This is a genomic window from Shewanella sp. ULN5 (assembly GCF_030731885.1).
In the GTDB taxonomy this organism is placed as follows: Bacteria; Pseudomonadota; Gammaproteobacteria; order Enterobacterales; family Shewanellaceae; genus Shewanella; species Shewanella holmiensis.
Genome location: NZ_JAPJEE010000001.1, coordinates 377,776 through 435,446, shown reverse-complemented (window position 1 = coordinate 435,446; position 57,671 = coordinate 377,776). Strand labels below are relative to the sequence as shown.

At 40.5% G+C, this 57,671-nt stretch carries 53 protein-coding genes and 1 other annotated feature (2 of these 54 only partly in view); of the genes, 37 read left to right on the top strand and 16 right to left on the bottom strand.

What is annotated here, in order from left to right; genetic code table 11:
* On the bottom strand, positions 1-2,440 hold the 5' portion of the coding sequence (gene gltB, locus ORI98_RS01925; protein ID WP_306134021.1) for a glutamate synthase large subunit. 2,009 nt of this gene lie to the left of the window's left edge; the window shows 2,440 of its 4,449 coding nt (coding positions 1-2,440); its start codon is at positions 2,438-2,440; its stop codon lies off the left edge, out of view.
* A gap of 521 nt (positions 2,441-2,961) precedes the next feature.
* On the opposite strand from gltB, the gene ORI98_RS01920 reads away from it, so the two are divergent.
* From ORI98_RS01920 to oxyR, 3 genes are all read left to right on the top strand, one after another.
* Entirely contained in the window at positions 2,962-3,909 is a 948-nt protein-coding gene (locus ORI98_RS01920) for a TIGR01212 family radical SAM protein (protein WP_306134020.1), read from the top strand.
* Positions 3,910-4,167: 258 nt separating this feature from the next.
* Positions 4,168-4,533 carry an Hpt domain-containing protein gene (locus tag ORI98_RS01915; RefSeq protein WP_261297536.1) on the top strand — a complete coding sequence of 122 codons (366 nt, stop codon included), beginning with the start codon at positions 4,168-4,170 and terminating at the stop codon, positions 4,531-4,533.
* Between the two features lie 171 nt (positions 4,534-4,704).
* Positions 4,705-5,625, top strand: a complete 921-nt coding sequence (oxyR, locus tag ORI98_RS01910) for a hydrogen peroxide-inducible genes transcriptional activator OxyR (RefSeq protein WP_261297537.1) — start codon at positions 4,705-4,707, stop codon at positions 5,623-5,625.
* Positions 5,626-5,635: 10 nt separating this feature from the next.
* Here oxyR and ORI98_RS01905 read toward each other — a convergent pair whose 3' ends face one another.
* A complete protein-coding gene (locus ORI98_RS01905) occupies positions 5,636-6,661 on the bottom strand; it encodes an adenylate/guanylate cyclase domain-containing protein (RefSeq protein ID WP_261297538.1) in 1,026 nt (341 codons plus the stop codon).
* A 227-nt stretch (positions 6,662-6,888) separates the two neighbouring features.
* Positions 6,889-7,572: a DNA mismatch repair endonuclease MutH gene (mutH, locus tag ORI98_RS01900; protein ID WP_261297539.1), complete on the bottom strand. Its 684-nt coding sequence runs from the start codon at positions 7,570-7,572 to the stop codon at positions 6,889-6,891.
* A 799-nt stretch (positions 7,573-8,371) separates the two neighbouring features.
* Here mutH and rppH point away from each other — a divergent pair.
* Genes rppH through ORI98_RS01885 form a run of 3 tightly spaced genes read left to right on the top strand, consistent with a single transcriptional unit; the run spans position 8,372 to position 11,987 of the window.
* Entirely contained in the window at positions 8,372-8,896 is a 525-nt protein-coding gene (gene rppH, locus ORI98_RS01895; RefSeq protein WP_261297540.1) for an RNA pyrophosphohydrolase, read from the top strand.
* 27 nt (positions 8,897-8,923) lie between these two features.
* Positions 8,924-11,158, top strand: a complete 2,235-nt coding sequence (ptsP, locus tag ORI98_RS01890) for a phosphoenolpyruvate--protein phosphotransferase (protein WP_261297541.1) — start codon at positions 8,924-8,926, stop codon at positions 11,156-11,158.
* Between the two features lie 28 nt (positions 11,159-11,186).
* Entirely contained in the window at positions 11,187-11,987 is an 801-nt protein-coding gene (locus ORI98_RS01885; RefSeq protein ID WP_261297542.1) for a sulfite exporter TauE/SafE family protein, read from the top strand.
* 35 nt (positions 11,988-12,022) lie between these two features.
* Here ORI98_RS01885 and ORI98_RS01880 read toward each other — a convergent pair whose 3' ends face one another.
* Positions 12,023-12,874, bottom strand: coding sequence for a thymidylate synthase (locus ORI98_RS01880; RefSeq protein ID WP_261297543.1), 852 nt, complete (start codon positions 12,872-12,874; stop codon positions 12,023-12,025).
* Between the two features lie 685 nt (positions 12,875-13,559).
* Here ORI98_RS01880 and nhaA point away from each other — a divergent pair.
* The 5 genes from nhaA to ORI98_RS01855 all read left to right on the top strand — a co-directional run bounded on the left by nhaA (position 13,560) and on the right by ORI98_RS01855 (position 16,910).
* A complete protein-coding gene (gene nhaA / locus ORI98_RS01875) occupies positions 13,560-14,732 on the top strand; it encodes a Na+/H+ antiporter NhaA (RefSeq protein ID WP_261297544.1) in 1,173 nt (390 codons plus the stop codon).
* Entirely contained in the window at positions 14,732-15,118 is a 387-nt protein-coding gene (locus tag ORI98_RS01870; protein WP_261297545.1) for a hypothetical protein, read from the top strand. Before nhaA ends, ORI98_RS01870 begins: the two co-directional genes overlap by 1 nt.
* A gap of 149 nt (positions 15,119-15,267) precedes the next feature.
* Positions 15,268-16,200, top strand: coding sequence for a transcriptional activator NhaR (gene nhaR, locus ORI98_RS01865; RefSeq protein WP_306134019.1), 933 nt, complete (start codon positions 15,268-15,270; stop codon positions 16,198-16,200).
* A 37-nt stretch (positions 16,201-16,237) separates the two neighbouring features.
* The gene (locus ORI98_RS01860; protein ID WP_261297547.1) at positions 16,238-16,486 is read left to right on the top strand and encodes a succinate dehydrogenase assembly factor 2; all 249 of its coding nucleotides are present in this window, start codon (positions 16,238-16,240) and stop codon (positions 16,484-16,486) included.
* A complete protein-coding gene (locus tag ORI98_RS01855; protein ID WP_371931100.1) occupies positions 16,467-16,910 on the top strand; it encodes a protein YgfX in 444 nt (147 codons plus the stop codon). Before ORI98_RS01860 ends, ORI98_RS01855 begins: the two co-directional genes overlap by 20 nt.
* A 25-nt stretch (positions 16,911-16,935) precedes the next feature.
* Here ORI98_RS01855 and nadB read toward each other — a convergent pair whose 3' ends face one another.
* Positions 16,936-18,543, bottom strand: a complete 1,608-nt coding sequence (gene nadB / locus ORI98_RS01850) for an L-aspartate oxidase (RefSeq protein ID WP_261297548.1) — start codon at positions 18,541-18,543, stop codon at positions 16,936-16,938.
* A 232-nt stretch (positions 18,544-18,775) separates the two neighbouring features.
* Between nadB and rpoE the strand changes: the two genes are divergently transcribed.
* From rpoE to ORI98_RS01790, 12 genes are all read left to right on the top strand, one after another.
* Positions 18,776-19,354 (top strand): RNA polymerase sigma factor RpoE, encoded by a 579-nt coding sequence (gene rpoE / locus ORI98_RS01845; RefSeq protein WP_188841302.1) that lies wholly within the window; start codon positions 18,776-18,778, stop codon positions 19,352-19,354.
* A 28-nt stretch (positions 19,355-19,382) separates the two neighbouring features.
* Complete coding sequence (locus ORI98_RS01840) at positions 19,383-19,988, top strand: sigma-E factor negative regulatory protein (RefSeq protein ID WP_306134018.1); 606 nt, start codon at positions 19,383-19,385, stop codon at positions 19,986-19,988.
* Between the two features lie 63 nt (positions 19,989-20,051).
* Positions 20,052-20,981: a MucB/RseB C-terminal domain-containing protein gene (locus tag ORI98_RS01835; protein ID WP_261297550.1), complete on the top strand. Its 930-nt coding sequence runs from the start codon at positions 20,052-20,054 to the stop codon at positions 20,979-20,981.
* 36 nt (positions 20,982-21,017) lie between these two features.
* Positions 21,018-21,533 (top strand): SoxR reducing system RseC family protein, encoded by a 516-nt coding sequence (locus ORI98_RS01830; RefSeq protein WP_261297551.1) that lies wholly within the window; start codon positions 21,018-21,020, stop codon positions 21,531-21,533.
* A gap of 148 nt (positions 21,534-21,681) precedes the next feature.
* The gene (gene lepA / locus ORI98_RS01825) at positions 21,682-23,472 is read left to right on the top strand and encodes a translation elongation factor 4 (RefSeq protein ID WP_306134017.1); all 1,791 of its coding nucleotides are present in this window, start codon (positions 21,682-21,684) and stop codon (positions 23,470-23,472) included.
* A gap of 176 nt (positions 23,473-23,648) precedes the next feature.
* Positions 23,649-24,563, top strand: a complete 915-nt coding sequence (gene lepB, locus ORI98_RS01820) for a signal peptidase I (RefSeq protein ID WP_306134016.1) — start codon at positions 23,649-23,651, stop codon at positions 24,561-24,563.
* On the top strand, positions 24,563-25,243 hold the full coding sequence (rnc, locus tag ORI98_RS01815) for a ribonuclease III (protein ID WP_261297554.1): 681 nt from the start codon (positions 24,563-24,565) through the stop codon (positions 25,241-25,243). Before lepB ends, rnc begins: the two co-directional genes overlap by 1 nt.
* Positions 25,240-26,253, top strand: a complete 1,014-nt coding sequence (era, locus tag ORI98_RS01810) for a GTPase Era (RefSeq protein ID WP_306134015.1) — start codon at positions 25,240-25,242, stop codon at positions 26,251-26,253. Before rnc ends, era begins: the two co-directional genes overlap by 4 nt.
* A 45-nt stretch (positions 26,254-26,298) precedes the next feature.
* Entirely contained in the window at positions 26,299-27,003 is a 705-nt protein-coding gene (gene recO / locus ORI98_RS01805) for a DNA repair protein RecO (RefSeq protein ID WP_261297620.1), read from the top strand.
* 71 nt (positions 27,004-27,074) lie between these two features.
* Positions 27,075-27,812 carry a pyridoxine 5'-phosphate synthase gene (gene pdxJ, locus ORI98_RS01800; RefSeq protein WP_306134014.1) on the top strand — a complete coding sequence of 246 codons (738 nt, stop codon included), beginning with the start codon at positions 27,075-27,077 and terminating at the stop codon, positions 27,810-27,812.
* Positions 27,812-28,192 (top strand): holo-ACP synthase, encoded by a 381-nt coding sequence (gene acpS, locus ORI98_RS01795; protein ID WP_261297557.1) that lies wholly within the window; start codon positions 27,812-27,814, stop codon positions 28,190-28,192. Before pdxJ ends, acpS begins: the two co-directional genes overlap by 1 nt.
* Before the next feature lie 120 nt (positions 28,193-28,312).
* Positions 28,313-28,837, top strand: a complete 525-nt coding sequence (locus ORI98_RS01790; protein ID WP_306134013.1) for a DUF962 domain-containing protein — start codon at positions 28,313-28,315, stop codon at positions 28,835-28,837.
* 60 nt (positions 28,838-28,897) lie between these two features.
* Here the strand turns inward: ORI98_RS01790 and ORI98_RS01785 are convergent, their stop codons facing one another.
* Both ORI98_RS01785 and ORI98_RS01780 read right to left on the bottom strand, forming a co-directional pair.
* On the bottom strand, positions 28,898-30,190 hold the full coding sequence (locus ORI98_RS01785; protein WP_261297559.1) for an HlyC/CorC family transporter: 1,293 nt from the start codon (positions 30,188-30,190) through the stop codon (positions 28,898-28,900).
* A gap of 226 nt (positions 30,191-30,416) precedes the next feature.
* On the bottom strand, positions 30,417-31,205 hold the full coding sequence (locus tag ORI98_RS01780) for an inner membrane protein YpjD (RefSeq protein WP_306134012.1): 789 nt from the start codon (positions 31,203-31,205) through the stop codon (positions 30,417-30,419).
* A gap of 355 nt (positions 31,206-31,560) precedes the next feature.
* On the opposite strand from ORI98_RS01780, the gene ffh reads away from it, so the two are divergent.
* The 8 genes from ffh (at position 31,561) to ORI98_RS01740 (ending at position 38,292) form a co-directional block, all read left to right on the top strand.
* Positions 31,561-32,934 (top strand): signal recognition particle protein, encoded by a 1,374-nt coding sequence (gene ffh, locus ORI98_RS01775; protein ID WP_261297561.1) that lies wholly within the window; start codon positions 31,561-31,563, stop codon positions 32,932-32,934.
* 192 nt (positions 32,935-33,126) lie between these two features.
* A complete protein-coding gene (rpsP, locus tag ORI98_RS01770; protein WP_160053063.1) occupies positions 33,127-33,378 on the top strand; it encodes a 30S ribosomal protein S16 in 252 nt (83 codons plus the stop codon).
* A 20-nt stretch (positions 33,379-33,398) separates the two neighbouring features.
* Positions 33,399-33,929 (top strand): ribosome maturation factor RimM, encoded by a 531-nt coding sequence (gene rimM / locus ORI98_RS01765; RefSeq protein WP_261297562.1) that lies wholly within the window; start codon positions 33,399-33,401, stop codon positions 33,927-33,929.
* Positions 33,930-33,944: 15 nt separating this feature from the next.
* The gene (trmD, locus tag ORI98_RS01760; protein WP_261297563.1) at positions 33,945-34,691 is read left to right on the top strand and encodes a tRNA (guanosine(37)-N1)-methyltransferase TrmD; all 747 of its coding nucleotides are present in this window, start codon (positions 33,945-33,947) and stop codon (positions 34,689-34,691) included.
* Between the two features lie 34 nt (positions 34,692-34,725).
* Positions 34,726-35,079, top strand: coding sequence for a 50S ribosomal protein L19 (gene rplS / locus ORI98_RS01755; protein ID WP_188740919.1), 354 nt, complete (start codon positions 34,726-34,728; stop codon positions 35,077-35,079).
* A 503-nt stretch (positions 35,080-35,582) separates the two neighbouring features.
* On the top strand, positions 35,583-36,674 hold the full coding sequence (locus tag ORI98_RS01750; protein ID WP_261297564.1) for a 3-deoxy-7-phosphoheptulonate synthase: 1,092 nt from the start codon (positions 35,583-35,585) through the stop codon (positions 36,672-36,674).
* A gap of 11 nt (positions 36,675-36,685) precedes the next feature.
* Entirely contained in the window at positions 36,686-37,825 is a 1,140-nt protein-coding gene (gene tyrA, locus ORI98_RS01745) for a bifunctional chorismate mutase/prephenate dehydrogenase (RefSeq protein ID WP_261297621.1), read from the top strand.
* A 128-nt stretch (positions 37,826-37,953) separates the two neighbouring features.
* On the top strand, positions 37,954-38,292 hold the full coding sequence (locus tag ORI98_RS01740) for a hypothetical protein (RefSeq protein WP_306134011.1): 339 nt from the start codon (positions 37,954-37,956) through the stop codon (positions 38,290-38,292).
* 54 nt (positions 38,293-38,346) lie between these two features.
* On the opposite strand, the gene ORI98_RS01735 is transcribed toward ORI98_RS01740, so the two are convergent.
* On the bottom strand, positions 38,347-40,287 hold the full coding sequence (locus tag ORI98_RS01735; protein WP_306134010.1) for a chorismate mutase: 1,941 nt from the start codon (positions 40,285-40,287) through the stop codon (positions 38,347-38,349).
* 48 nt (positions 40,288-40,335) lie between these two features.
* Positions 40,336-40,455, bottom strand: a sequence feature (Phe leader region).
* A 114-nt stretch (positions 40,456-40,569) separates the two neighbouring features.
* Positions 40,570-40,920, bottom strand: coding sequence for a ribosome hibernation-promoting factor, HPF/YfiA family (gene hpf / locus ORI98_RS01730; RefSeq protein WP_306134009.1), 351 nt, complete (start codon positions 40,918-40,920; stop codon positions 40,570-40,572).
* Positions 40,921-41,294: 374 nt separating this feature from the next.
* Between hpf and ORI98_RS01725 the strand changes: the two genes are divergently transcribed.
* The gene (locus ORI98_RS01725; protein WP_306134008.1) at positions 41,295-41,960 is read left to right on the top strand and encodes a cytochrome b/b6 domain-containing protein; all 666 of its coding nucleotides are present in this window, start codon (positions 41,295-41,297) and stop codon (positions 41,958-41,960) included.
* A gap of 91 nt (positions 41,961-42,051) precedes the next feature.
* Here the strand turns inward: ORI98_RS01725 and ORI98_RS01720 are convergent, their stop codons facing one another.
* Positions 42,052-42,501, bottom strand: a complete 450-nt coding sequence (locus ORI98_RS01720) for a cytochrome c (RefSeq protein WP_306134007.1) — start codon at positions 42,499-42,501, stop codon at positions 42,052-42,054.
* Between the two features lie 364 nt (positions 42,502-42,865).
* On the opposite strand from ORI98_RS01720, the gene trpR reads away from it, so the two are divergent.
* On the top strand, positions 42,866-43,141 hold the full coding sequence (gene trpR / locus ORI98_RS01715) for a trp operon repressor (RefSeq protein WP_306134006.1): 276 nt from the start codon (positions 42,866-42,868) through the stop codon (positions 43,139-43,141).
* Between the two features lie 760 nt (positions 43,142-43,901).
* Here the strand turns inward: trpR and slyD are convergent.
* Positions 43,902-44,462, bottom strand: a complete 561-nt coding sequence (gene slyD, locus ORI98_RS01705) for a peptidylprolyl isomerase (RefSeq protein WP_261297570.1) — start codon at positions 44,460-44,462, stop codon at positions 43,902-43,904.
* A gap of 697 nt (positions 44,463-45,159) precedes the next feature.
* Here slyD and thrA point away from each other — a divergent pair.
* The 4 genes from thrA (at position 45,160) to ORI98_RS01685 (ending at position 50,655) form a co-directional block, all read left to right on the top strand.
* Complete coding sequence (gene thrA / locus ORI98_RS01700; RefSeq protein ID WP_306134004.1) at positions 45,160-47,628, top strand: bifunctional aspartate kinase/homoserine dehydrogenase I; 2,469 nt, start codon at positions 45,160-45,162, stop codon at positions 47,626-47,628.
* Positions 47,628-48,578, top strand: a complete 951-nt coding sequence (thrB, locus tag ORI98_RS01695; protein ID WP_306134003.1) for a homoserine kinase — start codon at positions 47,628-47,630, stop codon at positions 48,576-48,578. The genes thrA and thrB overlap by 1 nt, the downstream gene beginning before the upstream one ends.
* A gap of 35 nt (positions 48,579-48,613) precedes the next feature.
* A complete protein-coding gene (gene thrC, locus ORI98_RS01690; RefSeq protein WP_261297573.1) occupies positions 48,614-49,897 on the top strand; it encodes a threonine synthase in 1,284 nt (427 codons plus the stop codon).
* A gap of 206 nt (positions 49,898-50,103) precedes the next feature.
* On the top strand, positions 50,104-50,655 hold the full coding sequence (locus ORI98_RS01685) for a hemerythrin domain-containing protein (RefSeq protein ID WP_261297574.1): 552 nt from the start codon (positions 50,104-50,106) through the stop codon (positions 50,653-50,655).
* 126 nt (positions 50,656-50,781) lie between these two features.
* On the opposite strand, the gene ORI98_RS01680 is transcribed toward ORI98_RS01685, so the two are convergent.
* From ORI98_RS01680 to ORI98_RS01660, 5 genes are all read right to left on the bottom strand, one after another.
* The gene (locus ORI98_RS01680; protein ID WP_261297575.1) at positions 50,782-50,967 is read right to left on the bottom strand and encodes a DUF3545 family protein; all 186 of its coding nucleotides are present in this window, start codon (positions 50,965-50,967) and stop codon (positions 50,782-50,784) included.
* Positions 50,968-51,164: 197 nt separating this feature from the next.
* The gene (pgi, locus tag ORI98_RS01675; protein ID WP_306134002.1) at positions 51,165-52,799 is read right to left on the bottom strand and encodes a glucose-6-phosphate isomerase; all 1,635 of its coding nucleotides are present in this window, start codon (positions 52,797-52,799) and stop codon (positions 51,165-51,167) included.
* A gap of 17 nt (positions 52,800-52,816) precedes the next feature.
* Positions 52,817-53,770 carry a transaldolase gene (gene tal, locus ORI98_RS01670; protein WP_261297577.1) on the bottom strand — a complete coding sequence of 318 codons (954 nt, stop codon included), beginning with the start codon at positions 53,768-53,770 and terminating at the stop codon, positions 52,817-52,819.
* 293 nt (positions 53,771-54,063) lie between these two features.
* Positions 54,064-55,176, bottom strand: a complete 1,113-nt coding sequence (locus ORI98_RS01665; protein ID WP_306134001.1) for an OmpA family protein — start codon at positions 55,174-55,176, stop codon at positions 54,064-54,066.
* Positions 55,177-55,548: 372 nt separating this feature from the next.
* On the bottom strand, positions 55,549-57,671 hold the 3' portion of the coding sequence (locus ORI98_RS01660) for a phosphoketolase family protein (protein ID WP_261297579.1). Its footprint extends 244 nt past the window's final position; 2,123 of the gene's 2,367 nt are visible here — the last part of the coding sequence; the start codon falls outside the window, past its right edge; it ends in the stop codon at positions 55,549-55,551.

Genomic DNA, 57,671 nt, shown 5'->3' with positions numbered 1-57,671 from the left:
ATGCTGGATAATCTTTATTTTTTAATGATGCTTGAAGCGTGTTAACCACATCTGGGTTAAAGCTATGGTATTCGCCACCTTCAACATATTTGAGTAATCCACCTTGAGGCAGTGGCACATGTGCACGATAAGCTGCGGTGTGCAGTATTTTTTGATCGTCAGCAATATGGCTGAAACTAGCACCTTCAATTCGGCTGATCACGCCCTTAAAGCATAATTCAATCACATCACTGGCTAAGCCGACGGCTTCAAATTGTTGGCTACAACGATAAGAACCGACGGTACTGATACCCATTTTTGACATGATTTTACGCAGGCCTTTTTCTATGCCATAACGGAAGTTAAGCATCAAGCTGGTAATATCTTCGACAGCATGTTGTTTGGCCATAGCCGCAATCGATTCATAGGCAAGGTAAGGGTAAATTGCCGTCGCACCAAAGCCGAGTAATACTGCAAAATGATGTGGATCACGCGCTGAAGCTGTTTCAACAATGATGTTGGTATCACAACGTAAACTTTTATCAACTAAGCGTCTTTGAACGGCACCGACAGCCATAGCCGCAGGAATAACCTGCGCATTTTTGTCGACGGCACGATCAGATAGAATGAGTAGTGTTGTTCCACTTCTTGCTAAACGCTCTGCTTCATCGGTAATTCGATGAATGGCTTGCTCCAGTGTTTCGTGACCATCGTAGTTTAAATCTACAGTATTCGCGCGATAGTTAGTGCTATCTAGGCCCAGTAACTGGTTAAAATCACTAAATAATAAAATGGGTGAATTAAACATAACGCGATAAGCGTTGCCTGTGGTTTCACTAAATAAGTTTTGCTCGCGTCCAATACAGGTCGTCAGTGACATGACGTGTTTTTCACGCAATGGGTCAATGGGAGGATTAGTTACCTGGGCAAATTTCTGACGGAAATAGTCATACAGAGAACGTGATTTTTTTGACAATACCGCCATTGGCGTATCATCACCCATTGAACCAATCGCTTCTTCACCTTGGCTGGCCAGTACCCAAATCACTTGCTCTAACTCTTCACGAGTAAAGCCAAATTGCTTTTGATACTGCAATAACGTTTTTGCATCAAAGCGGCTTGAGCCTTGTTTGCTTGGTTCAATTTGTTCCGCAGGGATTAATGTTTGGCTGTTTTTAGCCATCCATTCTTTGTATGGGTGACGACGCTTCAAGTCATTATCAATTTCAAATGATTGGTGTAAACGACCATTTAAGGTATCGAGTACTAATAGCTCACCAGGACCTACACGGCCTTTTTCAATCACTTCATCCGCAGCGTAATCCCAAATACCGACCTCAGAAGCTAAAGTAAGAATGCGATCTTTGGTGATAACGTAACGAGATGGACGCAAACCATTGCGATCAACCGCGCAGGCAGCAAAACGACCATTGGTCATGACTATCCCAGCCGGACCATCCCATGGTTCCATGTGCATAGAGTTAAAGTCGTAGAATGCTTTTAACTCGTCATCCATTTCAGGGTTTGATTGCCACGCCGGCGGAATAAGCAAACGCATGGCGCGGTATAAGTCCATACCACCAGATAACAACATTTCTAGCATGTTATCCAAAGAGGAAGAGTCTGAGCCGGTTTCATTCACAAACGGAGCAGCTTGTTGCAAATCAGGCAGCAAAGGCGAATTAAATTTATAAGCGCGCGCACGCGCCCATTGGCGATTACCCGTAATGGTGTTGATTTCACCATTGTGCGCTAAGTAGCGAAAGGGTTGAGCTAAAGGCCATTTAGGCGACGTATTGGTTGAAAAGCGCTGGTGGAATAAGCAAATCGCACTTTTTAAACGAATGTCGGCGAGGTCTAAATAAAATGATGGCAAGTCTGCAGGCATCATTAAGCCTTTATAGACAATTACCTGACCAGATAAGCTGGCGACATAGAAGTCATTATCATCGACGATTTGTTGTTCAAGACGACGACGAGCCATATACAGGCGACGTTCTAAGTCTTTTTCACGCCAACCTACAGGTGCATTAATGAGTACCTGATAAATTTGTGGCAAGCTATTACGGCCAATCTCACCTAATACGTCCGGATTGATTGGAACCTTACGCCAACCTGCAACACTGAGTGTTTCTCGTTGTAATTCTTTTTCTAAAATAAATTTAGCTTCGTCAGCTTTTTGCTGATCTTGACTGAGAAATAGCATGCCTACAGCGAACTTGCGGCTTAAGTGCCAGTCATTCTCTGCAGCAATGGCTTCAAAAAATTGGGTCGGCATTTGCATTAATAAACCACAGCCATCACCTGTGCGTCCATCTGATGCAATACCACCACGGTGTTTCATGCGATCGAGCCCATGAATTGCAGTGCGCACGATTCTATGGCTGGCATCACCATCCATTTGTGCTATCAATCCAAACCCGCAATTGTCCCGTTCGAAACTGGGATGATATAAGCTCATACAAAAACCCCCTAAAACCTTTACTGATACGACTCGGGGTAAATGTGAAGAAATTCCATAGATATGCACCCGAACCTCTCAAATTAAACTGAGTTAGTACAAAGGTCAAACGCATTTATTGCATTATTCTGAAATATTATTACTAACTAACTGTAATTATTTGTCATGTTTACGTTAACGTAAACTGTGATTTATGGTGTATAACGTTATGAATAAAAACAATTTTAATCTTAGCGCATTTGGGTTGTAACTTTTTAGTAACAACGGGTGGGAATTGTTTTTGAAATAAAAATAGTGAATTTTATTCCGAACACAGTGGAAGTGGCCATAAATGAGTTTTTTGACTAAATATTCACTTTTAGTAATTTAAAATGTGTTGATATTGTTTTAAACAATTATGACCTGTATGCAACCTTTGCATTGGGCCTGAGTTAAACTCGCTTTCTTTGATTTAAATCTAAGTTTGCTGTTTGATTTTATCCTAAATTAAGCGCCGTTTTGCAATAAGGTAGAGATTAAATATGGGCTTAGATGATTTCGTCAATACATATGGCGCTGTTTGTAAGAGGCGTTATGGTAAAAGACTAAAAAAGCTCACTATAGATGCTAAATTTACCTGCCCCAATAGGGATGGCTCATTAGGTGTTGGAGGCTGTAGCTTTTGCAATGTGGCTTCTTTTAATGAACAGCAGGGGGATTTGCAGTCAATTGCTGTACAACTTGATTCGGCTAAAGTGAACTTGAAACACAATCAACGTGCAAGCAACAGTCATAGCGACAGTCAATATATTGCTTATTTTCAAGCGTACACATCAACGTATGAAGAATATCAACAGTTAAAAATTAAATACGATGAAGCCATACAGGATTCACAAATTGTGGCTTTACACATTGGAACTCGACCCGATTGTGTCCCAGATGATGTATTAGACTTACTGGCATACTATCAAAAATCTGGTGTCGACGTTTGGCTCGAATTAGGTTTGCAAACCGCAAACAATCATACTTTAAAACGCATTAACAGAGGGCATGATTTTGCAGCATACCAGGATGCCGTAACTCGTGCTCGGTTGCGTGGGCTTAAAGTGTGTTGTCATCTTATTTTAGGTTTGCCTAATGAAACGTTAACCGATTATATGGCTAGCCTCAAACGCGTTTTGGCTGTAGGAGTTGATGGAATAAAACTGCACCCTTTGCATATTGTTGAAGGCAGTACCATGGCAAAGCAATGGCGCTATAAACCTTTTTCATTGTTAAGCATTCAAGACTATGCCGACGCGGCAACTGCGCTGATCCGCAACACCCCAAAGAGCATTATTTATCATAGAGTGACAGCATATGCTAAAAAACCATTATTAATCGCTCCAGATTGGTGCGGCTTTAGATGGGATGGATTGGTGGCTATTGTCGATTCATTAGCAGTTAAAGGCGGACAGGGAAGCGCACTCAGTGACAACAGTAACAATTGAGCGCTGCAATCAAGCAGATGATTAATCGTTATATATTACATTTATATAGCTGAATATATAAGGTTGTGAGTGTAATTGTTAAGATGTTTTTTTTACCTTGATGAATAGTTGTTTATACAATTGTTACCAAGTTGTTGGTTGGTGCGAGGTTTAGCACACATACGTTGCGCAAAGCTTGCATAGGGCAAAAGACGGGGTATTATAAAGTTAATTTAATAGATTTCGATTTAGAATTTTAATTTAATAGAGGTGCCCTACATGTCCGTAACGCAGTTAGATGCTATTTTAGATCTTAATACTCTTGAGCAATATATCAGTGCAATCGGAGCTGGCACATTATTGAAAAGTGTCGTGTTATTTGAACAATTAATGCCTGAATATGTTGGCAGTTTAGTCAAAGCAAATGACGCTGGCGATAAAGAGACATTGTGTTCAGAAGCCCACAAGTTTAAAGGTGCAGCAGGTTCAGTTGGTTTAAAGCGTATTCAACAGTTTGCTCAGTTACTTCAACATGGCGAAGAAGTTCAATGGGATGCTGAGCACAAAGTGTGGTTAGCGGGTATTGTTGAACATGCTGAACGTGATTTACAGCAGTTGAAGTTATTCTTAGAAGCTAAAGCTTAATTTCTCAATACCGATCGTCGCTTAAAAGCAAACTCATCATGCTCCTTAATACAAGGAGCATTTTTTTACTTATTTTTACTGATTTTGTGTAATTGCTCATTAAACTGACCTTGTCATTCTTGCATTGTTAATTCATTATTTGAATTACCTTGGTCTTATATAATCGATTACATGAAAAACCTCCCGAGTCTTAAGAACCTATATTATTTGGTTAACTTATATCAAGAGCAGAATTTTAATCGTGCTGCCAAAATTTGTTTTGTCAGTCAATCAACGCTATCTAGTGGTATTCAAAATTTAGAAGAGCAATTGGGCTACCAGCTTATAGAGCGTGATCATAAATCATTTATGTTTACAGCAATTGGTGAAGAAGTGGTTGAACGTGCTCGTGACATTTTAACTAACGTCGATGATTTGGTGGAGTTAGTTAAAAACCAGGGGGCACCAATGACAGGCGAAATTCGTCTAGGTTGCATTCCCACCATCGCGCCTTTTTTGCTCAGTAGAGTGGTAAAGCTCTGCCAACAAGAATATCCCCAATTGTCTCTATTATTGAAAGAAGACACCACAGAGCGTTTGCTTGATGCGTTGGCAAAAGGCGAGTTAGATTTATTGATTTTAGCTTTACCGGTCGACACCAGCGGTTTTCACAGTATGAAAGTGGGTATTGACCCTTTCAAAATGGTGATGCATCAAGAAATGTCCGATGATGTGGTACAGCCAATTGATTATCAATCTATGCCTGATGAAAGTATATTTTTGTTGCAGGCCGAGCATTGTATAACGGGCCATGCGATTACGGCTTGTCAGTTAGGTGATAGTGCTAAAATCAATCCTTTTGCAGCCACAAGCTTGCACACGTTAGTGCAGATGGTTAACAGTAAACTGGGAACAACCTTCTTACCGCAAATGGCGATTGATGCCGGCATCTTGAATGACACTGAACTGAAAGTGATGGACCCACCGGGTGAGGCGCCTTATCGCGATATTGGTTTGGTTTGGCGACAAACCACTAGCAGGATTAGCACATTTAGAACCTTAGGCTTAGCGATTCAACAAAAGTTGATGCCGCAAGTGCTGGCTAAAAAATAGCGATTAACGACTACAGCTTGATATCGTGTCTTTTAGGGGAAACAGCATAAACCTCGATAGGATGCTGTTTTCCTTTTAGTGGTATTAAACCAAGATCTTGCAATTGATAATTGCTGCCTTGTTGTTCCAAACGATGTGCTAAATCACCAGATAAAAGCATTCGTTGGCCGAGAGGATTACATTGGTCTTGCAAACGAGCAAGGGTATTTAATACATCACTAAAGAAGCTGATTTCTTGTTTGTGTACGCCAACAACGGCAGCAACAACCTGGCCACAATGAGCTGCAGCTTTAAATTTAGGCACGAATCCATATTGTTCTTCAAAGTATTTTCTTTGCCATTGAAGTTCATTACAAAATTCATAATAGATATTCATACAGCGATCTTGCTGAATACCTTCTTCTAACGGCCAATGGATCAGCACAGCATCACCCATGTAACGATAAATTTCGGCATCGTTTCTGATCACCGTATCAGCCAGTAGACTAAAACTGTCTTGAATTAATCTTGAAAAACGGTAGTCACCTAATGACTCAGCATGTGAAGTTGAAGATGCCATATCCAAAAATAAGAACAAGCGTTGTTCATATCTGGGTTTGTGATATTTACCCAGTCCAATGTTGAGTAATACTCTGGGTCCAACCAATAACCCCATTTGTTCAATGAACGCGAGGCCCACTCTAACAACGACAAGATACACAACCAATGCTTGAAATGACGGGCTATAAAGTACATGTGCAGTTAGCATTTGGCGTAAGGTCACCATATGGTTTTCAATGGCCCACATGTTTAAAAACTGTGTGACATAAGCCAATGTTGTTGCGCCAAGGAGTAAAAATAGGCCTTTGAATATCACTGAAAAAAGGTAGGGCAGGCGGCTGATTGCGCTGAAATCGGCAATCAGATTAGACATCCAATGCAAGCAACCAAATACAAAGCCCATAAAAATGGCCAATGTTGCAAGATCGCCTTGCCCAACAGCCCATTGTGGCAGCTCTGGCATTTGTGCGTATCGGAAAAAAACAAATGCGGCCATAGCAAAGCACCAAGCTATTATGGCAAACGCGAGTTTTCTCAATTGCTTCTTGGCTTTCACGAGTAGAAATTTAATCCGAAGTGGGCTGCAAAGGAGGCGGCATTTTAACGAAAAAACCCTACTTGTGTTAGTGGTAATTGTGATTTAGATCAAGAGATGCCGAGAAAACGATACTTTTAACGAAACTTCCTAGCTTATTAACGCTCAAATGCGAGTTTTATTTAATGTTATGATGCTGTGTTTGGCAAAAAAGCATTACTCAGAATTTTTTGAGTAAAGGGTATTTTTAAATAAAAACCACGTGGATTGGATAATTGTATGTTGCCGTCAGGGCCAATGCTTTCTGTTAATGTATGACTGTTTGCAGCTTTGGGGCGCAATTGTAATACTTCACCATGACGAGCCGTTATGTTATCCACATTGCCTAGCGCAATTTTTTCCATTATTTCTTCCCAATCTTGTTTGAGTAAGGCCATTTCTTTTACTGATGGCGACCAAAGCAAAGGGGTTCCAATACGCCTTTGTCCCACAGGTATGTGTCGCTCACCTTCAATTGGTACCCATAAAACACATTGAAGCTTATGAAACACGACACTTTGCTCCCATGTCAGTCCATGAATATCTGTTAATGGTGCAACAGTCACATAGGTGGTTTCTAATGGCTTCCCGAGCTTGTCTATCGGGATGGTTTTTAATTCAACCCCCAAGTGAATGAAATCGGGTTCGGGTTTTGATCCCGCTAACGCACCAAGCTCTAATTCAATTAGTTGACCGACCCAACCTTTATCTCGCCGAAGATCTTTGGGAACCGGAATATGATGTTCAGCAGCAATATCTGCTAAAGATACGCCTGCCATCGCGTTGGCTCGCAGCATCAATTCATGAATAGTTTTAGGTGATGGCTTTGGCATAACGGTAAGTTTATTGAGTGCAAATATGCAGGTTAGGTTATCAATATCAGCATCAAGTGCAACTGTTTGTAGTCATATTGTTTTCATAGCCCTAAAAAACATAGCCAGTTGATCGCGATTAATTTGAGGTCATTAAACCTGTTCGGTCAAAAAACAACCATCAAAATAAGATCAAGTTATTCATTCTGAAAATGATCTTTTAAGTTTATGAAAATAAGGCATTTAAATGCTTTTTGTTTTTTGTATAAATGCCTTTTAAAAAAGTTACACGCTTTTATCCCTAGTATTTCACACATAGTTATCCACAGTTTTGTTGAATAACACAGTAAAGTTATTGTCTTAACCGATGTAAAAGCTATCGTCAATGACTTTTTTAACGAAAAAATCGCTTTTTTTATAAATATTCGGTTGTTATTTGTGAATAAGTTTTATTGTGTCGATGATGTTTGTAGAATAACTTTAAGTGCGGTTAAAAAGTGAGCTTTAATTGGTTTTGATGCGTTTTAATTGCGAGGTTAATATTTAAAAGTTTGTTTTTATTGGTTTAATTTTATTTTGTGTTTTTTTTGAATCAATAGTCTATGACTGTTTTTTTAATCAAATAACCCAGTTTACGGAAGTTTCAAACAGAGATATCCACAGATTTTGTGGATAACACATCATTACAACGATTCGTGCTGTTGATAAAATACCTTAAAATCCATATTTATCCCTAATTATGTTGAAAATAGGGGTTTGCCGATAGCCAAGCTTTGTGAAACAATCACATTAATGAAATTTTTGTGAAATTGGAGTCCATGTGATTGATAGCGACGGCTTTCGCGCAAATGTGGGCATCATTATCTGTAACAAGTTCGGTCAAGTAATGTGGGCAAGACGTTTTGGTCAGCATTCTTGGCAATTCCCACAGGGGGGGCTTGATGAAGGCGAAACTGCTGAGCAAGCTATGTATCGTGAGTTATATGAAGAAGTCGGTCTTTTACCTGAACATGTTCAAATTCTGACAACTTCTCGTGCTTGGTTACGTTATCGTTTACCAAAGCGGTTAATTCGACAAGACAGCAAACCTGTGTGTATCGGACAAAAACAGAAATGGTTTTTGCTACAACTGAAAGGGCATGACAATACCATCAACTTGAATTCATCGGGTCATCCAGAGTTTGATGATTGGCGTTGGGTCAGTTATTGGTATCCTGTTAGGCAGGTAGTGTCTTTTAAACGAGATGTTTATCGTAAGGTGATGAAAGAGTTTGCTGTGACGACTCTAGCACTGCAAGCCAGAGAAGTTCATCAAAATAGACGAAGAGGTCGCAACCGAAATTAACTGCCATAATTAAAGGACGGGAAGAAAGTGTTAAATACACTTAGGGACATTACACAGGCAGTCGCTGCGGCTAATACGTTAGACGTTGCGCTTGAGTTATTGGTTGTTCAAACCAAGCAAGCTATGGCAACCCAGTGTTGTTCGGTTTATCTTCTTGAGCAGCAACAGCTTGTACTTTCTGCGACTGAAGGACTGCAGCGTTCTGCTATTGGCAATGTGAAAATGCCCTTGTCACAAGGGTTGGTCGGATTAGCCGCTGAGCGTGAAGAAGCGGTTAATCTGGCTGATGCAAGAGTGCATCCCCGCTTTAAATTATTCCCCGAAGTAGAAGAAGAAGAATATCGCGCCTTTCTGGCTGTACCGATCATTTACCAAAAGATGGTTGTTGGCGTCATCGTGGTGCAACAACCCGAACCTAGACAGTTTAGTGAGGGGGAAGAAGCCTTTTTAATGACGCTAGCTGCGCAGTTAGCTGTGGTTATTCGCAGTCTAAAAAATAGAGCGGCTATCTCGAATGTCCAAGACAAAGTGGTATTTAGTGGCACCACAGCATCAAGTGGCATTGCAATTGCCAAAGGATTTGTGCTTGGTGGTGCGATATCTTTAGAGCAAGCTGATTTAGCGTGTGAAGACATTGCACACGAAACCCATCGTATTAAGTTGGCAATTAACCGCAGCAGAGATAGGTTAAACGCCCTATCGCAACGATTTGAAAATGATCAAGCCGAAGACGTCGCCTCTATATTTTCTGCTTTTAAACTGTTACTTGATGACAACAGCCTTGGTGGTGAATACGTTCGTGAAGTGGCTGGCGGATGGCGAGCAGAATCCGCTGTTAGCCGAGTTTCCATCCGTTATATCGAACAGTTCTTGGCGATGGACGATCCCTATTTAAAAGAACGTGCCAGTGATATTCGTGAGTTAGGCCAAAAAGTATTACGTCAGCTTATTGAGCCCGATCGATTAGAATTAGAACCTGATACTCCAGTCATACTGGTTGCCAAAGAAGTTGATGCCACAATGTTGGCTGAATTCCCTCGGCATAAATTAGCCGGTATTGTCACTAAATTAGGCGGGGTGAATGCGCATGCTGCCATACTTGCGCGCGCACTAGGGGTCCCCGCTTTAATTGGTGTTGAACAGGTTTTAGATACCAATATTGATAATAAATTATTGGTGCTAAATGCCACTCGTGGCCAATTGTTAGTTTCACCTTCTCCAACTGTGGTTGATGAGTATCGTGTGCTGATAAATGCTGATGTTGAAAAGCAAAAGCGTTTTTCTGCAGAGCTAACCCTTCCTGCTGAAACATTAGATGGCCGTCGTATTCATCTATATCTCAATGCGGGCTTACTAAGTGGTATGGAATCACCCATTGCTGATGGAGCGGATGGGATTGGTTTATATCGAACTGAAATTCCGTTTATGTTGCACCAGCGCTTCCCGAGTGAAGCCGAACAAATTAAGGTTTACCAACAAGTGCTGAGCGCCGCAGGAACAAGACCGGTTGTTATGCGCACTCTTGATGTTGGCGGTGATAAGCCATTACCGTACTTGCCGATCAAAGAAGATAATCCTTTTCTTGGTTGGCGTGGAATTCGATTATCTTTAGATCATCCTGAACTCTTTTTAGTGCAATTAAGAGCAATGTTGCAAGCGGGCGGGTCAGGTCAGCAATTGCAAATCCTGTTGCCTATGGTCAGTAATCTAGATGAAATTGATCAAACCTTAGAATATTTAGAGCAAGCTTATGAAGAGCTAAATGTTGAACTCGCTAGTGTCTTGACTCGTCCTAAAATTGGCGTGATGTTAGAAGTGCCTGCATTGTTGTATCAATTGGCCGATGTTGCAAAAAGAGTTGATTTTGTTTCCGTGGGCAGTAACGATTTAACGCAATATTTATTGGCAGTTGATCGCAATAATCCCAGTGTTAGCTCTTTGTTTGATAGTTATCATCCCGGTATTTTACGGGCATTAAAGCGCGCATTAGATGAGTGTCAACAGTACAAATTAGATGTCAGTGTTTGTGGTGAGCTTGCCGGCGAGCCTTATGGGGCTTTGCTTTTGGTCGCTATGGGTTACACAAAACTTAGTATGAACCAAGCAAGCTTAGCGCGGATTAATTATTTGCTTAGGCGTGTGTCATGCAATCAACTTAATTTGTTATTAGAGCGATGTTTAGCTGTGTCAAATGCCACGCAAGTGAAGCAACTTCTGCAAACCTTTACTGAACAACATCACTTAGAAGATATATTGCATTAAACCGCAGGGCGTATTTTAGGGGACAACCTTGGACAATTTTCTACTTATTTTTGCTATTTGTTTAGCATTAGGTTCTTTAGTGGGTTTTTTAGCCGGATTACTGGGTATTGGTGGCGGTCTTATTATTGTTCCAGCGTTGCTGTACATTCTGCCTTGGGTAGGCATAACCTCTTCACAATTAACTCACGTGGCGATCGCAACGTCGCTTAGCACGATTATTTTAACTTCTTTGTCTTCTGCTACCGCGCATCACAAACGCGGCAATATCCCTTGGCCATTATTTAAACCAATTTTACCGGGGATTATTATTGGTGCACTTTCTGCGGGTTTTGTCTCTGAGTTGATCCCATCAGATCAATTGCAGCAAGCTTTTGCGGTTTTTGTGGTGTTAATGGCTCTGCAAATGGCATTCCCGTTTAAATCTAAGGGTGAGGGGAAAATGCCTGGCGATGGCGTTTTGTTCTTGATCTCTGTGATTATTGCATTAGTCGCAGGAATGATGGGCATTGGTGGTGGCGTATTATTAGTGCCTTTCTTAAGCTTCTGTGGATTACAGATGAAACAGGCCGTTGGTTTTTCATCCGCGACGGGTTTTTTGATTGCGATTGCAGGTACCACAGGATACGTGGTTGCAGGCTTTGATGCGCCAGATTTACCTTCTGGTACCCTAGGGTATATTTATCTTCCTGCGCTATTTGGCATCATTATTAGTTCAATGATCTTTGCACCACTTGGCGTTAAAGCGGCTAGCACACTACCTACGCCAAAACTAAAAAAGGCCTTTGCAGGCCTATTATTTATTGTGGGTTTAAAAATGATATTCAGTTAACTCATGGTTTAGTTAACTGAATATCAATATACATGTTAAACCGCAAAAGGATATTGAATCGCATCGTGGTGCTGATAACCTTCAACTTCAAAATCATCTAATGTGACCCAAGTTTCAATATCTTTAAGGCTCTTAATATCTGGATTGATGATTAACTGAGGTGAGGCAAAAGGTTCACGCTTGAGTTGAATATCGCGCATTGGTGCTAGTTGATCTTCATAAATATGGGCGTTAACAATTTTGTGATAGGCCTGACCTGGTTTTTTACCCGTTATTTGCGCCATTAATGCCAATAATACGTAAACCTGAACCATATTGAAATTTAACCCAAGCGGAACATCACAGCTGCGTTGTGTACTGTTCAGATATAAGGTGTCACCTAATAATGAAAAATGATGCTCATACATGCATGGGCGTAAGCAGCCTAAGTCAAATGCGCCTGGGTGTAAAAATGTCAGGATCTCGCCACGATTATCAATCCCTTTAGAAAGGTCATCAACAATACCTTGCAGTAAGTCAACATGACCTCCATTAGGTTTTGGAAACGCTCGTCCTAAGGCACCATATATTAACCCTAAATCATCTTCGCCTTTACGATTTGGGTTCTTTAACCATGCTTCATTTAAGTTCGCATTAGCGTCCCAGGTTTTGGTGCCAAGAGCGCGAAATTCTGCCGCACTCTGGTAACCGCGCATATAACCGATAATTTCAGCAATTGCTGATTTCCAGAAGCTTTTTCGAGTTGTTACCAGTGGAAATTGATTATTGGCAACATCGTATGTCAGGTCGGCATTAATGACGGTTAAACAACGCTTGTTTGTCCGTTCATTATTAACCCAAGTTCCTTCATTAACGATACGTTGGCAAAGATCCAAATACTGTTTCATGGTGTCCCTGATTTTATTGTGCGTTATCGGCTGAGTATACCTTTGTGTCGTTTAGGCATAAACCCATTATTTATCGATATTTATTTATACTTAAAGTAATTTGCACTTTGGAGATAGACTTTTGCCGCATATAAGGCGTTAGATCAAATTCAGTAGGTTATCGTTTTTTTTTGATTAATCCAAATTAAGATGTGTAAGCTGCAAATGCCTTTACTTGTTAAATTAAGACGCTATATGTTGGCTATTATTTAGCTTTTTAGCAGACTAAAAAGTGTTTTTTCTTGATTAATGGCATCAGGGGAGCTGAGTGCTCGTGAGTGCATTTTGTGCGGTGTTAAATTATGGGATTATCATCAGCCTAATAAATATAAAGCTATGCTTATTTCTGAAAGTGAATTTACCCTAATAAAATCAACTGTTGTTTACATTGCAATCAATTTTAATACTGGTTGATAAATGTTTTTTTAACATTTATGTTGCATTTATCATCAAATTGATAAGTTATTGATGATTAGTGGAAAGAGCTGACTAATGGAATAACAGTGATTTTATGGCCTTTAAGTAAGTAAAAACGAATAAATGTGCACTCAACTCGGTTTTTTCGATGTATAAGCTCGAAACATTCGATTATATTTGTTTTAATGTTCTGGTATAGACTCAAAGCATCGATTTTTAGGAGTTACAAATGGAAAAAGCACTTAGAAACTTCCTGAGCCAAGAGTCCGCTGGCGGGATCATCTTAATGATTTCTGTCGCCTTGGCCATGATTTTAGCAAATTCACCATTAGCTGGTTTGTACGAAGGTTTTTTAAATACTGAAGTACAAGTTCGTGTCGGTGCATTAGATATTGATAAGCCACTGTTGTTGTGGATTAATGATGGTTTAATGGCACTATTTTTCTTGTTGATAGGCTTAGAAGTTAAGCGTGAACTATTAGAAGGGGCATTATCTACAGTCGCAAAAGCCTCTTTACCTACTTTTGGCGCTATTGGCGGTATGCTATTTCCTGCGCTATTTTATTTGATGTTTAACTACTCAGATCCTGCAACTCAAGTGGGTTGGGCTATTCCTGCTGCTACGGATATTGCTTTTGCTTTGGGTATTATGGCGTTACTCGGAAATCGCGTTCCTGTCGCGTTAAAAGTATTCTTATTAGCGCTGGCGATCATTGATGATCTGGGTGTTATTGTCATCATTGCACTCTTTTACAGTACAGATTTATCGATGCTGAGTTTGATTATTGCAGCTATTGCGATTGCACTAATGGTTGTCTTAAATCGAAAAGGGGTGACATCATTAACACCGTATGGATTACTTGGATTCATTCTTTGGGTTGCAGTATTGAAGTCGGGCGTACATGCTACATTGGCAGGTGTGATTATCGCTTTCTGTATTCCATTAAGGGCTAAAGATGGCACATCGCCTTCAGAGCACCTAGAGCATAGCTTACATCCTTGGAGTACGTTCTTAATTTTACCTGTGTTTGCATTTGCTAATGCTGGTTTATCATTGGCTAATATGACTTTTGCCTCTTTTGCTGAACCCATTACCATTGGTATTATTTTAGGGTTAGTGTTGGGTAAACCTATTGGTGTTTTACTGTTTAGCTTTATTGCGGTTAAGCTTAAATGGGCAGAATTACCACCAGGTATAGGTTGGAAACATATTGCTCCTGTGGCGGCTATGTGTGGTGTTGGTTTTACCATGTCAGTTTTCATTGCTTCACTTGCATTTGAAAACTCACCAGCAGCGTTTGGTGATTTTGCAAGATTAGGCATTTTGACAGGTTCATTACTTGCGGCTTTATTGGGGTACTTCTGGTTAGACAAGGTGTTACCGAAAAAAGGAGCCAAATAATGAAAACGTTATCTGTTGTCGCTATAGTGGCAAGCCTCGGGGTGTTTACTTTCCCAGTGTCTGCAAACTCATTTGACGTGTGCTTAAAAGATTCAACGAGTCCAAGTTGCACAAGCTATCTTGAGGGGGTGGTTGATGGTGCGTTAATGTACCGTAAAGATGTACCTGCAAAGAAAGTGGAAGCCAATAGTTATGAGTCTAGGGCATTAAAATATCGAGCTGGAAAACGCTATCAAAAAGCGAACAGTAAATATTGCGCCAGCCAAGTACCGATTAAAAGTGACATTGTAGATGCTTTATCTGAACAGGTAGCAATGGATAACGTTTCAAACAGTGATGAACTTGAGTCAGTCATTAATTCGCTGATGGATTGTCGTAAGCAGTAATGTATTTTTTACTTGTCTAAAATCGCTCACGCTTGTGGGCGATTTTTTTATAAGTCAGAGGGATTTCATTGCTTTGTAAATGCTCCTCTCAATATAGCTAATTACAGTTAGCCTGTTAATTAAAGCGTATTCTTTAAAAGGCGTATGTTATGCAACATCTAAATTATAATCACCTTTACTATTTTTGGATGGTTAAGCGCAAAGGGTCCGTTGCCAAAGCCGCTGAAGCCTTATGTTTAACGCCGCAAACAATAACGGGACAGATGCGCTTATTAGAAAATCGTTTAAAGGGGTCATTATTTAAACGTGTTGGACGTAATTTAGAAGCAACCGAATTAGGTGAGGTTGTTTTTCGCTATACCGATAAAATGTTTAATTTGAGTTATGAAATGCTTGATTTGCTCAACTACCAAAAAGATACATCGGTTCTTTTTGAGGTTGGCATTGCTGATGCGCTCTCAAAAGCGCTTGCAAGCCGGGTATTGTTAACGGTTATTCCACATGACGGCTCTATACATTTAGCATGTTATGAATCAACCCATGAGAGCTTGATAGCTCGTTTACGTGAGCACAAATTAGATATAATTTTATCGGATTGTGCGGGTGAATCGTTAAAATATAGCGATATTTTATCTAAAAAGTTGGGTGAATGTGGGGTAAGTTTTTTTTGCGCTCACTCAATCGATGCGCCATTTCCTGCTTGTTTAGAACAAGAGAAATTATTGATCCCCGGGATCCGTACTTCTCTTGGGCAACAACTGCATAGTTGGTTCGCTGAAAAAAATCTTAACGTGAGTATTTTAGGTGAGTTTGATGATGCAGCCATGATGAAAGCTTTTGGGTATTTCAAACGTGGTATTTTTGTTGCACCGTCTATTTATCGACATGATATACTTTCGCAAGGAATGGTTTTATTAGGTGAAACCTCCGATATTAAAGAAGAATATCATGTCATGTTTGCTGAGCGAATGATTCAACATCCCGCAGTAAAAAGTTTACTTGAAACTGATTTTACCGATTTATTTTTAGGGTTAGATCAACAAGTACAAGATTTTGATAATCGTTTAGGTTTCGCTGATTAACCCTAGTGGTTAGTCCTTATTATTGCAGGAGTATGTGTTGGAATTAATGAATATAGCTAGAGTTCGCTGGGCTTGTCGTCGCGGAATGCTAGAACTTGATGTATTGTTTCAACCCTTTGTTGAGACACATTATCAACAATTGCCTGATAACGATAAGCAAACGTTTATTCGCTTATTAGAGTGTGAAGATCCTGAGTTATTTGCTTGGTTTATGGGACATGAACAATGCCCTGATGTCGATTTAGCGGCGATGGTAATAAAAGTTCGTGGACGCCCAGCACCATAAGCAAACAGTAAAGGTCCCTCGCACAAGTCTCTTTGTGTTGAGGGCGTCGTTTCATCAATACCTTTGTTACTGGCTAATATTTGCTGTCGTGATGACGAGTTTCATCGCCTGGCCAAGCCTAGAATCAACTTTATTAACGCTCATTTTTTACGGGTGTATTGTTGTCGTCATCATCGTGTTCATTAGACAACTTTGTCGATTAAGGCATTGGCAATGCCAGATAGTATTAGATGGGGTTTCAGGTGGCCGATTAGCGACAGAAGACTTGTTTAAATTTGGTAAACCAGCTTTTATTTGTCCTTTATTTTGTATGCTTTATCTTGAGTTTGAAGATCACTCACGACAAATCTGTTGTGTATGGGCTGATATGCTAGACGACACTCAGTATAGAACCTTATGTCGTCTTGCACAGCAGTCTAGTTAATTACATTTTATTTAACGAAACATATTTAGTTTGGTTGTAAAATTGTTGGTCCTGAATTTTCAAGAAGTTCAGGGTAATCAATATTATAATGCAATCCTCGGCTTTCCTTACGCTCCATCGCACAGCGAATAATTAGTTCAGCCACTTGCACCAGGTTTCGTAATTCCAGCAGGTTATTACTCACACGGAAATTAGAATAATATTCTTGGATTTCTTGTTGTAACATCATACAACGTCGCAGTGCACGCTCTAATCGTTTATCCGTTCGTACAATGCCAACATAATCCCACATAAACAGTCTTAGCTCATGCCAGTTGTGGGCAATGACAACTTCTTCATCTGAGTTGCTTACCTTACTTTCGTCCCAGTTAGGCACATTAATTGGCATTTTAATTTTTTGAAGCTGGCTTTCAATATCTTGAGATGCAGCTCTGGCGAACACTAGGCATTCTAATAAAGAGTTACTTGCCAGACGATTCGCGCCGTGCAGTCCGGTATAGGCCACTTCGCCAATAGCATATAGGCCATTTAAATCAGTTTGGCCATGTAAATCAGTCATTACGCCGCCGCACGTATAATGTGCCGCAGGCACTGCTGGAATAGGCGATTTGGTGATATCAATTCCTAACTCTAAACAACGCTGATAAATAGTCGGGAAATGTTTAATAATAAAATCAGCAGGCTTATGGCTAATATCTAAATAGACACAATCGGAACCTAAACGTTTCATTTCATAGTCAATAGCCCTTGCGACAATATCTCTAGGGGCGAGTTCAGCTCGTTCATCAAATTCAGGCATAAAACGACTGCCATCAGGACGACGAAGGTAAGCGCCTTCACCTCTTAATGCTTCTGATAGTAAGAAGTTTTTGGCTTCAGCATGGTATAAACACGTTGGATGGAATTGGTTAAACTCCATATTGGCTACACGGCAACCTGCGCGCCACGCCATTGCAATACCATCACCGCTGGCAATGTCTGGGTTGGAAGTATATTGATAAACCTTTGAACATCCACCCGTTGCCAGTGCAACAAATTTAGCGGTAATGGTTTCTACGTGCTCTTTATCTCGATTCCAAACATAAGCACCAAGAACACGGTTACCTGGGCGGTTAAGCTTACGAGATGTAATGAGGTCAATTGCATTATAGCGTTCTAACACGCGAATATTGGGATGGGTAAGGGCGCGTTCTTGCAGTGTGGTTTGTACTGCTTTGCCTGTTGCATCAGCAGCATGCAAAATACGACGATGACTGTGACCGCCTTCTCGGGTGAGGTGATAAGGCGCATCTTTTTGATTATCTGATGTTTCTTCTTTATCAAAAGCCACACCACAATCTATCAGCCACTGCATAGACGCTTTGGCATTTTCAGCGGTAAAAGTCACTACGGTTTTATCGCATAATCCGGCACCCGCTATAAGGGTGTCATTTACATGAGATTCTATCGTGTCACCTTCATCAAATACGGAAGCAATGCCACCTTGGGCATAAAGGGTTGAACCTTCAGCTAAAGGGCCTTTAGAGAGAAGAATCACAGAAGATGTTTCTGCCAAATGGAGTGCTAAAGTGAGCCCTGCCGCACCGCTACCTATAACCAAAATGTCAGATTGGTATTCAACTGCTTGTGTCATCGGGTATCATGGGTAAAGAAATGGTTCAGTAATGGTAAATCAAAACACCATACTTGGGTACATTAAGCCGATATTTTGTTCGTGCTATTTCGTGTTTATTTGGCAAAAAGCCAGCAAAATGAATTTTTTTTTATATTTTATCGAACTTTTATCGAAATGCTCAGTCTACTTATATGAACAGGATTCGAGCGACTGAATATCAGTGATACAGATTTAGGAGTAGTCGGCTCGGATGAGTGGACAATATAGTGATCAACAATTAGTTGAGCGTGTACAGCAAGGCGATAAAAACGCTTTTAACCTGTTGGTAATGAAATACCAAAACAAAGTCATGAGCCTGATTGGACGATATGTTCGAAATCAAGCGGATGTAGCTGATGTAACACAAGAAGCTTTTATTAAAGCTTACCGTGCACTTGCTAACTTTCGTGGTGATAGTGCTTTTTATACCTGGTTGTACCGAATAGCCGTTAATACGGCAAAGAATTTTCTTACTTCTCAAGGGCGAAAAGCGCCTGCGAATGATGTAGATATAGAAGAAGCTGAATACTATGAAGGCAGTGATGCTTTAAAAGAATTTGCTTCACCAGAGCGTTTATTGATGAAAGATCAAATGAGTAAAGTGATTTTTGATACTCTCGATAAATTGCCTGAAGAATTAAAAATGGCGATATCTTTACGTGAATTAGATGGTATGAGTTACGAAGATATTGCCAATATAATGGATTGTCCCGTTGGTACGGTAAGATCGCGAATATTTCGCGCTCGAGAAGCAATCGATAAACAGCTCCAGCCTCTACTGGAAAAGTAATAGCCTTATTATTTAAGATAGGTGAAAAATGGTTAAATCAAGTCAAGAATGGGTATCTGCAGCAGTTGATGGCGAAGTTGATGTGCAAACATTAACTCAACTTGCATCTGATGTTGATTCTCATCAAGAGTGGCAACGTTATCACATGATTGGTGATACGATGCGTGGTGAACTTCCCGCGGCCATCGACTTAGATATTACAGCAAGTATTGCAGCTGCTATTGAGTTAGAGCCTACGATCATGGCCCCTAAAAATAGCATCGCGATAGAAGAACAAAGCGTTGCGGCCAACACGCCAAAGACATCGAATGTGGTATCACTGTTTAAGCAGTTTGGTCAATATGCTATTGCTGCTAGTGTCGCGTTAGTTGCCATTGTTGGTGTGCAGTCTTACGATCAATCTCAAGACGTAGAGTCGCCATTACCCGTGTTTAACACCCGTCCGCTAGTGGGAACTATGTCTCCTGTGAGTTTACAAACAGGGCCGGTAGCGAATCAGCAAGGTTATACAAACGAGCAAGTGCTTGAACAGCGCAAACGTATTAACGCTTACATTCAAGATCACATGCTTCAACAACGCTTAAATCCAGGTGTTCAAGTTGAGCAAGCTAACCAAGCTGAAATCAACCAATAACTTTTATTCTCCATTCAGCAATGGTTTAATAGGCCATTGCTGTTTTACTTTCTAGGAGTTAGCTTGCGCCTTTTCCTGCTAGCACTGTTAATTATCTCCCCTTTTAGCCATAGTGAAGAATTGTCAGCGAAAGATTGGCTTGTCAACATGAGTCAAGCACTTAGCGAAACACAGTTCAAGGCCTCTGTTGTGCAAATTCAAGCTGATCATGTACGTCCTTTGGTATTTTTACAAGGTACGGTAGATGATAAGCGAATAGCCTATTTAGAATACCTAAATGGTCCGCCCAAAAATGCGGTCAAAGTAAATAATACCGTTACCTTTTTAGAGCATGACCAACCGCCATACAGTGTTAATGCCAGCCTTATTCAGGGGGTTTGGCCTGTATCTTTATATGGTGACATAAGTAAGCTAGAGCAGGGCTATCAATTCGTGCTTGGCGGCCGCAGTCGCATTGCAGGTAGGGCTGGTCAGATGATCCGATTTATTGCCAAAGACGAATATCGTTATGATGCTCAAATCTGGCTAGATTTAGAAACCTATTTACCCTTGCGATATGACACGCTTAATCGTGAAAAACAATTACTTGAACAGACAATGGTTATCGAACTCATTGAATTCAAAGAGTCTCCCAGTATTTTAGTTGAAGCCAGCAAACATGATTGGCCTGATGTAATCAAACAAGCCGATCGTAAAGATGCACAAGATTGGCAGTTTACCTGGTTACCGCAGGGGTTTGATATGGTGGTCAGTGATAATCATCGTTTAATCGGTATTCACGAGCCCGTTGAATATATTGCCTTGACTGATGGCTTAGCCAATATTTCGGTTTATGTTGCTAGAGCGCCTGAAGGCCCAATGCCCGAAGAATTAGTTACCAGAAATGGCTTGTCTATGGTGGTTGAAAAAGTGGGTAACGCCGAAGTGGTCGCTTTAGGTAAAGTACCAAGTCAAACTTTAGAGCGCATTGCCCGAAGTTTAGCGTTAAAGTAGCGCGATAATTACCCATCAACCATAAGTAATTTGATTATGTCTAATCGACCCAAATTTGCCGAACGCCAACCTGAGCCAAGTTCTTTATTAGAGGAGTTGGCTAAAGTGGTTGATTATCAACACGGTTGGGTCATGGTAGAGGTTGAGTTAAAAAGTGCTTGTAATCACTGTGCTAATAATGAAAATTGTGGCACATCTGCAGTGGCTAAAGCCTTTTCTGTTAAAACACAGAGATTTTCTATTGCAAGTGAACAGCCTTACGCAAAGAACGATATGTTGAAGTTGGGTCTTCCTGAAAGTGTGATTATTCAAGCTGCGGCATTGGTCTATTTGCTTCCTCTGTTAGGGCTGTTTTTATTCGCTGGCATAGGGCATTTATTAGCGTTTGGCCTTGAGCTTGATACTAATCTTAGTGCAATGATTCTAGCCTTATTTGGGGCCGCGTTAAGTTGGCGAATAGGCAAATACTTTGCACATAAGATTGAAGCCAACGCACAACCCGTTATCATCAGTAATTTAGGCCAGCAGGTCGATTTATTCCGCAAAATTTAGTTCATTCAATGAAATTCAGCCTTTGTTTTTAGACAATTTTAGGCTTGATTTAGATATGGATGATGAATCTGATTGGTATTAGCACCCTTATCAGGTACAATTTCACACCATATTTTTCACCCTTTTTAGTAGTAGTCATTGCCTCATAATGAAACACATTAGAAACTTTTCAATTATTGCCCATATCGACCACGGCAAATCCACCTTATCGGATCGTCTTATCCAGTTTTGTGGCGGCTTAAGTGACCGCGAGATGGCTGCTCAGGTTCTCGATTCAATGGACATTGAACGTGAGCGTGGCATTACCATTAAAGCCCAAAGCGTGACTTTGGACTATAAAGCTAAAGATGGAAACATTTATCAATTAAACTTCATTGACACTCCAGGACACGTAGATTTTTCATACGAAGTGTCTCGCTCACTAGCCGCCTGTGAAGGTGCATTGTTAGTAGTAGATGCTGGTCAAGGTGTTGAAGCGCAAACGTTAGCTAACTGTTATACCGCGTTAGATATGAACCTTGATGTGGTTCCTGTGCTAAACAAAATCGATTTACCTCAAGCTGAGCCAGATAGGGTTGCTGCCGAGATTGAAGACATTGTTGGTATTGATGCTATGGATGCTGTGCGTTGCTCAGCTAAAACGGGCGTTGGTATTGAAGATGTACTTGAAGAAATTGTAGCTAAAATTCCTCCCCCAGAAGGCGATGAAAATGCACCCTTACAAGCGCTGATCATTGACTCTTGGTTTGATGCATATTTAGGTGTAGTGTCTTTAGTACGTATTAAACATGGTGTGCTAAAGAAAGGCGACAAGTTTAAAGTGATGTCTACCGGACAAAACTATAACGCGGATCGCGTCGGTATTTTTACACCTAAAGAGCAGGACGAGCCTGAGCTTCGAGCGGGTGAAGTAGGGTATGTAATTTCTGGTATCAAAGAGATCCATGGCGCACCAGTAGGTGATACTTTAACTCATGCCAAACATGGTGCAGAGAAACCGCTTCCAGGGTTTAAAAAAGTAAAACCTCAGGTTTATGCGGGTGTTTTCCCTATTTCGACAGACGAATATGAAAACTTCCGTGAAGCATTGAACAAATTATCACTAAACGATGCATCACTGTTTTTCGAGCCAGAAACATCAGGTGCACTGGGCTTTGGTTTCCGTATTGGTTACCTTGGTTTACTGCACATGGAGATCGTTCAAGAGCGTTTAGAGCGCGAATATAATCTTGAATTGATCACCACTGCGCCAACTGTAGTTTATGAAGTGCAAATGACCAATGGTGATATTATTTATGTTGATAATCCATCAGATTTGCCACCATTAAATAACATTGAAGAAGTGCGTGAGCCAATTGTTGAAGCGAATATTCTAGTGCCAAAAGAATACTTGGGTAACGTGATTACCTTATGTATTGATAAGCGCGGAATGCAAACCAATATGGTTTACCACGGTAACCAAGTAGCGGTTACTTACCATATCCCAATGGCAGAAGTGGTCATGGACTTCTTTGACCGTTTGAAGTCAACAAGTCGTGGTTATGCGTCATTGGAGTATAACTTCATTCGTTTTGATCCTGCTGATATGGTGCGTTTAGATATCCTTATCAATGGCGATCGCGTTGATGCACTTGCGATGATTATTCACCGCACTAATATTCGTCATCGTGGTTTAGCCCTTGTTGAAAAAATGAAAGAGCTTATTCCAAGACAGATGTTTGATATCGCAATTCAAGCCGCGATTGGCAGTCAAATTGTTGCGCGTTCAACGATTAAAGCCCTGCGTAAAGACGTAACCGCTAAGTGTTATGGTGGTGACGTTTCACGTAAGAAGAAACTGCTTAATAAGCAGAAAGAAGGTAAGAAGCGTATGAAGCAGGTGGGTAACGTTGAGGTGCCTCAAGAGGCATTCTTAGCAGTATTGAAGTTAAATGATTAATCATAATTAACTCAATTGCTTCTAAGATAACGCCGCATTTAGCGGCGTTATCGTTATAATAAATCTAATTTATCTGCAAAAGTTTGCCAGTAATGAGTCGTCGACAATGGCTTACACTGTTTTTTTAGATAATAACCTTTAAAGTGTAAGACTTATAATTAGGAGTTCTATCAGTAATGGCAGCTCACTTTTCTACCATTCTTGTACTTGTCACCCTTATCAGCGGTCTGATTTGGCTGATTGATGTGGTGTTTTTTGCACCTAAACGCAAAGAGAAATTGGCTTTAGCTCAATCTGGTTCAAAACAACTCAGTGACGAAGCAATTGATAAAATTATTCGCGAGCCAGTGTTAGTCGAAACCGCGCACTCTATTTTTCCTGTGATTGCATTTGTAATGATTCTGCGTTCATTTATTTACGAACCATTTCAAATACCATCAGGGTCAATGATGCCCACCTTGCTAGTGGGTGATTTTATCTTGGTTGAAAAATTCAGTTATGGCTTACGAGATCCTGTATGGCGCACCAAATTAGTCGAAACTGGTGAGCCAGAGCGGGGCGATGTATTTGTATTTAAATACCCTGAAAACCCATCAATTGATTACATTAAACGTGTTGTAGGCTTACCGGGTGATACAGTGGTATACCGTAATAAGCAATTGAGTATCCAGCCTAAATGTAGCACAGATAATGTTTGTCCAGAGCCATTGGTTATTGAACATATAGAACTTAACCAAGGTGAGTTTACTCAAGAAAATGTCCCTTTGACTCGCTACACTGAAATAACATCTGGCTTTGCGCATGATATTTTAATCAATCCATCTCGCCCTGATTTTAGACAGCATTTTTATCAGCAAGCGGGGACACAAACCGGTGAGTTTGTTGTACCAGAAGGGCAGTACTTTGCCATGGGTGATAACCGCGATAACAGTACAGATAGTCGTTTTTGGGGCTTCGTGCCAGAAGCTAATCTTGTTGGTAAAGCGGTCGCTATTTGGGTAAGTTTTGAGTTTGACCGCGAAGCAAGCGATTTTTTACCTACGTGGGTACCAAGTGGAGTTCGTTTTGAGCGCACGGGTGGAATTAAGTAATGGAACCGATTAAAAACTTACCTAGACTTTGTCGTACCTTAGGTTATGAATTTAACGACATTAACTTATTGATCCAAGCCTTGACTCACCGCAGTGCAGCAAATAAACATAACGAGCGTTTAGAGTTTTTAGGTGATTCGATCTTATCTATTGTGATATCGGACGCTTTATATCACCAGTTTCCTAAAGCTACGGAAGGTGATTTAAGTCGTATGCGTGCAACATTGGTGAAAGGCGATACGCTTACCTTGATTGCTAAAGAGTTTAAGTTAGGCGATTACCTATTTTTAGGCCCAGGTGAACTTAAAAGTGGTGGCTTTAGACGTGAATCTATTTTGGCTGACGCGGTTGAGGCCATCATTGGTGCAGTCTATCTAGATGCGAACATTGATGCTTGCCGTGCTTTATTATTGAGCTGGTATGAGCAACGTTTAGCTAAAATTAAGCCAGGCATCAATCAAAAAGATCCTAAGACAATTTTACAAGAGCACCTTCAAGGTTTTAAAAAACCGTTACCTGATTATCAGGTGGTTAAAGTTGAAGGTGAAGCACACGATCAAACCTTTACGGTTGAGTGTCGTATTACGGATTTGGCTGATGTCGTTATTGGCGTAGCAAGTTCAAGAAGAAAAGCTGAGCAGCTAGCGGCCGCTCAGGTGTTGGAGTTACTGAACAAATGACCAAGAAAAACGACTTGCCAGATCAACAAGAGCAGGCTGAAAATGAGCCAAGCTTAAATGAGTTATTGTCAAGAATGAACCTTGCAGCACCCGAGGCCACAGCTCAATATGATGTGACTTATTGCGGTATGGTTGCCATTGTTGGCCGTCCTAATGTGGGCAAGTCGACTTTACTGAATAAATTACTTGGCCAAAAAGTCAGCATTACGTCTAAAAAGCCACAAACCACGCGCCATCGTATTATGGGTATTCATAGCGATGGCCCTAAACAAATCGTATTTATTGATACGCCAGGTTTACACATTGAAGAAAAGCGCGCCATTAACCGTTTAATGAACCGTGCCGCTGCCAGTTCATTGGCTGATGTGTCTATGGTGATTTTTGTTGTTGATGGAATGACCTGGACTGCTGACGATGAAATGGTTTTACAAAAAATCAAGCATCGTAACGACGATCGTAAAATTGTGTTAGCCATTAATAAGGTTGATAACATCAAAGATAAAGAGGCCTTATTCCCTTATTTAAGTGAATTGGGCAAGAAATTTGACTTTGATGATATTTTGCCTATTTCAGCGAATAAAGGCACTAACGTGCAGCGTATTTTAGAGTTAGCGCAAACGTCACTTCCTAAAGCACCGTTTTACTTTCCTGAAGATTATGTCACCGATCGCTCACAACGTTTCATGGCATCGGAAATTGTCCGTGAAAAACTAATGCGCTTTTTAGGTGATGAATTACCTTATGATTGCACCGTTGAAATTGAGCAATTTAAAATGATGGACAATGGTGTCTATCAAATCAATGCACTGATTTTAGTTGAACGCGATGGCCAGAAACGCATGGTTATTGGCAATAAAGGTGAACGTATACGCACCATTGCGACCCAAGCCAGATTAGATATGGAAACCCTATTTGATAATAAAGTGTTTCTTGAGATTTGGGTCAAAGTTAAATCGGGTTGGGCTGATGATGAACGTGCGCTTCGTAGCTTAGGTTATGGTGAAGACTAACCACATTGGCGGCAATACTCACCAGGTGACATTAACATGGCCACAATGAAGCGTGGCTATGTTTTACATCACCGTGCTTATCGTGAGTCTAGCGTGATAGTTAACTTACTCATTGATGGTGTCGGGCGAGTTGATGCCATCGTTCGCACTGGCAGCGGTAAACGTTCCATTAAGTCCATTTTACAACCTTTTCAACCCCTCATTATTCAATTTAGTGCCCAATCTGAAGCCAAGAATTTATCGTTAAAAACCATTACCCATATTGAAGCTGCCGCCCCAGCCATTCCATTAACAGGCAATAGCTTGTATTCAGGGTTTTATTTAAACGAACTTACCGTACGGTTATTAACGGTTGAGCACCAAACCGAAGCGTTATTTTTAGCTTATCATCGAAGTGTTTTAGCTTTGGCTAAGGCCTTTTGCTCAAGCCACTTACGCTTTTTTGAGAAAGCATTGTTACTCGAGCTAGGTGCATTACCATCCTTGCAATATGATGTTGAGGGGAATGCGATTGATGCCCAGAGTTTCTATCGTTTAGAAGCTGACTGTGGCTTTATCCCTGTATTACAGCATGCTGTAGGCGTATTTAACCACGGTAAAAGTGTAGTGCCAGGTGCAATGTTGATTGCTCTTCAGCTTGAAAATTTGCCCGCTGAGCACCTTAACTCGGCTAAAGGCTTAATGCGTTTCTTGCTAGCGCCATTGCTAGGCACTAAGCCTTTATTAAGCCGTCAACTATTCATTAAATAATCTCGAATTCAGCCACAGTTGTCAGTACAATAACATTCACACTATTTTGTCATCACGTTAAGGAACCTTCCGTGAGCGCTATTCTTTTAGGTATTAATATCGATCATATTGCGACCCTTCGTCAGGCTCGTGGCACTAATTATCCTGATCCAATTCATGCGGCTGCTGTTGCCGAGCATGCTGGCGCGGATGGTATTACCATTCATTTACGTGAAGATCGTCGCCATATTCAAGACAGAGATGTGTATTTATTAGCAAAAACCCTTAAGACGCGAATGAATTTTGAATTTGCTGTAACTGAAGAAATGATCGCGATTGCGTGTGAAGTTAAGCCGGCTTACGCTTGCTTAGTGCCTGAAAAGCGTGAAGAGCTAACCACAGAAGGTGGCTTAGATGTCGCTGGTCAGTTAGATAAAATCACTTTAGCAGTAACCCGCTTGGCAGCAAATGGCATTAAAGTGTCTTTATTTATCGACGCAGACAAACTGCAAATCGATGCAGCTGTTGCATCTGGTGCACCTTACATTGAAATACATACAGGTTGTTATGCTGATGCACACACAGATGCAGAACAGGCGTCAGAGCTAAAACGTATTGCAGAAATGGCTGCTTATGCCCACAGTAAAGGCTTAGTGGTTAATGCTGGACACGGGCTGCATTATCATAATGTGAAGCCAATTGCGGCGATCCCTGAATTATATGAGTTAAATATTGGCCATGCCGTCGTTGCGCGCGCTGCAATTGATGGGCTTGAAAAGGCCGTACGCGATATGAAGCAGTTGATGCTTGAAGGTCGCAGAGGCGAATAATGGCAATTATTGGCATAGGTACTGACATTGTTGAAATTGCACGAATACGTGAACAACGTGAACGCATTGGCGACAAGTTAGCTAAGCGTATTTTAACCGATGCTGAGTTTACTGTGTATTTACAATCCAAATTACCAGAACGTTTTCTCGCAAAACGTTTTGCCGCTAAAGAAGCTGCTGCTAAAGCCCTAGGCACGGGTATTGGCCGTGGGGTATCTTTTCAGCATATTCATATTGATAATGATGAAAACGGTGCGCCAATTCTGACTTTTAGTGATGGTGCTAAAGCTCGGCTTGAGTTATTGAATGGTCGTCATGGATTTATCAGCATCGCAGATGAACTACATTATGCGGTGGCGACAGTGATCCTAGAAAGTTAGTCGCTGAGTTATTGTTATGGATTTTAATCAGGCGCATTAGCGCCTTTTTTAATGGGCTTTTAAAATGAACATAGATGCGCTAAATTAACATCATTATAACAATATACTTTGAGAGCCATAATGAAATCCGCCGTAGAACAACTAGCCACTTACAAAAGCGTCCATTTGAATCCCAAAAACATCAGAACGCACTTTTTTGGGGTGCCAATGATTATTTGGTCGGCCTTTTTGATGTTAGGCACGATCCGTTTCGAAATTGCAGGGGTGGAATTAACTGCGGCTATGGTATTGATGTTGTTTGTATTGGCTTATTACTACAAGCTTCATGTCAAATTGGCTTTAGGGTTAACCTTGTTTATTATTCCTGTATTGATTACCTCGGAGATGGCGGTTCATACGGCACAGCCATTCATGCTGGCTATCTCAATATTTGTCATTGGCTGGATAATTCAATTTGTTGGTCATAAATATGAAAAAGCCAAGCCTGCATTCATGGATGATTTGAACCAATTGCTGATTGGTCCATTCTTCTTAATGGCAGAATTGTATTTTATATTGGGTTGGGAAAAGCAGCTAAATGCTGAAATTACACCAATCGCCAGAGATAAGCGTAGAGCTATTGAAGCGGCTAAACGAGGATTGTAGTCATTGATTTTTCTGAATAAAAAAGGCGCTTAGCGCCTTTTTTATTCTCTAATGAAAATACTAACTTATTTCATCGTCATCGCTTTTATCAACAATGGGTGAGTTTGGCATAATACGGACCAGTTTGATCATATTGTCGGCAACTTCTATGACTTCAATGTGGTAGTCCGCTAAACGAAGGCTTGTTTTAGCTGCAGGTATATCTTCAAGATACTCCACAATTAAGCCATTTAAGGTTTTAGGACCATCGATGGGGAAGTCCCATTTCATTTCTTTGTTTAAATCACGAATGTTAATGGTTGCATCAATCAAGAAACTACCATCTTGTTGAATATTAATGTCTTCACTCGGGGTGGTCATCATAGATGTGGTGAAATCACCGACGATTTCTTCCAATATATCTTCAAGTGTCACGAGTCCTTGGATATCACCATATTCATCAACCACAAGGCCAATACGTTCTTTATTCTGTTGGAAATTGGCTAGCTGTACGTTCAGCGGTGTGCCTTCTGGAATGAAGTACAGCTCTTTTACGGCACGTAACAATGATGACTTGCTGAATTGCTCTTTCGATTGTAGGCGAAGAGCATCACGTAAGTGAATAAAGCCAACAGCATCATCAATGGTGTCCCGATATACCAATACCCGAGTATGCGGACTTTGAGTGACTAGTTTATTAATCAGTTTAAAGTCATCGTTCATGTTAATGGCGTATATGTCTGAACGCGCAATCATAATATCTTCAACGGTAACTTTTTCTAAGTCTAATATCGATAGCAACATTTCTTGGTGACGTTGCGGGATCAAAGCGCCGGCTTCATGCACTACGGTTCGAAGTTCTTCCTGGCTTAATGCATCATCCGTTTGTACGGTTTTTATGCCCATCAAGCGTAAAAATCCAGTGGTGATAATGTTGAGTGATTTGACCAAAGGAAGTAAAAGAATGAGTAACCATTTCAGAAGTATGCTTGAAGGGAAAGCAATTCTTTCAGGGTGCAAGGCAGCGTAGGTTTTAGGAGTGACTTCTGCAAAAATTAATACCACTACGGTTAAAACACCAGTGGCAATAGCAACGCCCACATCACCAAACAAACGCATACCAACAATTGTCGCGATAGCGGATGCTAGGATATTGACTAAGTTGTTACCAATAAGAATAAGACCGATTAAGCGATCTGGTCTATCGAGCATTTTTAATGCTCTTTGGGCGCCTTTGTGTCCACTACCTGCTAGATGACGAAGCCGGTAGCGGTTTAAAGTCATCATGGCGGTTTCTGAACCAGAAAAATAAGCTGAGATCAGTAATAAAACCAAAAGAAAAATCAGGAGTGCGCTGGTAGATATAGCGTCCAAGAAGGGGGCTCCGTAAAAGCATACAAGCTGTATTTACAGCTAAAATGGATGAGTTAAGTTGGACATTATTAATGACTGACAAAAAGAGTCAAGAGATATGCTGGGATATTATCCCTAAACTGCAAAAGAAAGTGGTTGTTATCGCAATAAACTTGCAAAAAAGTAGTGGGCTTTGATAAGGCTATCTAGCTAGATAGCCGTTATATTCAAACACAAATAAAGGTAATTAATTGAGGATAAGTTCTTTGACAATACGGGCACCAAAGTAGGCTAGTGACAATAAACCTGCTCCCGATAAGCTATAAAGCACCGCCGTTCGGATACGACAACCTATAGTGTAATGTTGCCAAAGCATTGCGCCATAAACCAACCAAGCGACGATAGATAATATCGCTTTGTGGCCTTTTCCTTCGACAAACATGTCTTCAAGAAAGACAAATCCAGTAATCAGTGACAGGCTGAGTAACACAAACCCGATGACTACTAAGTGATATAGCTGACGCTCAACTGTCATGAGCGGTGGTATTGAAGGGCTCATGATCATTTTTTTGGTTTTGAGCTTATTTTGAATCATCCATAACTGGAGTGCGTAAAGTGCTGCAATCATCAAGGCACTATAAGCCATCAGTGATAGCACTACATGGGCCAAAATTTCTGGATGTAGTTCAAAATGAGTAATAAATTGAGGTGGTAACAACCACAGTAAAGCAACAGATATGATAGAACAGGCATAAATTACCGGTAATACAACAATGACTTTTAGTCGTGGTAATGTCACGGTAAAGGTAAAGGCGATGATCCAGTTAACCATTGATATTACATTGGTTAAACTGAAGTTTTGCCCATCAAGGGTAAAAATGGAATTCGATAAGGCAAAACCATGCATCACCACACCCAGAGCAGATATGATCATAATGAGTTTGCGATTAGGGCCATCAGCATGAAATAGCCGGCTAGTAGCAAGGATCAATGCAATACAATAAAACAACATAGCCGAAGCAGAAAAAATAACCATCCGATTTGAACCTATCAAGTTATACAGACATGTTGACTGGATAAAATATCAAGCCATAAAAAGTACACGGGCATTATAGGGTTAGACTAACATGAAGTTACCCTATAAGGGCAGTGACCTAATACGCAAAATTTAACAGTATCCTACTCTTAGCTGCAAATAATTTACGTTGTGTCATAAATGATGCTCTAAACACAGGAAAAATCGATTGAGTTTGTGTTAAAGCCAATGCTTTTATACCAAGGTTATCCGGTCGTTTGGACTAAAAATGAATAAATTGTCACACAAGCGCGCATCTTAAAAAATTTTGAGTATAATAGTGCGCATTATCGAGAAGCGTATTAAGAGCAGTTAAATGTTTGAGAATCTATCTGACAGACTATCAAGAACACTAAAAAATATCAGTGGTCGTGGTCGATTAACGGAAGACAACATTAAAGACACCTTACGTGAAGTCCGCATGGCTTTGCTCGAGGCTGATGTTGCGTTACCTGTGGTAAGAGAATTTGTTAACAGCGTCAAAGAGCGCGCAGTTGGTCAAGAGGTCTCAAAAAGTTTAAGTCCAGGACAAGCTTTTATTAAGATTGTTCAAAGTGAACTTGAACGCGCAATGGGCGAAGCGAATGAAGCATTAGATTTAGCTGCACAACCACCTGCCGTAATTATGATGGCTGGTTTACAAGGTGCGGGTAAAACCACTTCTGTCGCTAAGCTTAGTAAGTTGTTACGCACTCGCCATAAAAAATCAGTATTAGTGGTCAGTGCTGACGTTTATCGTCCCGCGGCTATTAAGCAGCTTGAAACACTAGCCGCAGAAGTTGAGGTTGAATTTTTCCCCTCAGATGTGAGCCAAAAGCCTTTAGATATAGCTAAAGCGGCTATTGCTCATGCCAAATTAAAGTTTATTGATGTTGTTATTGTTGATACTGCAGGTCGTTTGCATGTTGACGAAGCCATGATGGACGAAATTAAAGAACTTCATGCGGTGATAAAACCGATTGAAACCTTATTTGTTGTTGATGCTATGACAGGTCAAGACGCGGCAAATACGGCTAAGGCCTTTAATGAAGCATTACCACTTACTGGGGTTATCTTAACCAAAGTTGATGGTGATGCTCGAGGTGGTGCAGCGTTATCAATTCGTAGTATTACCGGTAAACCGATTAAATTTTTAGGTGTTGGTGAAAAAACTGACGCACTTGAACCTTTCCACCCAGACCGTATCGCATCGCGTATTCTTGGTATGGGTGATGTGCTGTCTCTCATTGAAGAAGTGGAACGTGGTGTCGATAAAGACAAAGCCATGAAGCTTGCTTCAAAAGTGAAAGCTGGTGGTAGCTTTGATTTAGAAGATTTCCGTGAACAATTGCAGCAAATGAAAAACATGGGCGGCATGATGAACATGATTGAAAAGCTGCCTGGTGTTGGTCAATTGCCTCCAGAAGCTTTAGCGCAAGTTCAAGATGGAAAAATGACCGGGCAAATGGAAGCGATTATTAACTCCATGACAGCCAAAGAGCGTAAAAACCCAGATGTTATCAAAGGGTCACGCAAGCGTCGTATCGCGTTAGGTTCAGGTACACAAATTCAAGATGTAAATCGTTTATTGAAACAATTTACTCAAATGCAAAAGATGATGAAAAAAATGTCATCCAAAGGCGGCATGAAAAAAATGATGCGAGGAATGAGCGGTATGCTTCCACCTGGCATGAAAATGCCTGGCCGTTAATTTATATTTCAATCTCCGTAAGAGAACACTTGCTTTGCAACTATAATCCAGTTTTGCTGTAAAAAACGGCACATTGGGTTGCAATAGTTTCAAAGTCAGGTAAAATCTTCCGGCTTTCTTTCTGGGACCTTCGCGAACACGGGTTCCAGTTTTTATTTTTGCTTCTAGCAAATCATTAGAGGAATAAAACGCATGGTTACCATTCGTTTAGCTCGTGGCGGCGCAAAAAAGCGTCCATTTTACAATATCGTTGTTGCTGATAGCCGCAATGCTCGTGACGGTCGTTTCATCGAACGTGTAGGCTTCTTCAACCCACTAGCTCGTGGTCAAGAAGAAACTTTACGTTTAGATTTAGACCGTGTTGAGCACTGGGTTGCTACTGGCGCGGCAACATCTGAGCGTGTTGCTAAGTTAATTAAAGACGCACGTAAAGCAGCTGCTTAATTGCGTTTAGGTATAGATTGATGAGTAGTAACCAACAGCCGATTGTGCTGGGAAAATTAGGCGCAAGTCACGGCATTAAAGGTTGGCTAAAAATCACTGCCTATACCGATTCTGTTGAAGGCATTTTTGATTATTCTCCATGGCTCATTTATGACCAAGGGGAATGGCGTGAAGTTAAAGTCAGCCAGTGGCGCTCACAAGGTAAAGCGATTATCGCAGAACTTGAAGGAGTATCGTCACGGGAACAGGCGCAAATGCTCACAAATTGTGAAATTGCAATTATGCCTGAACAAATGAAAGAACTCAGTGATGATGAATTTTATCACCGAGATCTTATCGGATGTGAAGTGACAAATAGTAACGGCTATAACATGGGTATTGTTGACCAGATCGTGGAAACAGGATCAAACGACGTATTACTTGTTAAAGCTAATGCCAAAGATGCTTTTGGCAAAGTGGAACGTATGATCCCCTTTGTCCCTGAACAATTCATTTTAAAAGTGGATTTGCAAGGTAAACAGATAACAGTGGATTGGGATCCTGACTTCTAAGTCGAGGTACAACACATGTGGTTAGGGGTTATAACCCTGTTTCCAGAGATGTTTCGTGCCGTTACAGACTTTGGGGTGACGGGTCGAGCCGTAAAAAACGGCCTGCTTGAGGTGCAAACGTGGAATCCTCGTGATTTCACCCATGATAGACACAACACGGTTGATGATCGCCCTTACGGTGGTGGACCTGGAATGTTAATGATGGTGCAACCTTTACGAGATGCCATTCATGCAGCAAAAGCTGCAGCGGGTGACAGAGCGAAAGTGATTTATCTATCCCCTCAGGGACGCAAGCTGGATCAGCAAGGCGTAACTGAGTTAGCTAAATCAGACAGTTTGATTTTAGTGTGTGGTCGCTACGAAGGTATCGATGAGCGCATCATTCAAACTGAAGTGGATGAAGAGTGGTCAATTGGTGATTACGTGCTTTCGGGCGGTGAGATACCAGCAATGACTTTAATCGATTCAGTGGCGCGTTTAGTACCAGGTGTACTAGGTAAGCAAGCTTCAGCAGAGCAAGATTCTTTCTCTGATGGATTACTGGATTGTCCTCATTACACGCGCCCTGAAAACTTAGATGGCATGGATGTACCAGCAGTGTTGCTAAGCGGCGACCACGAAAAAATTAGACTCTGGCGGTTGCAACAAAGTATCGGAAGAACTTTTTTACGACGACCAGAAATATTTGAAAATCTAGCTCTGACTGACGAACAAACAGCACTATTAGTGCAGTTTATTAACGAAACGGACACGTCCGAATAGTCATCGCTTCAGTTATTCTAGAACGGAGTAAGTTATGAACAACATCATTAAAATGCTCAACGATGAGCAAATGAAAACAGACGTACCTGAATTTGGTGCTGGTGATACAGTAGTAGTTCAAGTTCGCGTAAAAGAAGGTGATAAAGAGCGTCTTCAGGCTTTTGAAGGTATCGTTATCGCAAAACGTAACCGTGGTTTGCACTCTGCATTCACAGTTCGTAAAATCTCTAATGGTGAAGGTGTTGAGCGTGCTTTCCAAACGCACAGCCCATTAATTGCTAGCATCGAAGTTAAGCGTCGCGGCCGTGTTCGTCGTGCTAAACTTTACTACTTACGTGAGCGTTCAGGTAAATCTGCACGTATCCGTGAAAAATTGGCAACTAAGTAATAGTTATCAATTTAGTTTAAAAGATGCAGTGTTCGCACAACTAACCGCCGAAAGGCGGTTTTTTGTTTTTATACTTGAGGCTAGAGGTGCGATGATTTTTAGGTTTTATCGGTATATCAACAATATCGTTCAAAAAAGCACAAAAGCAAAAAAGCAAAAAAGCAAAAAAGCAAATTATTCAATCAAAAGTGGATAAGCCACTATCTTGCTACTCTTTCATTTAGTTTTATTAACTTCTTTTTTAATTTAGCCATACCAGCTGAAATTGTTAAGTTAAAGAAATCTATTTATATGTTACATCTACTAAAAATGGGCGCGTCATTTGGGTCAATACAACATTTTCACATTTTGATTGAAATAACCCTTGATATCATTCTGACTCGCAGGCATAGTTAGCGCTAAGATGTAATGGTGTATCATTACAAAATTACATGTAAGGTGTTAATTACTGTTAGCAAGCTTTACATTGTTGCCTTTTAAAAGATAAAAAGTGAGTTGATATCATGCAGCAAGATACCATTAACAACGTTCATATTAGTTCTGAGCAAGTGCTCTCTACACCGACTCAACTTAAGCAAGAGTTACCTCTTTCTGCACATGCATATCGCTATATTTTAGATGCACGTAAAACGGTTGCGGATATTGTACACAAGCGAGATAGCCGTGTACTTGTGGTAACAGGACCTTGTTCTATACATGATATCGATGCAGCTAAAGAATACGCATTGAAGCTCAAAAAATTACATGATGAACTCAGTGATGAATTTTATATTTTAATGCGAGTGTATTTTGAAAAGCCTCGTACAACTGTTGGTTGGAAAGGCTTAATCAATGATCCGAATATGGATGAGTCTTTTGATGTTGAAAAAGGCTTAAGAATGGCGCGTGAGTTGATGATTTGGCTAGCAGAGCTGGAATTACCGGTAGCGACAGAAGCGCTCGATCCGATTAGTCCGCAATATATCTCAGAACTGGTTACCTGGTCGGCAATTGGTGCACGTACAACTGAGTCACAAACTCACCGTGAAATGGCATCGGGGCTATCAATGCCTGTTGGCTTCAAAAATGGTACCGAAGGTAAGTTAGATGTTGCTATTAATGCATTAAAATCGGCTGCAAGCAGTCACCGTTTTATGGGGATCAACCAAGAAGGGCAGGTCAGTTTATTACAAACGGCAGGTAACCCTGATGGGCATATTATTCTACGTGGTGGAATTTCACCAAACTATGACGCACAAAGTGTTGCAGAATGTGAAACACAAATTCACAACGCCAAACTAAATGCACGGCTTGTGGTTGATTGTAGCCATGGAAATTCCTCTAAGGATCACAATCGTCAAAAACAAGTATGTGAAGACGTATTTAATCAAATTGTTGAGGGCAATAAATCCATTATTGGTGTTATGCTAGAAAGTCATTTAAATGCGGGTAATCAAAGCACGAATAAACCTTTAAATGAACTCGAATATGGTGTGTCTGTTACAGATGCTTGTATCGATTGGACCACCACAGAAACGATATTACGACAAGGCGCTAACCAATTATCTGCAGTGCTTCCGACTCGATTCGATATGCTGCAAGTTGTTAATGGTTAATGAAAAGTATGATGAACGAAAAAACCACCGCTGATTTAGAAAAACTACGCGATTTAATTGATGGGGTTGATCAACAACTTCTTCATTTATTACGTAAACGTTTAGATTTAGTCGCCCAAGTTGGTGCGGTAAAGCATGCTGCCGGAGTGCCAATTTACGCTCCGCAACGTGAAGCTTCTATGTTAGCAAAACGTCGTGATGAAGCGCAAAAAATGAATGTGTCACCACAGCTGATTGAGGATATTCTACGTCGATTAATGCGTGAATCTTATTTGAATGAAAAAGATGTTGGTTTTAAACAGGTCAAGCATGATTTAGGTCATATAGTGGTTGTGGGCGGCGAAGGTCAGCTTGGGCAGTTATTTACCCAAATGCTAACATTATCTGGTTATCAAGTGAAAAGCTTAGATAAAGATGATTGGCACCGTGCCAATAGCTTATTTGATGGTGCTGGATTAGTGATTGTCACTGTTCCCATCAAAGTCACTTGTAATGTGATACGAGAACATCTCACCAATCTACCTGAAACATGTATTTTAGCGGATTTAACTTCAATCAAAGAGCAACCGGTTGAAGCCATGCTTAGTGCACATACAGGACCTGTCGTTGGTTTACATCCTATGTTCGGTCCAGATGTTGGCAGTCTCGCCAAACAAGTCATTGTGGTTTGTCATGGACGTCATGCTGAAGCTTATCAATGGCTGCTAGATCAAATAGTTATTTGGGGGGCGAGAATTGTTGAAGCTGAACCGGTCAAACATGATAAAGCGATGCAACTGGTTCAGGCAATGCGTCACTTTTCTAGCTTTGTGTATGGCATGAATTTATGTGAAGAGCAGGCAGACATTGATACTTTATTACAGTTTAGTTCACCAATTTACCGATTAGAGCTGGCTATGGTAGGGCGATTGTTTGCTCAAGATCCTGAGCTTTATGCCGATATTATTTTTGCCCAACAAGGAAGCCAAGACGCGATTAGTGACTATTTAGACAACTATCGAAATGCGCTTGCATTGTTAAAGTCTGGCGACAGAAGCACATTTGTAGAAGAGTTTAAGCGTGTGGCAAAATGGTTCGGTGATTTTGCACCACAGTTTCAACATGAAAGCAGAGCGATGTTGCAATCAGTTAATGATATGAAAGCAGGTTAAGCATTTTTCATCGTTTGTTGATTGCGTAAATTTAGTCTAGGGCTTATGTTTATAGTGTTGTGAAAAGATTATTGTGTTGTCATGATGCAATTTGTGTAGTTTTTATCATTCACCATGGAGATGAGCCCATGACAACATCCAATATGCTGTCTACATCGACACCGCAAGATAAAATAGTCGGTCATTTTCTATATGCCATGATGAGTGCTTTTCCGTTATTTTTAATTCCCGTATTAGTTAGCTTTTGGCTTAATCTTATTCAGAAGAACATTCAACCTAATTCATTGCTTGGTTCTCACCTTCGCTGGCAGAGGCTAAGCATTATCGGTTTATGCCCTTTCTTTATTGCCGGTTATTGCTTCAACCCTACATGGTTAAGTATCACCATGTACTTGCTTGGTATCAGTTGGTTTAGTTATCGCATATTTAAAGGTTGGGTAAGCTTAAATGAAGGTTTGATGGTTTAAGTTATCACTTAGCAATAAAAAAATGCCGGTATTTACCGGCATTTTTGTTTTTACCTATTGATAGAGATCGTGGAGTAAACGGCTACTGGCTGTCGTGTTAGGGTAGGACAATACAATCCCGTTTGATTGTAACTGTTTTGCTGCTTTAGCTTGGCTGTAACCTAAGGTTTCGTCTTCATTGCTAATGTTACAAATAATCGGCAAGTGGCATGTTTGCTTAACCGCAACTAATGAAGACAAGTCTAAGTTTATAGTATCGGGTTTTGCAAAACTTCTTATACCAGAATCACACAGAATCACCTGTTGATTGCCTTTGGTTAGCACTGTTTGCGCTGAGGACAGCCAATCTTCTAAACTGGCAATGTGATTACGCTCAATTATTATTGGCAGATTCAAACATCCTAGCTGATCTAATAAATCCTGATTATACATATTCTGGCCGCTTAACATTACCATATCAGCTAAGTGGCTGCAGGTGATGTCGGCTTCGTGTTCAACATAGATAACACTGACAAGACCAGCTTGTTCGATAATTTGAAAATATTTTTTAAGCTTGCTATCACCAATAAAAGTTGAAGGCTGATGAAGAATAATGGCTTGAAAACCCATTTCCTTACTTTGTTTTGCAAGACTGGCTAATTCAGTTTCATTTTGAGGATTACTAACAAATTGAAATGCGCCAAAGTGAGTGCCACCAACTTGCAAATGCTTGCAATGCACTTCGCTGTCTTGTGATTTATATTTTCGACTGTACTTTGCTTCTAACATGTTGGTATTGGTTGTAGTTAATTCAGTTTTTTTGGAGCTATCGGGTTCAATTAACAGCTGAGCTTGTGATAGTTGAGTTGGTTTTACCGACTCGCAAGGGTAACAGCCAAGCACTTTAATAAAGCGAGTTAAACGTTCCAATTCCTTAATGGCTTGCTGAACATCTTGATGTGCAAGATTGCCATCGATGTCGATATAAAACATTTCTTCCCATGGTGTACCAGGTATTGGCCTTGACTCAAGCTTCGACATGTTTAAGTTATGGGCTTTTAACACTAACAGGGCTTCAACTAACGCTCCTGGTTTTTGACCTGTTGCCATAATTAAGGTGGTTTTTGCCGGTAGCTGTGTCGGTACACCGACAGCTTTTCTGGCGACCACGATAAAACGGCTTTGATTTATTTTTTGATTGGCAAGGCCATCTTCAATTGCGGTTAGTTTGTATAAAGCACCGCCTTCTGCACTGCCAATAGCTGCAACGTTTGCATTATCCGCTTCAATCACTTTCGCCATCGCCTCAGCACTACTGGAACAGTACTCTAGTTTAAACTCAGGATGTTGGCTTAAATAGCGACTGCACTGACTAATGGGTTGTGGATGGGCATAAACTGTTCTAATTTCAGCCGTGTTTGCCCCAGGTTTAGCCAGTAAACAATGTCCGACTTCAATGGTGGTTTCACCAACAATCGATAAACTGGTGTGTTGCAATACGTCATAAACTTCATTGATTGATCCTGAAGAGGTATTTTCTATGGGTAAAAAACCGTAATCAGCATGGCCAGATTCTACTGCGTTGACAATGTCATCAAAGCTTTGACAACCAAAATCAACCATAGTGACCTGGCGTCGATCACAATAACGTGTTGCAGCTAAGTAAGAGTATGATCCTCTTGCCCCTAAAAACGCTACAGTGTATTGCTGTTTTTGGGTGTCAGGGTTTGCTCTACTATGCAAAAAAGCTTGTTGGTTAAGTACAGAGTCCTCAATAATGCTTTGATATAGCGAAATAACAAAATGCGCATCAAGGCCTTTTTCGCGTCCTTGCTGTACTAGACGCTCTAACAGCTCTTTCTCTCTTTGGGTGTCTCGGATAGGTCTGACATCGACTTCTTTGCTACGGGCTACTTCAAGGCTTAATTCTCGACGTTTTGAGAGTAAGGTCAGTAATTCGTTATCCAACGATGTAATTTGTTCTCGAGTTAGATTTAACCCTTGTGGTTTATTCATACTCACCTCTTAATATAATTTAACTGATTTACTTCATTTACGAGTAAAAACTAAAAAGCCTCCCGTTGGGAGGCTTTGGTATTTTCATTTTCTTTTTGATACAGAAAAACCGCCTCCCTATTTGGGCTGCATAAAAAAGAAAATAAAAACGCGACGTAATATTTGATTCATGGCTTAAAACTAAAACGTAGCTTGATAAGTGTCAATGTAAAATTACTCACTTTGCAAAAAGAGCAATAAAAAGCGCATCCGAGGATGCGCTCTGTGTGTTTAATAATAAAATCAAGCTGCTGTTTCCTCCTTATATACATATTCAAAGTCATCTTCTGCATTTTCAAATGTAGCATGACGTTGAGCTTGGGGTTTATCGGTCAGGCGATTTAGCTGTTTCTCCAGCTTTTTACCCATTGCAGTGATTGCTGCGTAAAGGTTTTCATTTTTCGCCTGGGCAAATAATTCTCCACTTGGCAAGCCTATAGAGGCTTCTATCTTAAAGATCTGCTTTTCCTGCGTGATGATGATATGTGGATTAATTAATTGAATATTGTGTCTTGTTAATTTTTCAATTTGTCCTTCGATGCGTTCAAGAATAGGGGCAGTGACTTCAAGTTGCTTGCTAGTGATTTTCAGCATATTTTGAACCTTCTGTTGTATTGCTTAAGTTCAGATTACCAAGTTATCGCACATAAAATGTGATCTATATCACACAAATCAATAAGGGTTTTACTGAGAGAAGCAAATTTGATCGCTTAGACATTTTCACTAAAAAGATACTGAAAATCGCTTGTAAAGCCACTTTTTAAGGCGCATATTTGAATGGATAACAACTCAGCGTGCTTTCATTTTTTGACTTTATTTCTCGTTAAAATCCCCCTGCCTACATCAATCGTAATATTTCTTACATTTCTTTACGTTTCGAATTCACCTAATTGATATAAAAAATTTTATAATACCTAAGGGGTTCGCAGTGGCGAATGATTAAACATTTATTCAAGTCGAGTTATTAGATGCATTCTCAGTCGAAAAAAATCAAAGTGTGGGACTTACCTGTAAGAGTTTTTCATTGGAGCATGCTTGCTCTCCTTATTGGTTTATGGTGGAGTGCTGATGCTGGTGAAATGAGCCTTCATCAAGTATTTGCTTACCTTCTAATGGCGATTTTATCTTTTCGTCTGATTTGGGGGATTATGGGGAGTGATACTGCTAGATTTAGTCACTTTGTTCGTTCCCCTAAAAAAGTCATTCAATATGCCTCTAGTCCACAAAAGCCAGAATCCATAGGTCATAATCCTATGGGAGGTTATATGGTACTTTTGTTACTCAGTTTGCTAACAATTCAGTTAGTCAGCGGTTTATTTGCAACTGATGATATTTTCACCGAAGGCCCACTTTATAGTTATGTTTCATCTGCAACCGCAAGCACAATGACTTGGCTGCATAAACAAAATTTCAATCTTATTTTGGGCTTTTCTGCGATGCACGTTTTGGCTGTGGTGATTTATCTGTTGAAAGGCGAGAATCTTATTAAGGCGATGTTCACTGGCTATAAACATCTCAAAGAAGAAGGACTACAACCTAAAATGCGTCAAGCTTGGATTGGATTGGTTCTTTTTGCGATTATCTTTGCTTGTGTTTGGTTTAGTGTGTTAGCCAATGCTGTAAAATATATGTAAATACAGTAAGATGTTGTTAGGTTTGATATGAAAAACCCCATATTTCTGAATAAGAGTATGGGGTTTAATATTTTAGAGTTTGGTATTTAGCTTAGTCTTTCTTATAGACATCATGACAGCCTTTACAGCTTTGTCCTGTATTACCGAATGCATCTTTAATTTGACCTAAGTCGCTACCCTGTGCAGCAACAGCTAACTTAGCAGCATTTTCTTGGAACTGAGTCATCTTGCTATCAAAATCAGCTTTATCAGCCCAAATTTTAGCGAGTGCATCGGTATCACCTTTATCCGAACCAGTGATAAATCCTTCATGTGGAATTTTAGAAAGCGCAGCAACATTGGTTGCACGACTAGCAAATACAGCGGCATCGAAGTCTTTTTTACCCTTAAGCATCGCACCCATGTCGCCAAAATTATAAGCGATTAGGCCAAACGCCGATTTACGGTAGTCAATTGCATGATCAGTGTCTTTAAAGTTATTTGCATAAACACTTGGTACAAGCAATACAGTAGCAGTCATTGCAATCAATAGTTTTTTCATCATATTCTCTATAATTATTAGGTGGGTAATGACATTATTTTACAGATTTTCAAACGGATATCACGTTTAGATTGTTTCCGAATGTGAGCGAAATTTACCAAAGCTTAATTTTAGAGTTCAGCTTGCCATTTAGATTAATGATTTACCTCGATTTTAAGTTGGATGTTAAACCATGCTTTACAAAAAATCAGGTATTAATTGTCTGATTTTATGTCATTTAATTTTTATGGTCATATTAGTTTCTTTTGATATTCGGTACAAATAATCATCCACGATAAATGTAAGGCCTATTACTTTACGGCTAGCTTTTGCTTTCAGCGGGTTACTTGTTATTATCTATATGACTTTATTAAAGAGAACAACTATGAGAGCGAACTGGAGTTTAGTAGTCGAGAAAATTTTGACTCATTCGAATCATGATGATTTAGCCGTTTTATTTCGATTATTACTAACAGAAGAAGAACGTAGCGCGATAGCTGGGCGACTAAAGGTGTTTCAAACCTTATTGGCTGGAGAGTTAAGTCAAAGACAAATTGCTGCTGAGTATCAGGTGAGTATTGCGACTATTACCCGTTGTTCAAATTATCTTAAAAATATGTCAGTAGAGCAGCGTGAACAAGTACAAAAGTTGATTTTATAAGTTATTGACAATAAATATAAACTTAGCAAAACTGAACAAAATGAACAAACCGCTTGGTAATATCAAGCGGTTTTGTTGTTTATATCATTCTTACTGTGAATGCTTAGACCCTTAAGGCGGGAATTTTGTGCCTCCTGTAAGTAGATCTTCTAAGTAATAAATATGTACCGAAGGTCAATAAACAGATGGCCAATAGCGCACTAGAGTCTTTAGGGTAAAAACGATAAAGCAATGCGGCCGACAATATGTACAAAAATGGCATATAGGCATACAACCAGTCAGGTATGAAACCTTCCCTACGCTTGCGTTTTATATCCGTTCGTCGATTCTCAGAGCGAAGGTTATAAATTCGGGCTCCTAATAAATAAAGCAAAATGGCGGCGGCTATCGCATACTGTTGTTGCAGCATTAGCACGCTTACACCACCAATTACGATGTAAGTGTAAGGTAAAAGCTCGTATACAGGTTTAATTAACATAAGCACTCCGTCGCTGCTCATTAATTATTATTACGATTAAAAGTCTCGTTCACTGCCCAAAGTTCATAAAATCTTCCGTAATCAAAAACATGGGAAAAAGTGTACGTAACACGGTTTAGGACGCGTCTGTTTTACCGACTGCACTTGTATTAATTATAGCCTATAAAAAAAGTCGCAGGCTATTTTTTAGCCTGCGACCTCTATAGATTTCATCCTTTTTACTGATCCTAGTGTGATTATTATCACCAACTAGTCTTAATCAGTTTTGACGCTTATATGGTGTTAGTGGCAACCGCAGCCGCCATTGCCATCACATCCAGGTTTTTGAGTGTCACATGGTTCATGGTCGTGATCATGACCACCGCCACAACTGCCGCCGTGGGCATGAATATGACCGTGAGCAATTTCTTCAGCTGTAGCTTCGCGAACATCAACAACTTCAACATTGAAGGTTAAAGCTTGACCAGCAAGAGGGTGATTACCATCAACAACAACGGTATCATCTTTGATTTCGGTAACTTGCACTGGACGTTGGCCCATTTCTGTTTCTGCAATAAAGCGCATACCCGGTACGATATCTTCGATATCACCAAAAGCGGCTAAAGGGACTTCTTGTTTTAAGCCCTCGTGATATTCGCCATAGGCTTGTTCTGCTGGAATAGTTGCTTCAAATTTATCACCAGCAACTTTACCTTCTAATTCTGCTTCTAGACCAGGAATAAGGTTTTCAGTGCCTTGTAAATAAATCATTGGCTCAGCATCAAAAGAGCTTTCCAACAATTGACCTTGAGCATCGCTTAGGCGGTAATGAATAGTTACTGCTGCATGTTTTGAGATTTTCATAAAGACTCCAATAGCTGATATCGGCGCATAATACATTTTTTTTATTTTTGCTGCGATGATTTACATCAGGTTTTGCTAAATTTCTAGTGATTAAATGCTTTAAATTCTAATTATTTTGATCTTGGACGTTGATTTACCAAAATGAAAAGGGTTTAAGCTTTCTTGTTAACATATTAAGTATCATTAAGCGGTAGATAAATAGGTTTTTAGCCCATATTTTGCTTTAGTATATGAAAAATATACAGTTTTTAAATCTACCATTCTTCGCGTTTACGTTAGCGTAAATGAAGTGTTTACTTGGTTTCATTGCTAATTGTATTGATGTTTCAGATTGTGAAATATGTAATCTTAAATAAATCAACTTAAATGTTAGTTAATATGTAAATAAATAGGCAAGCGGGGTTGACAATATAGTGCTAAAAAAGCAATTCTGTAAGCATTAGTCAATAAGGCGCTACGTAAACGAGTAAGATTACGTATAGAGCTTCGAACCTGAATTTAGTAAGTGAGCAAGATGTCAGCATATAAGCACGTTGTGATTACAACAATTATTACAACCACCACTATTACCATAGTGGGGGCGGGCTGATACATCCTAAAAAGAATTCAATAAAAAGCCCGCTTCCCTAAAAAGGAAGCGGGCTTTTTTATTATAAATTTTTGCATTGATGTCATGTATTTGACTGGAGAAGACGATATGAAAGTAATGAAATTTGGTGGTACATCTTTAGCAAATTGGCCGCGTTTTTTAATGGCGGCAGATATTATTGCTGAGTCTTCTAAGTTAGAACCTGTAGCAACCGTACTTTCAGCACCAGCAACTATTACTAATGCGCTGTTAGAGATGGTTGATTTAGCGGTAAAGGGTGAATCATATCAGGCTGTTGTTCAGCATATCGATACCATATTTAATACTCTATATGCACAAGCAAGCGAACAATTGTTATCTTCAGCGCAGCAGGCTGTGCTGCAAGTGAAGTTAAATGATCAAATGCTGCAATGGAAACATAAGCTAGAAGGGATTTGCTTATTGGGTGAATGCCCTGATTCAGTAAGAGCTGCAATCGTGGTGTCTGGTGAGCGCTTATCTGCGGCATTAATGGAACAAGTTATGCTCGCGAAGGGGATTACATCAGCACAATTAGATCCTGTGTCGTTATTCCTTGCACATGGACAGCCTTTAGAGTCTGTTGTGGATATTAATGTAAGTAAGCCACGTTTCTCTGTGCTGCCTTTAAATGATTACAGAGTCTGGGTGATGCCGGGTTTCACTGCTGCGGACGCCCATGGAAAAATTGTCACCTTAGGTCGTAATGGTTCTGATTATTCTGCAGCAGTACTGGCGGCATGTTTAGATGCCTCAAGTTGTGAGATTTGGACTGATGTTGACGGCGTTTACAATACAGACCCTAGAGTGGTGACCGACGCGAAGTTATTGTCACAGCTCAGCTATCAAGAAGCCATGGAACTTTCTTATTTTGGTGCAAAAGTCTTGCACCCTAAAACAATTGCTCCTATTGCTCAATATCATATTCCTTGTTACATCAAAAACAGTTTTAACCCATCTGCACCAGGCACATTAGTGTCTAACGATGCCGATAAAACGGGACTGCAAGTTAAGGCCATTTCGAATCTTGACGATCAAACAATGTTTAACGTATCAGGCCCTGGTATGAAAGGCATGGTTGGGATGGCCAGCCGAACATTGGCGGCTATTTCACGTAGTGGTATTTCGGTATCGCTTATTACGCAAAGTTCTTCTGAATACAGCATTAGTTTTTGTGTGGCAACCAGCGAAGCAGCTAAAGCTAAATGGTCATTAGAACAAGAGTTTGAATTAGAAATAAAGTCTGAACTGTTAGAACCTATCGAGTTACGTCAAGGTTTAGCGATTGTGTCCTTGATTGGCGATGGGATGAAAACTCATAAAGGCGTTGCGGCTAAGTTTTTCAGTGCGCTGGCCAAAGCGAGCGTTAATATCATAGCGATTGCCCAGGGGTCTTCTGAGCGTTCAATATCGACGGTCATTCAGCAAGGTAAAACTAAGCATGCCATAGGTGCTTGTCATCAAGCTTTCTTTGATGTGCAGCAATATGTTGATGTGTTCTTAGTTGGCGCGGGGAATGTGGGAGCTGGACTGCTTGAGCAAATAAAACAACAGAATGAAATGCTCAAAGAGCAACATATCAGCATTCGCGTTTGCGGAATTGCTAATTCACGTCAAATGCTACTCGATAGTAATGGCGTTGATTTATCCAATTGGCAAGGATTAATAAGTGATAATGCTCAAGCATATGATTTAAATGCCTTACTAGCGTTTGGGCAAGAGCAGCAATTACTCAATCCAGTATTAGTAGATTGTACCTCAAGCGCTGCAGTTTCCGACCGCTATTTAGATGTGATGAATGCTGGTTTCCATGTGGTTACTCCTAATAAAAAGGCCAACACTCGGGATTATGCGTTTTATCAATCATTACGCAAAGTTAGTTTAGAGCAACGTCGTCAATTTTTATATGAAACAACCGTGGGTGCAGGCCTACCCGTGATTGATAATTTGAAAAAGCTTTTATGTGCGGGTGATAAACTGCATAAGTTTAATGGTATTTTATCAGGTTCATTATCGTATATTTTCGGTATGCTGGATGAGGGCATGAGTTTGTCGCAAGCTACATCAATTGCTCGTGATAAATGCTTTACAGAACCTGATCCTCGTGATGATTTAAGCGGAATGGACGTTGCTCGCAAAGTGCTGATATTAGCCCGGGAGGTCGGCTTAGCGTTAGAGTTAAGCGATATCAACATTGAATCGGTTTTACCAAATGATTTTGATGATAGCGGTGATGTGGACGCATTTATGGCTAAATTGCCTAGCTTAGATGCTCAAGTTTCAGAGCGTGTACTCAAAGCGCAAGCCGAAGGTAAAGTGTTGCGCTATGTTGGCCAAATCGACGAAGGCAAGTGTCATGTTCGCATAATAGAAGTTGATGCAAACGATCCATTATACAGCGTAAAAGGTGGCGAGAATGCCCTTGCATTTTATAGCCGTTATTATCAACCTATTCCCTTTGTATTACGTGGATACGGCGCCGGTACTGACGTGACTGCTGCAGGTGTCTTTGCCGATGTATTAAGAACACTTAATTGGACACGTGAGGTAGGGCTGTAATGGATAAAAGTAATCAAGCAGCAATCACTGTCTATGCACCAGCCTCTATGGGAAATGTCGGCGTAGGCTTTGATTTGTTAGGGGCGGCGTTAGCCCCAATCGATGGCAGTTTGTTAGGTGACCGTGTCACAATTAGCAATATCGATACAGGTGTTGAATTTGAGCAAGTCGGGGCTTGGGCACATAAACTGCCAACCAATTTGACTGAAAATATCGTCTATCAATGTGCAGTATTTTTTCTTGAGAAATTACAGCGAACCGACGGGGTAAAATTAGTATTAGAGAAAAATTTACCCGTAGGCAGTGGCTTAGGTTCTAGTGCTAGCTCGGTTGTTGCTGCACTTTATGCCTTGAATGAACATTTTAAACAGCCATTTGACCAACAAGCGCTATTGCTATTAATGGGCGAATTTGAAGGGCAAATATCAGGTAGTATTCATTATGATAACGTGGCGCCATGTTACTTAGGCGGTATGCAACTGATGCTTAACACCGCTAAAAAAGTGTGCGCGCCTATTCCAAGCTTTAAGCAATGGTATTGGGTGGTGGCATATCCTGGTATTTCATTATCCACTGCAAAAATGCGCGCCTTATTGCCAGCACAATACGATAAAGCTGTGGCGATAGAGTTTGGTCGTTACTTGAGTGCATTTGTGCATGCCAGTTACCAGCAAGATGCAGACATGGCGATTGAAGTGCTTAAAGATGTATTAGCAGAGCCTTATCGCGCAGCAGCGATCCCAGGTTACCTTGATGCTAGAGAAGCACTGCAACAGCAAGGAATGCTAACAACTGGGATATCCGGCAGCGGACCAACCTTATTTAGCGTAACCGACTCATTAGAAAAAGCACAACAGGCGAAAGCGTGGTTAGAGCAACATTATGTGACAGAACAAGGTGGTTTTGCCCATGTATGTCAATTAGATGAACAGGGTACTCGCCGCGTTTAACTGACAAACCGTATTCAATTTTATAGGTAATGGTAATGCAATTATATAATTTAAAACATCCTTCTCAGGAAGTGAACTTCAGTCAAGCAGTACAGTTGGGATTAGGTAAAGATAGAGGGCTATTTTTTCCTAAATCAATTCCAGTGTTAAACAATATTGATGACTTGTTGGCAATGCCTTTTGCTGAGCGCAGTAAGAAGGTACTCGGCGCATGGCTTGCGAATGAGTTAGGTCAGGATAATGTCGATGGTTTAGTGGATAACGCATTTACCTTTGAAGCGCCACTTGCCGAGGTTGATTACCATCGTAGTTGTTTAGAGTTGTTCCATGGCCCTACTTTAGCATTTAAAGACTTTGGAGCCCGCTTTATGGCTCAATGCGTTAATTTATTGTCAGCAGATAAAGGATTAACCATTTTAACTGCCACTTCAGGCGATACTGGCGCAGCAGTAGCAGATGCTTTTTATGGGCTAGACAAAGTGCAAGTTGTGGTGATGTATCCTAAGGGGAAAATCAGTGAGCTGCAGGAAAAGATGTTCACCACTTTAGGTAAAAACATCCATACAGTGGCGGTGAATTCTGATTTTGATGCCTGCCAACATCTCGTTAAGCAAGCATTTGATGATGCGGAAGTGCGCGAAGGGCTGGCATTAAACTCGGCAAATTCAATCAATATTAGCCGCTTGTTAGCGCAGATATGTTATTACTTTGAAGCGATTGCCCAAGCCAAAAAAGCAGGTCATGAAAACTTTGTGGTATCGGTGCCTAGCGGAAACTTTGGTAATTTAACCGCAGGCTTGTTTGCCAAAGCTATGGGCTTGCCAATCAAACGTTTTATTGCTGCAACCAATAGCAACGATACAGTGCCGCGCTATCTTGAAAATGGGGATTGGGCTCCGCACGATACAGTGGCAACTATGTCTAATGCAATGGATGTGTCCGAGCCAAGTAATTGGCCTCGAGTAGAAGCGATTTGTCAGCAAATGGGCTGGCCGTTATCTGATATTACAGGCTTAGCGTTGAATGAATTACAAACCTCAGAAGCACTAAAAAATCTTTATCAATTAGGTTATCAATCAGAGCCGCATGCTGCAATTGCCGCTCAGGGTTTACGTCAATTGCTGGCTAAAGATGAATACGGTATCTTTTTAGGCACGGCTCACCCTGCGAAATTCAAAGATGTTGTTGATCGTGAGTTACAAGTTGACTTACCGCTTCCTCCTGAACTAGAAGCCGTAGCGAATAAGCCAATTCTATCAGTTGAATTGGATGCTGATTTCAGTCAGTTAAAATCTCATTTATTTGCTACGCTTCGTTAAATCTTGCGAGTTAGACTCGATTAATAATTGATTTGCTATTTAAAAAACACTCAACTTTTTGAGTGTTTTTTTGTTTTAGGGGATTGAGATATTTTTCTAGAACATGATCTTGGTCATAACTAATATTTATCAATAGAGTAGATTGGGAAATACTATGAGTTTTGACTAAAATATAGACTAGTGAGGTTTACATGACGGAGAAGACTATGCTTAAGCGATTAAAGCGAGATCACCAACATATAGCCATATTATTGGACATACTCAGCAATAAAAATAACCGATTAATTGAAGGTGAAGCAGTTAACTTTAACCTTGTTAGAGACATTGTTGAGTATATGCAAGGTTATGCTGAACACAGCCACCACCCATTAGAAGATATTACCTATCAATATTACGTAAAAAAAATGTCAGTGCCAAACAGTGAGCAGCTTCATGATGAACATGACAAGCTGGCCCAGGTATCAGGTTCTTTAATGTACAGTTTAAATATGATCCTTTCTGATATCGTGATTTCAAGAGAGAAGTTAATTAATGATTTAGCCAATTATATTAAGCTCCAAGTTGCACATATGCAGTTTGAGGAACAAGAAATATTTCCTCATTTTGCTAAATCATTGGATGGGGAAGATTGGCAGAAAATTGAACATTTATGCCAGAAAAAACTAGTTGATGATCCACTATTTAGTGAAAATGATAATGCAATTTTTGATGATCTTCGCACGTATATTGCCAATGTCGATAAAAAGATGAAGTTATAGCGCATTTGTCGTAATTCCCTATTAGATTAAGTCTGATAGAGTACAAGTAGATAGATCAAAAAGAGCACCCTAGGGTGCTCTTTTATATTCATGCATAATTGAATAAATATTCACTTGAGCTAATATTTATAATACTAAAGTATTTGCATCAAATTCGAAAGAGTCATCAATATCTTGTAACTCTTTCAGTAAGCGCTGCTTATCTTTAATTGCTTCAATCTCGCGCCATTTACGTTTTTTGTTTGAACTTTTTGTACGGCTTGGTCTTTCAACAACTTCATCTAACGCACAACCATAATCTAAACGATCCATGGTAACCTCCCTTGTTATTATGATGTCTCTATGCAGATAAATAACATATTTCCATCATAGGGTGCAATAGTTATGTTTCATTAATGTTAACCTGAGGTTAAGCTTTGATGAATAAATAAATCACTCGCTAGGATTCTATGCTGAAATTGCTAAATTCAAACTCATAAAAAGCCAGCTTTCGCTGGCTTTTTTAGTGATTAAATCTGTCCTTGACGATACAAATTGATTAAAGAATTGCTGGAACAATCTAACGCTTGAGCGTCATTTTCGGCCCCGATTCGGTCTAGTACATCATTGCCGAGTACTTTTCCTAATTCCACACCCCATTGATCAAATGAATTGATTTGCCAAATTATCCCTTGAACAAACGTTCTGTGTTCATACAGTGCAATTAATGCACCTAAGGTCGGTGGCGTTAACTTATCCATCAATAAAGTATTGCTAGGTTTATTGCCAGTCATCACTTTATGTTTAGCAATAAGCTGCTTTTGAGCATCATCAAGCTTACTTGAGCTCATTTCGGCTAATGCTTCTTCGTAGGTACGACCTTGCATTAACGCTTGGGTTTGACCGAAGCAATTTGATGCTAGCTGATTGTGATGCTCACCGAGCGGATTATGACTTTGTAGTGGCAAAATAAAGTCAGCAGGGATCAGTGCAGTACCTTGGTGTAACAGCTGATGATAAGCATGTTGACCATTTGTACCTTCGCCTCCCCATATAACTGGGCCAGTACTGTAATCTACCGCTGTGCCATTCAAGGTAACGGACTTGCCGTTGCTTTCCATATCCAGTTGTTGGAAATAAGCAGGTAAACCACGTAAATAGTGATCGTAAGTTAAAATCACATGAGATTGGGCGCCATGAAAGTTGCTATACAACACAGATAGCATCCCCATGATCACAGGCATGTTGTGTTCTAGAGGAGCTTGCTGAAAATGTTGGTCCATGTCAAAGGCACCAGATAACAGTTCTTTAAAGTTATCCATACCAATAACAAGTGCAATAGGTAATCCAATGGCTGACCATAATGAATAACGTCCACCAACCCAATCCCACATAGGGAAGATGTTGTTAGCATCCATTCCAAATTCAGTAGCTTTGGCCACATTAGATGTGACGGCAACAAAGTGCTGTGCTACGTCTTGCTGCGATGCGCCTTGAGCTAAAAACCACTCTTTGGCACTTAATGTATTTGTGAGTGTTTCTTGGGTACCAAAGGACTTTGACGACATAACAAACAGAGTGGTTTCTGCGTTTAATCCTTTTAACTTCTCGCAAATCGAAGTGGCGTCAACATTGGCCACAAAGTGACAATTTAAGCCTTTCCAATAAGGTCGCAAAGCTTGGGTGACAATTTTAGGCCCAAGAAAAGATCCACCAATACCAATACTGACGATGTCAGTGATGGCTTTACCCGTATAACCCGTCCATTGTCCGCTTTGAACTTGTTCTACAAACTCTGCCATTTTAGCCAAGGTTTGTTGCACTTCAGGCACAATATTTTGTCCCTCAGCGTTGATGGTTTGCGAAGCTTTACTGCGAAGAGCTGTATGCAATACCGCGCGTTGCTCGGTGTTATTAATGATGTCACCCGAGAACATGCCAGCAATTTTATCTGTTAACTGTGCTTCATTGGCAAGTTTGAACAATAATGCCAATGTCTCTTCATTTACACGGTTTTTTGAATAATCCAGTAATAGCCCACAACTCTTCAAGTGCATTGCATCAAAGCGTTGGTCATTCTTCTCAAATAACTCACGCATGTGCGGTAATGCCGCAGTATGAGTGGCTAATTGTTGCCATGTGGCTGATTGTGTTAATTGAGTCATTAATTTACAGTCCTTGTTTAGCTTAATTTCTCTTTTAGCATGACCTCAAGTTTACCTTGGTCGACTGCAAAGTTTCTGATCCCTTCGGCTAATTTATCCACTGCCATAGCATCTTCGTTGAATGCCCAACGGAACTCTGCTTCTGTTAGCGCAGTCGGCGCAGTTGATGATGCCGAGACCACTTTAAGTTTTTCAGTCACAATGACATCAGTATTGGCTAACTCTTCTAATAGAGCAGGTCCAATGGTTAAGCGATCGCAACCTGCTAATTCAATAATCTCACCGATATTACGGAAGCTCGCTCCCATCACTACGGTGCTATAGCCATGTTGTTTGTAATAATCATAGATTTCAGTAACAGAAATCACACCAGGATCCGTTTCTGCGGTGTAGTCTTTGCCGGTATCTTTTTTGTACCAATCAAGAATACGGCCTACGAAAGGAGAAATAAGATAAACACCAGCTTCAGCACAGGCTCTTGCTTGAGCAAAACTAAATAATAAGGTGAGGTTACAGTTAATGCCTTCCTGTTCTAGCTCTTTCGCTGCGCAGATACCTTCCCAGGTTGAAGCTAGTTTGATTAGGATGCGGGATTTATCAATTCCAGCTTCTTTATAAAGCTTGATAAGCTTATGCGCCTTATTAATAGAACCTTGCTTGTCGAAAGAAAGGCGCGCATCTACTTCAGTTGAAATACGACCAGGGACAAGTTTTAGGATCTCAACGCCAATGTTAACGGCAAGTTTATCACCAGCATCTTCAATTTGTTGAGCTTGATCGTTACTTTGGCTTTTTGCCCAAGCAACAGCATTATCGATTAAAGAGGCATACTCAGGAATTTGTGCGGCTTTCAAAATCAATGATGGATTGGTGGTCGCATCTTCTGGTTGATAACGTTTGATTGCCTCAATGTCACCTGTATCTGCAACAATTGTGGTAAATGATTTGAGTTGAGTGAGTGCGTTGGCCATGTAACGTTTCCTCTCGATAAGCAAAATGAATGTTTCAATCCCTTTATTAGAAGCGATTTTACCCTTTATTCCAACTTGTTTTGTAAAAAAATTACGAAAAATTACAACTTTTTACTTAAATTCGGTTTTTTATTGTTGCTTAATTCCGTATTTAATTACGGATGAAATAACTTAGCTTAAATATCTAGTATGCTAATTAGGTTTAAAGCAACAATTTATGGTGTTTTAGATTGTTCATAAAACAAAAAAGCCGCTGAAATCAGCGGCTTTTTATTTTAGCGTTATAGACTAAATTATTTTAGTACAGCGCGCTTTTCAGTACCGGTAACGATAGCTTCGATACGACGGTTTTGCTTATGCGCTTCAGCTGTGTTGCCTTCAACGATAGGCTTAGTGATACCATAACCAACAGACTTGATGCGGTTGCTGCTGATACCATATTTGCTTTCTAAAGCTTGTGCAACAGAGTTAGCACGACGCTCAGAAAGTGTCATGTTGTATGACGCTTTACCAACATTTGAAGCATGACCTTCAATGATCACTGTGTGCTCTGGATTTTTCTTCATGTAGTTTGCTAACTTTTCGATATCAGCATATGAAGATTGATTGATCACAGAAGAGTTGTTAGCGAATAAAATGCCACCTAAGTCATGCTTAGTTGTTGCCATTTCATATACTGTACAACCTGTAGCATCTACTTTATGGTCGCTTGGTGTGTTAGGGCATTTGTCTAAACGATCAACAACACCATCATTGTCTGAATCAACATCAGCAGCTACAGCTGCAACAACTGGAGCGGCAACAGCAGCAGGGGCGGCAGAGCCAAAGCGGTAGCTTAGTTCAAGACCCCAGTAGTTGCTTTCCATAGAAAGTGTGTTCCACTTTTCTTCGTCTAAGTTTTCATAACGACGGTACTTAGCTGCTAACTTTAGGTTTTCAGTGAAGTTGTAACCGATACCAGCGCCAACATATGGTGCAATACCACTGTCGCTATAGTATTCAGTGTTCCACTGCTTTTTGTTAGAAATTAGGTAGTTCATTGCACCAGCTTCTGCTGATAAAGACCATTTGTCAGCAAATGGGTAAAACGCAACTAAACCTAAAGTCATACCACGAGCACCAACATCATTTAATTTGTTGCTGTAGTCAACCCATTCAGCACGGCCTAGGTCACGGTAACCTAATTCCACACCGAAATAATCATTGAATAAGTATCCGCCGAATACATCCCATGCATACGGGTCGTCTTCGCCACATACTTTCATGGTTTTTTGGTCACAGTTTGGCTCGTAGTTGTTTACGCCTAAACCGCCACCTACATACCAAGGAGACATTCCTTCTGCTGCAGATGCAGCAAAAGGTAACATAGAGGTGAGTAATACTACTTTTAATGTGTTCTTCATCATTTATAAGTCCTTTGTTATTTTACTTCACCAATACACATGCTTCTAGTTTGTTATAAACATGTGAAGCTGACACTTGATAGGTGAATCCATTATGTTTTAGTCAGCGGCGTAATTATCGTTGCTAATTGAGTGATTTGCCATAGTAAAAATGATTAATTTATGTTTAACGTTAAAATAAAGGCAGAGTTAGGGGATTGACATCTTCAGTTTATTTTACATTTTTTGGGGGGGGTTGTGCTGGGTGTTAGAATTATGTTGCTGATAGAGGGGGCGTTTTAATAAAGTGTCCTCAAATAATAAATGCGCCCATGGGACGCATTTATTTGATTAAGTATTATTTGTATGGCGTTTAATTAATACTGAATAAAACGCTTATCTTGTCCATACCCAGTTTTCAATTTCTTCAGGGTCAACACCATTTGCTTTGATGTAGTTCTTATGGTCAACCAAACGCTGAAGCATGTCTGTTGTTATGCGAACATGTTGTGTTTCGTCAATCACGCCTTGTTGGAACAACTTATAGGCCATATCTATCACTAAGTGATAACGAGAAGTCCCGTTACGTACACCCATATCGAATGGTGTGGTGGTTGAACCTTCTTCTTCATAACCTTTAATACGGAAACGGCGGTTACCTTTATAATCAAATACGAGTTTTTTGATAGTATTTGGATAACCATGGTAGTTGAATACCACGCCTTTATCTTCAGTGAAGACTTCATCCATCATCCAAGGCTTGCTTTGGAATTTAAGGCTGCCAAGGCCACTGCTGTGGAGTTCAGATACACTCACAAAACGGATGCGCACTCTAGGTAAAATCTCACGGATGAGTACGAGTGAAGCCATACATTCTTGAGTGGCATAATCACCACAACCAGCTAGTACTACATCTGGATTTTCATCCGATGCGAAATCCCACACCATGATGCCATCTTTAGCCTGCTTACGCGCTTCTTCTAATGATAACCATTGTGGTAGTGATTTTTTACCCGCTACGATAATGTTTAATTTATCTCGGTCTGCATATGCGCGTTCAGTATAAACCAGAGTGCTGTTAGCATCTGCTGGTAAATAAGCAGAGATAATGTTTGGATGTTTCTCTAACATTGCGCCCAAGAATGACGGATTCTGGTGAGAATAACCATTGTGATCCTGGCGTTCTAATAGTGAAGACAACACAACGTTACACGCAGGGATTGGCTTACGGAAGTGAATGTCTTGGCTAGCATGCACATACTTACAGTATTGGTCAGCCATTGATGACACAACTTGAGAGAAAGCCTCATACGTTGGGAACATGCCGTGACGACCGGTTACAGTGTAACCGTGAAGCATACCGAAAAGTAAGTTTTCAGATAACAACTCAATCACTCGGCCATCACGAGACATATCTTCGTCCCAGCTTTCAATAGGCCATTGCCATGCGCGATCTGTTTCTTCAAACACAGCTTGTAATTGGTTTGAATAGGTTTCATCAGGGCTAAAAATACGCAGGTTACGTTGATCGCGGTTCAGTTTGAAGGCATCACGCATCCATTGGCCCATTTTCAACATAGAGTATCCACGTTGACCGCGAGGTGTTTCAGGACCATAACCTAGTTTAGCCAGATCAGGATTGGCTAATGCGCGTACCACTTCACCACCGTAGCTTAGGCGTTGACGGCCACAACACAAATCTTTTGGTGGCACGAGTGATAAAATGTCTTTATCAAAGACCAGTTCGCCAGATTCTGTAGTTTGGACTAACTCATCAAATTTATAGCTGGCTAACCATTGATCAAGCGCCTCTAAATGGCCTTTATCGGTAGCACAGTTGTTGACAATAACTTGGTGCGATTCACAGTTACCTTCAAGTTTCTTGCCTGCGTATTCTGACGTACCAGTCCAGCCTTTTGCTGTTCTCATTAAAATGACAGGCCAGCGTGGCTTAACGACATCTTCACCTGAACGAGCTCGGCGTTGAATATCTGTGATCATGTCATAAGATAAATCCATTGCTGCTGTCATCTGTTCATAGATGTCAGTATCAAGTTCATCATCAACAATGATTGGATGGTAACCAAGGCCACGGAATTCTAAATCAAGTTCTTCATGGCTCATTCGGCCCATACGAGTTGGACCTGAAATTTTATAACCATTGATATGCACTATAGGTAATACCGCACCGTTATTAGCAGGAGACACTAATCGGTTAGCATACCAAGATGCAGCTAGTGGACCTGTTTCTGCTTCACCGTCACCGATTAAACAGGTTGCAATAAGATTGGGGTTATCAAGAACAGAGCCCCAAGCAACGGATAATGAGTAACCTAGCTCACCACCTTCTAAAATTTGTCCCGGTGCTTCAGGGTTAGCATGTGATGGGTAACCGTAAGCTGCTGAGAATTTCTTACAGATATCTTCGATACCCGTTTCTGTGAAAGGAATTGTTTCTGGGTAGAAATGGCTTAATGAACCTTCCATAAACAAGTTAGCTTGTACTGCAGGGAAACCAT

What these genes read in the sequence shown, in the direction of transcription:
- ORI98_RS01905 (WP_261297538.1), bottom strand. Translation starts at nt 6,661, where the DNA reads ATGGCCGCATTTGTTTTTTTCCGATACGCACAAATGCCAGAGCTGCCA.
- tyrA (WP_261297621.1), top strand. Translation starts at nt 36,686, where the DNA reads ATGAACGAAAAAACCACCGCTGATTTAGAAAAACTACGCGATTTAATT.
- nadB (WP_261297548.1), bottom strand. Translation starts at nt 18,543, where the DNA reads ATGACACAAGCAGTTGAATACCAATCTGACATTTTGGTTATAGGTAGC.
- rplS (WP_188740919.1), top strand. Translation starts at nt 34,726, where the DNA reads ATGAACAACATCATTAAAATGCTCAACGATGAGCAAATGAAAACAGAC.
- ffh (WP_261297561.1), top strand. Translation starts at nt 31,561, where the DNA reads ATGTTTGAGAATCTATCTGACAGACTATCAAGAACACTAAAAAATATC.
- ORI98_RS01915 (WP_261297536.1), top strand. Translation starts at nt 4,168, where the DNA reads ATGTCCGTAACGCAGTTAGATGCTATTTTAGATCTTAATACTCTTGAG.
- rimM (WP_261297562.1), top strand. Translation starts at nt 33,399, where the DNA reads ATGAGTAGTAACCAACAGCCGATTGTGCTGGGAAAATTAGGCGCAAGT.
- thrA (WP_306134004.1), top strand. Translation starts at nt 45,160, where the DNA reads ATGAAAGTAATGAAATTTGGTGGTACATCTTTAGCAAATTGGCCGCGT.
- thrC (WP_261297573.1), top strand. Translation starts at nt 48,614, where the DNA reads ATGCAATTATATAATTTAAAACATCCTTCTCAGGAAGTGAACTTCAGT.
- recO (WP_261297620.1), top strand. Translation starts at nt 26,299, where the DNA reads ATGAAGCGTGGCTATGTTTTACATCACCGTGCTTATCGTGAGTCTAGC.
- acpS (WP_261297557.1), top strand. Translation starts at nt 27,812, where the DNA reads ATGGCAATTATTGGCATAGGTACTGACATTGTTGAAATTGCACGAATA.
- ORI98_RS01725 (WP_306134008.1), top strand. Translation starts at nt 41,295, where the DNA reads ATGCATTCTCAGTCGAAAAAAATCAAAGTGTGGGACTTACCTGTAAGA.
- ORI98_RS01720 (WP_306134007.1), bottom strand. Translation starts at nt 42,501, where the DNA reads ATGAAAAAACTATTGATTGCAATGACTGCTACTGTATTGCTTGTACCA.
- ORI98_RS01685 (WP_261297574.1), top strand. Translation starts at nt 50,104, where the DNA reads ATGCTTAAGCGATTAAAGCGAGATCACCAACATATAGCCATATTATTG.
- ORI98_RS01780 (WP_306134012.1), bottom strand. Translation starts at nt 31,205, where the DNA reads ATGGTTATTTTTTCTGCTTCGGCTATGTTGTTTTATTGTATTGCATTG.
- rpsP (WP_160053063.1), top strand. Translation starts at nt 33,127, where the DNA reads ATGGTTACCATTCGTTTAGCTCGTGGCGGCGCAAAAAAGCGTCCATTT.
- pgi (WP_306134002.1), bottom strand. Translation starts at nt 52,799, where the DNA reads ATGACTCAATTAACACAATCAGCCACATGGCAACAATTAGCCACTCAT.
- ORI98_RS01830 (WP_261297551.1), top strand. Translation starts at nt 21,018, where the DNA reads ATGTCTAATCGACCCAAATTTGCCGAACGCCAACCTGAGCCAAGTTCT.
- thrB (WP_306134003.1), top strand. Translation starts at nt 47,628, where the DNA reads ATGGATAAAAGTAATCAAGCAGCAATCACTGTCTATGCACCAGCCTCT.
- oxyR (WP_261297537.1), top strand. Translation starts at nt 4,705, where the DNA reads ATGAAAAACCTCCCGAGTCTTAAGAACCTATATTATTTGGTTAACTTA.
- hpf (WP_306134009.1), bottom strand. Translation starts at nt 40,920, where the DNA reads ATGCTGAAAATCACTAGCAAGCAACTTGAAGTCACTGCCCCTATTCTT.
- ORI98_RS01920 (WP_306134020.1), top strand. Translation starts at nt 2,962, where the DNA reads ATGGGCTTAGATGATTTCGTCAATACATATGGCGCTGTTTGTAAGAGG.
- ORI98_RS01870 (WP_261297545.1), top strand. Translation starts at nt 14,732, where the DNA reads ATGAAAACGTTATCTGTTGTCGCTATAGTGGCAAGCCTCGGGGTGTTT.
- ORI98_RS01840 (WP_306134018.1), top strand. Translation starts at nt 19,383, where the DNA reads ATGGTTAAATCAAGTCAAGAATGGGTATCTGCAGCAGTTGATGGCGAA.
- ORI98_RS01880 (WP_261297543.1), bottom strand. Translation starts at nt 12,874, where the DNA reads ATGAAACAGTATTTGGATCTTTGCCAACGTATCGTTAATGAAGGAACT.
- era (WP_306134015.1), top strand. Translation starts at nt 25,240, where the DNA reads ATGACCAAGAAAAACGACTTGCCAGATCAACAAGAGCAGGCTGAAAAT.
- ORI98_RS01750 (WP_261297564.1), top strand. Translation starts at nt 35,583, where the DNA reads ATGCAGCAAGATACCATTAACAACGTTCATATTAGTTCTGAGCAAGTG.
- trmD (WP_261297563.1), top strand. Translation starts at nt 33,945, where the DNA reads ATGTGGTTAGGGGTTATAACCCTGTTTCCAGAGATGTTTCGTGCCGTT.
- lepB (WP_306134016.1), top strand. Translation starts at nt 23,649, where the DNA reads ATGGCAGCTCACTTTTCTACCATTCTTGTACTTGTCACCCTTATCAGC.
- ORI98_RS01665 (WP_306134001.1), bottom strand. Translation starts at nt 55,176, where the DNA reads ATGATGAAGAACACATTAAAAGTAGTATTACTCACCTCTATGTTACCT.
- ORI98_RS01680 (WP_261297575.1), bottom strand. Translation starts at nt 50,967, where the DNA reads ATGGATCGTTTAGATTATGGTTGTGCGTTAGATGAAGTTGTTGAAAGA.
- ORI98_RS01740 (WP_306134011.1), top strand. Translation starts at nt 37,954, where the DNA reads ATGACAACATCCAATATGCTGTCTACATCGACACCGCAAGATAAAATA.
- nhaA (WP_261297544.1), top strand. Translation starts at nt 13,560, where the DNA reads ATGGAAAAAGCACTTAGAAACTTCCTGAGCCAAGAGTCCGCTGGCGGG.
- rnc (WP_261297554.1), top strand. Translation starts at nt 24,563, where the DNA reads ATGGAACCGATTAAAAACTTACCTAGACTTTGTCGTACCTTAGGTTAT.
- mutH (WP_261297539.1), bottom strand. Translation starts at nt 7,572, where the DNA reads ATGCCAAAGCCATCACCTAAAACTATTCATGAATTGATGCTGCGAGCC.
- rpoE (WP_188841302.1), top strand. Translation starts at nt 18,776, where the DNA reads ATGAGTGGACAATATAGTGATCAACAATTAGTTGAGCGTGTACAGCAA.
- ORI98_RS01790 (WP_306134013.1), top strand. Translation starts at nt 28,313, where the DNA reads ATGAAATCCGCCGTAGAACAACTAGCCACTTACAAAAGCGTCCATTTG.
- trpR (WP_306134006.1), top strand. Translation starts at nt 42,866, where the DNA reads ATGAGAGCGAACTGGAGTTTAGTAGTCGAGAAAATTTTGACTCATTCG.
- nhaR (WP_306134019.1), top strand. Translation starts at nt 15,268, where the DNA reads ATGCAACATCTAAATTATAATCACCTTTACTATTTTTGGATGGTTAAG.
- slyD (WP_261297570.1), bottom strand. Translation starts at nt 44,462, where the DNA reads ATGAAAATCTCAAAACATGCAGCAGTAACTATTCATTACCGCCTAAGC.
- ORI98_RS01735 (WP_306134010.1), bottom strand. Translation starts at nt 40,287, where the DNA reads ATGAATAAACCACAAGGGTTAAATCTAACTCGAGAACAAATTACATCG.
- tal (WP_261297577.1), bottom strand. Translation starts at nt 53,770, where the DNA reads ATGGCCAACGCACTCACTCAACTCAAATCATTTACCACAATTGTTGCA.
- lepA (WP_306134017.1), top strand. Translation starts at nt 21,682, where the DNA reads ATGAAACACATTAGAAACTTTTCAATTATTGCCCATATCGACCACGGC.